The 44,382-nt window shown below is 57.5% G+C and carries 43 protein-coding genes (1 of these 43 cut by a window edge); 12 read left to right on the plus strand and 31 right to left on the minus strand.

The genetic code is table 11. The features are described from left to right. The 3 genes from aceE to ampD form a co-directional block, all read right to left on the minus strand. Positions 1 to 1,821, minus strand: partial view of a pyruvate dehydrogenase (acetyl-transferring), homodimeric type gene (gene aceE, locus AACR93_RS18175; protein ID WP_043851592.1) — the 5' portion only. Its footprint begins 840 nt before the window's first position; the window shows 1,821 of its 2,661 coding nt (coding positions 1-1,821); its start codon is at positions 1,819 to 1,821; its stop codon lies beyond the left edge, outside the window. Positions 1,822 to 1,900: 79 nt separating this feature from the next. Then, positions 1,901 to 2,665, minus strand: a complete 765-nt coding sequence (gene pdhR / locus AACR93_RS18180) for a pyruvate dehydrogenase complex transcriptional repressor PdhR (protein ID WP_043851593.1) — start codon at positions 2,663 to 2,665, stop codon at positions 1,901 to 1,903. A 278-nt stretch (positions 2,666 to 2,943) separates the two neighbouring features. Beyond that, positions 2,944 to 3,513: a 1,6-anhydro-N-acetylmuramyl-L-alanine amidase AmpD gene (gene ampD, locus AACR93_RS18185; RefSeq protein WP_043851594.1), complete on the minus strand. Its 570-nt coding sequence runs from the start codon at positions 3,511 to 3,513 to the stop codon at positions 2,944 to 2,946. Between the two features lie 123 nt (positions 3,514 to 3,636). Between ampD and AACR93_RS18190 the strand changes: the two genes are divergently transcribed. From AACR93_RS18190 to yacG, 9 genes are all read left to right on the plus strand, one after another. Then, complete coding sequence (locus AACR93_RS18190; RefSeq protein ID WP_041210672.1) at positions 3,637 to 4,107, plus strand: retropepsin-like aspartic protease family protein; 471 nt, start codon at positions 3,637 to 3,639, stop codon at positions 4,105 to 4,107. A gap of 3 nt (positions 4,108 to 4,110) precedes the next feature. Further along, positions 4,111 to 4,968 (plus strand): carboxylating nicotinate-nucleotide diphosphorylase, encoded by an 858-nt coding sequence (gene nadC / locus AACR93_RS18195; protein WP_043851595.1) that lies wholly within the window; start codon positions 4,111 to 4,113, stop codon positions 4,966 to 4,968. Positions 4,969 to 5,290: 322 nt separating this feature from the next. Continuing rightward, on the plus strand, positions 5,291 to 5,728 hold the full coding sequence (locus AACR93_RS18200) for a pilin (protein WP_043851596.1): 438 nt from the start codon (positions 5,291 to 5,293) through the stop codon (positions 5,726 to 5,728). Next, a complete protein-coding gene (gene tapB, locus AACR93_RS18205; RefSeq protein ID WP_043851597.1) occupies positions 5,728 to 7,434 on the plus strand; it encodes a PilB family type IVa pilus assembly ATPase TapB in 1,707 nt (568 codons plus the stop codon). The genes AACR93_RS18200 and tapB overlap by 1 nt, the downstream gene beginning before the upstream one ends. 144 nt (positions 7,435 to 7,578) lie before the next feature. Then, on the plus strand, positions 7,579 to 8,820 hold the full coding sequence (locus tag AACR93_RS18210) for a type II secretion system F family protein (protein WP_043851598.1): 1,242 nt from the start codon (positions 7,579 to 7,581) through the stop codon (positions 8,818 to 8,820). A 61-nt stretch (positions 8,821 to 8,881) separates the two neighbouring features. Further along, the gene (locus AACR93_RS18215) at positions 8,882 to 9,754 is read left to right on the plus strand and encodes a prepilin peptidase (protein ID WP_043851599.1); all 873 of its coding nucleotides are present in this window, start codon (positions 8,882 to 8,884) and stop codon (positions 9,752 to 9,754) included. Positions 9,755 to 9,771: 17 nt separating this feature from the next. Continuing rightward, entirely contained in the window at positions 9,772 to 10,380 is a 609-nt protein-coding gene (gene coaE, locus AACR93_RS18220; protein WP_043851600.1) for a dephospho-CoA kinase, read from the plus strand. 44 nt (positions 10,381 to 10,424) lie between these two features. Beyond that, complete coding sequence (zapD, locus tag AACR93_RS18225; RefSeq protein WP_041210678.1) at positions 10,425 to 11,147, plus strand: cell division protein ZapD; 723 nt, start codon at positions 10,425 to 10,427, stop codon at positions 11,145 to 11,147. Positions 11,148 to 11,156: 9 nt separating this feature from the next. After that, on the plus strand, positions 11,157 to 11,351 hold the full coding sequence (yacG, locus tag AACR93_RS18230; protein WP_005336142.1) for a DNA gyrase inhibitor YacG: 195 nt from the start codon (positions 11,157 to 11,159) through the stop codon (positions 11,349 to 11,351). A 72-nt stretch (positions 11,352 to 11,423) separates the two neighbouring features. Here the strand turns inward: yacG and mutT are convergent, their stop codons facing one another. The 18 genes from mutT to mraZ form a co-directional block, all read right to left on the minus strand. After that, a complete protein-coding gene (gene mutT, locus AACR93_RS18235) occupies positions 11,424 to 11,828 on the minus strand; it encodes an 8-oxo-dGTP diphosphatase MutT (protein WP_041210679.1) in 405 nt (134 codons plus the stop codon). A 74-nt stretch (positions 11,829 to 11,902) separates the two neighbouring features. Next, positions 11,903 to 14,623 carry a preprotein translocase subunit SecA gene (gene secA / locus AACR93_RS18240; protein ID WP_043851601.1) on the minus strand — a complete coding sequence of 907 codons (2,721 nt, stop codon included), beginning with the start codon at positions 14,621 to 14,623 and terminating at the stop codon, positions 11,903 to 11,905. 60 nt (positions 14,624 to 14,683) lie between these two features. After that, on the minus strand, positions 14,684 to 15,589 hold the full coding sequence (locus tag AACR93_RS18245) for a M23 family metallopeptidase (protein ID WP_043851602.1): 906 nt from the start codon (positions 15,587 to 15,589) through the stop codon (positions 14,684 to 14,686). Positions 15,590 to 15,729: 140 nt separating this feature from the next. Further along, positions 15,730 to 16,653, minus strand: coding sequence for a UDP-3-O-acyl-N-acetylglucosamine deacetylase (gene lpxC / locus AACR93_RS18250; protein WP_005336146.1), 924 nt, complete (start codon positions 16,651 to 16,653; stop codon positions 15,730 to 15,732). Between the two features lie 99 nt (positions 16,654 to 16,752). Further along, a complete protein-coding gene (ftsZ, locus tag AACR93_RS18255) occupies positions 16,753 to 17,904 on the minus strand; it encodes a cell division protein FtsZ (RefSeq protein WP_005336147.1) in 1,152 nt (383 codons plus the stop codon). A 39-nt stretch (positions 17,905 to 17,943) separates the two neighbouring features. After that, a complete protein-coding gene (gene ftsA, locus AACR93_RS18260; protein ID WP_005336148.1) occupies positions 17,944 to 19,203 on the minus strand; it encodes a cell division protein FtsA in 1,260 nt (419 codons plus the stop codon). After that, positions 19,184 to 19,936, minus strand: a complete 753-nt coding sequence (locus tag AACR93_RS18265) for a cell division protein FtsQ/DivIB (protein WP_043851603.1) — start codon at positions 19,934 to 19,936, stop codon at positions 19,184 to 19,186. The genes ftsA and AACR93_RS18265 overlap by 20 nt, the downstream gene beginning before the upstream one ends. Positions 19,937 to 20,034: 98 nt before the next feature. Next, positions 20,035 to 21,489 (minus strand): UDP-N-acetylmuramate--L-alanine ligase, encoded by a 1,455-nt coding sequence (gene murC / locus AACR93_RS18270; protein ID WP_043851604.1) that lies wholly within the window; start codon positions 21,487 to 21,489, stop codon positions 20,035 to 20,037. A 109-nt stretch (positions 21,490 to 21,598) separates the two neighbouring features. Further along, entirely contained in the window at positions 21,599 to 22,681 is a 1,083-nt protein-coding gene (gene murG / locus AACR93_RS18275; RefSeq protein WP_043851605.1) for an undecaprenyldiphospho-muramoylpentapeptide beta-N-acetylglucosaminyltransferase, read from the minus strand. Next, a complete protein-coding gene (gene ftsW, locus AACR93_RS18280; protein ID WP_041210684.1) occupies positions 22,681 to 23,862 on the minus strand; it encodes a cell division protein FtsW in 1,182 nt (393 codons plus the stop codon). The genes murG and ftsW overlap by 1 nt, the downstream gene beginning before the upstream one ends. Further along, positions 23,859 to 25,142 carry a UDP-N-acetylmuramoyl-L-alanine--D-glutamate ligase gene (murD, locus tag AACR93_RS18285; RefSeq protein WP_043851606.1) on the minus strand — a complete coding sequence of 428 codons (1,284 nt, stop codon included), beginning with the start codon at positions 25,140 to 25,142 and terminating at the stop codon, positions 23,859 to 23,861. Before murD ends, ftsW begins: the two co-directional genes overlap by 4 nt. Before the next feature lie 4 nt (positions 25,143 to 25,146). Beyond that, a complete protein-coding gene (mraY, locus tag AACR93_RS18290; RefSeq protein WP_005341701.1) occupies positions 25,147 to 26,229 on the minus strand; it encodes a phospho-N-acetylmuramoyl-pentapeptide-transferase in 1,083 nt (360 codons plus the stop codon). Then, positions 26,223 to 27,578 carry a UDP-N-acetylmuramoyl-tripeptide--D-alanyl-D-alanine ligase gene (locus AACR93_RS18295; RefSeq protein ID WP_043851607.1) on the minus strand — a complete coding sequence of 452 codons (1,356 nt, stop codon included), beginning with the start codon at positions 27,576 to 27,578 and terminating at the stop codon, positions 26,223 to 26,225. Before AACR93_RS18295 ends, mraY begins: the two co-directional genes overlap by 7 nt. Then, entirely contained in the window at positions 27,575 to 29,059 is a 1,485-nt protein-coding gene (murE, locus tag AACR93_RS18300) for a UDP-N-acetylmuramoyl-L-alanyl-D-glutamate--2,6-diaminopimelate ligase (RefSeq protein ID WP_043851617.1), read from the minus strand. Before murE ends, AACR93_RS18295 begins: the two co-directional genes overlap by 4 nt. Continuing rightward, complete coding sequence (locus tag AACR93_RS18305) at positions 29,040 to 30,794, minus strand: penicillin-binding transpeptidase domain-containing protein (RefSeq protein ID WP_033115391.1); 1,755 nt, start codon at positions 30,792 to 30,794, stop codon at positions 29,040 to 29,042. The genes murE and AACR93_RS18305 overlap by 20 nt, the downstream gene beginning before the upstream one ends. Continuing rightward, a complete protein-coding gene (gene ftsL, locus AACR93_RS18310) occupies positions 30,791 to 31,105 on the minus strand; it encodes a cell division protein FtsL (protein ID WP_005341708.1) in 315 nt (104 codons plus the stop codon). The genes AACR93_RS18305 and ftsL overlap by 4 nt, the downstream gene beginning before the upstream one ends. A gap of 3 nt (positions 31,106 to 31,108) precedes the next feature. After that, entirely contained in the window at positions 31,109 to 32,047 is a 939-nt protein-coding gene (gene rsmH / locus AACR93_RS18315) for a 16S rRNA (cytosine(1402)-N(4))-methyltransferase RsmH (protein WP_033115393.1), read from the minus strand. Then, positions 32,048 to 32,506: a division/cell wall cluster transcriptional repressor MraZ gene (mraZ, locus tag AACR93_RS18320; protein ID WP_033115394.1), complete on the minus strand. Its 459-nt coding sequence runs from the start codon at positions 32,504 to 32,506 to the stop codon at positions 32,048 to 32,050. A 168-nt stretch (positions 32,507 to 32,674) separates the two neighbouring features. Between mraZ and AACR93_RS18325 the strand changes: the two genes are divergently transcribed. Further along, positions 32,675 to 32,986, plus strand: coding sequence for a hypothetical protein (locus AACR93_RS18325; protein ID WP_156153007.1), 312 nt, complete (start codon positions 32,675 to 32,677; stop codon positions 32,984 to 32,986). A 164-nt stretch (positions 32,987 to 33,150) separates the two neighbouring features. Beyond that, a complete protein-coding gene (locus AACR93_RS18330) occupies positions 33,151 to 34,161 on the plus strand; it encodes a lytic transglycosylase domain-containing protein (protein WP_231556975.1) in 1,011 nt (336 codons plus the stop codon). Positions 34,162 to 34,541: 380 nt separating this feature from the next. Here the strand turns inward: AACR93_RS18330 and lafU are convergent, their stop codons facing one another. The 10 genes from lafU to lafA (AACR93_RS18380) form a co-directional block, all read right to left on the minus strand. Next, complete coding sequence (lafU, locus tag AACR93_RS18335; RefSeq protein ID WP_041210689.1) at positions 34,542 to 35,489, minus strand: lateral flagellar motor protein LafU; 948 nt, start codon at positions 35,487 to 35,489, stop codon at positions 34,542 to 34,544. Then, positions 35,489 to 36,346 (minus strand): lateral flagellar motor stator protein LafT, encoded by an 858-nt coding sequence (gene lafT / locus AACR93_RS18340; protein ID WP_033115397.1) that lies wholly within the window; start codon positions 36,344 to 36,346, stop codon positions 35,489 to 35,491. Before lafT ends, lafU begins: the two co-directional genes overlap by 1 nt. 47 nt (positions 36,347 to 36,393) lie before the next feature. Continuing rightward, a complete protein-coding gene (lafS, locus tag AACR93_RS18345) occupies positions 36,394 to 37,104 on the minus strand; it encodes a lateral flagellar system RNA polymerase sigma factor LafS (protein ID WP_043851609.1) in 711 nt (236 codons plus the stop codon). Positions 37,105 to 37,111: 7 nt separating this feature from the next. Continuing rightward, positions 37,112 to 37,570 (minus strand): lateral flagellar basal body-associated protein LafF, encoded by a 459-nt coding sequence (gene lafF / locus AACR93_RS18350; protein ID WP_043851619.1) that lies wholly within the window; start codon positions 37,568 to 37,570, stop codon positions 37,112 to 37,114. Positions 37,571 to 37,605: 35 nt separating this feature from the next. Then, the gene (locus tag AACR93_RS18355; protein WP_269429856.1) at positions 37,606 to 38,697 is read right to left on the minus strand and encodes a flagellar hook-length control protein FliK; all 1,092 of its coding nucleotides are present in this window, start codon (positions 38,695 to 38,697) and stop codon (positions 37,606 to 37,608) included. Then, positions 38,694 to 39,032 (minus strand): hypothetical protein, encoded by a 339-nt coding sequence (locus tag AACR93_RS18360; protein ID WP_033115400.1) that lies wholly within the window; start codon positions 39,030 to 39,032, stop codon positions 38,694 to 38,696. The genes AACR93_RS18355 and AACR93_RS18360 overlap by 4 nt, the downstream gene beginning before the upstream one ends. Before the next feature lie 121 nt (positions 39,033 to 39,153). After that, entirely contained in the window at positions 39,154 to 39,546 is a 393-nt protein-coding gene (gene lafC / locus AACR93_RS18365) for a lateral flagellar export chaperone LafC (RefSeq protein ID WP_043851611.1), read from the minus strand. A 46-nt stretch (positions 39,547 to 39,592) separates the two neighbouring features. Beyond that, positions 39,593 to 40,876, minus strand: a complete 1,284-nt coding sequence (gene lafB, locus AACR93_RS18370; protein WP_043851612.1) for a lateral flagellar capping protein LafB — start codon at positions 40,874 to 40,876, stop codon at positions 39,593 to 39,595. 112 nt (positions 40,877 to 40,988) lie between these two features. Then, positions 40,989 to 41,852, minus strand: a complete 864-nt coding sequence (gene lafA, locus AACR93_RS18375; RefSeq protein ID WP_043851613.1) for a lateral flagellin LafA — start codon at positions 41,850 to 41,852, stop codon at positions 40,989 to 40,991. Positions 41,853 to 42,046: 194 nt separating this feature from the next. Further along, positions 42,047 to 42,910, minus strand: a complete 864-nt coding sequence (gene lafA / locus AACR93_RS18380) for a lateral flagellin LafA (RefSeq protein ID WP_043851614.1) — start codon at positions 42,908 to 42,910, stop codon at positions 42,047 to 42,049. A gap of 184 nt (positions 42,911 to 43,094) precedes the next feature. Between lafA (AACR93_RS18380) and AACR93_RS18385 the strand changes: the two genes are divergently transcribed. After that, a protein-coding gene (locus AACR93_RS18385; RefSeq protein ID WP_102948393.1) for an IS3 family transposase occupies positions 43,095 to 44,299 on the plus strand; the annotation gives its coding sequence in 2 pieces (ribosomal slippage) (positions 43,095 to 43,413 and positions 43,413 to 44,299; 1,206 coding nt in all). Positions 44,300 to 44,382: the final 83 nt, after the last annotated feature.

Consider the following 44,382-nt stretch of genomic DNA (forward strand, 5'->3'; position numbering starts at 1 on the left):
GATCCGCTGGAAGCCGAACATGGAGTAGTAGATGTAGAACGGGATCATCGGGCAGTCGTTGGTGCTGTAAGAGGTCGCAGCAGCCAGCCAGGAGGACATAGCGCCCAGCTCGTTGATACCGTCTTGCAGAACCTGACCCTGCTTGTCTTCCTTGTAGTAGGAGACGATGTCGCGGTCTTGCGGGGTGTACTGCTGACCGTGCGGGCTGTAGATACCGATCTGGCGGAACAGACCTTCCATACCGAAGGTACGGGCTTCGTCAGCCAGGATCGGAACAATGCGCTTGCCGATGGACTTGTCTTTCAGCATCACGTTCAGGGAACGCACGAACGCCATGGTGGTGGAGATTTCGCGCGCCTGTTCACCCAGCAGCGGAGCGAAGGCATCCAGCGCCGGGATTTCCAGCTTGTCGGTGCTCTCGCGCAGACGGGTCGGCAGGTAGCCTTTCAGGGCCGCACGACGAGCATGCAGGTATTTGTGCTCTTCGCTACCCGCTTCGATCTTCAGGTAAGGCAGGTCGGCCAGCTGCTCGTCGGCCACCGGCAGGTTGAAGCGGTCACGCAGGTGACGCACGGAGTCCAGCTCCATCTTCTTGACCTGGTGAGCGATGTTCTTGCCTTCGGCCGCTTCGCCCATGCCGTAACCCTTGATGGTCTTGGCCAGGATAACAGTCGGCTTGCCCTTGGTCTGGGTCGCTTTGTTGAATGCAGCGAACAGTTTGCGAGGATCGTGACCACCGCGGTTCAGGGCGAAGATCTCCTCGTCGGTCATGTCTTTGACCAGCGCGGCAGTTTCCGGGTAACGGTTGAAGAAGTTCTCGCGGATGTAGGCACCGTCGCGGGACTTCATGGTCTGGTAGTCACCGTCCACTGTCTCGTTCATCAGCTGGATCAGCTTGCCAGAGGTATCCTTGCGCAGCAGCTCATCCCACTTGCGACCCCAGATAACCTTGGTCACGTCCCAGCCGGCGCCGGCGAACAGGCCTTCCAGCTCGTTGATAACCTTGCCGTTACCAACAACCGGGCCATCCAGGCGCTGCAGGTTGCAGTTGACCACGAACACCAGGTTGTCGAGCTTTTCACGCACGGCAACAGTCAGGGCACCCTTGGCTTCCGGCTCGTCCATCTCGCCGTCACCCAGGAAGGCGTAAACGGTCTGCTCGGAGCAATCCTTGATGCCACGGTCGGTCAGGTACTTCAGGAAGCGAGCCTGATAGATGGCGGCGATGGGGCCCAGACCCATGGATACGGTCGGGAACTGCCAGAAGTCCGGCATCAGTTTCGGGTGCGGGTAGGAAGGGATACCCTTGCCATCCACTTCCTGACGGAAGTTGTCCAGCTGCTCTTCGGTCAGACGACCTTCGGCGAAGGCACGGGCATAGATACCCGGGGAGATGTGACCCTGGAAGTAAACCAGGTCACCACCATCCTTCTCGTTGCGAGCTCGGAAGAAGTGGTTGAAGCAGACATCATAGATGGTCGCAGAAGAAGCGAAGGAAGACATGTGACCGCCCAGGTCCAGGTCTTTCTTGGAGGCGCGCAGCACGATCATCATGGCGTTCCAGCGGATGATGGCGCGAATGCGGCGCTCCATCTCCAGGTCGCCCGGGTAGTCCGGCTCTTCGCTGGACGGGATGGTGTTGATGTAATCGCGGTTTGCCTTGGCAGCCACGTCCACACCGCTTGCGCGGGCTTTCTCGGCCAACTGTTCAAGGATGAACTGAGCGCGTTGGGGACCCTCTTCACGCAGCAGGGATTCCAGAGAGGCAAGCCACTCCAGCGTTTCTATCGGGTCCACATCGTTCTTCAGGATATCAGACATGGCTGGTTCCTATTTTGTTGTGATTGCACGGCATTGCACGGCGAAGGGCGCAAGCATTCGACAATAAAGCCTTGTGGGATTAGTTTTCCTGCTGACGGATCCGACGCATGGATCGCTGGATCCGGCTGTCTTCCCTCTGCATATCCAACAAGGTGTCCTCGATAAAGGCCAGATGCTCATGACAAGCTGTTCTGGCCCGCTCCGGAGCCCCCGACAGGATGGCTTCGATCAGATTCGCACGATGGCGTCGGATCTTGGCTACCACTCCCGGGCGGCGATTCAAAATCTCGTTATTTCTCAGAATGTTCTGTTCAAGCATCGGGCTCATGGCCCGCAGCAGATGCAGCAGCACCACGTTGTGGGACGCCTCGGCCACCGCCAGATAGAACTGGGTAACGGCTGCCGATTCGGCCACCAGCGAACCTAACTGGCCCGCCTCTTCGATGGTGGTCTGCACCTGACGAATGCGTTCGAAATCCGCACTGGTACCCCGCAACGCAGCATAGTAGGCGCAGATGCCTTCCAGTGCGTGACGAAACTCCAGCAGGTCATACTGGGCTTCCGGGTGAGTGCTGAGCAGTTCGAACAGGGGATCGGCGATCCCCTTGCTCAGGGCATTCTGCACATAAGTGCCACCGCCCTGACGGCGATAGAGCAACCCGCGAGCTTCAAGTCGCTGGATGGCTTCGCGCAGGGATGGGCGCGATACCTGAAACTGGATGGCGAGTTCGCGTTCGGGAGGCAATTTCTGCCCCGGCTGCAAACTTCCTTCCAGAATCATCTGTTCCAGCTCGGCGACAATGGAGTCGGCCAACTTGGGTTGCGTAATCTTGCGATAGGGCATGAGGCTACTTTGTTAAATTGGTATTACCAATTTCATGAATGGGGCGAAAATTAGCAGAGGCCTTGTCAAAAGTCCACTCAAAAGATGATCTGAATCAAGAATCACCACCACCCAATAAGAGGTAAAGCGGGGTAAACATGATTTGGCTCATAGAAATTGGTCTTACCAATATTCTTGAACAAGCTCACAAATAACATTTGCGCAACCACAAACAAAAATGGCCTGCCATAGAGGCAAGCCATTGATTTTAAAACCCAAACTAAATTTGAATATTTACTTTAACTATTGAGCATCTCGCGGAAGCGTGACCACTGAAAACTCTCCCCCGGATCCGTTTTACGCCCAGGTGCGATATCGCAATGGCCGACAATTTTTTCGATGGTGACCGCCGGGTAACGGGCGGAGATGGCTCGGGTGAGCCCCGTCAGTACGAAATATTGCGCATCTGTATAGGGAATTTCGTCCGTCCCCTCCAGCTCGATGCCGATGGAGAAGTCATTGCAGGCCTCCCTCCCCTGCCAGCTCGATACTCCGGCGTGCCAGGCGCGCGCGCCAAACGGCACATACTGCACCAGCTCGCCATCGCGGCGGATCAGGCAGTGGGCCGAAACCCGCAGCTGATGGATAGCGGCAAAATAGGGGTGAGCCTCGGGGTCGAGCCGTCCCATAAAGAGGTCGTCGATAAAGGGGCCGCCAAACTCCCCCGGCGGCAGGCTGATGCCATGCACCACCAGCAGGGAGATATCGTCTGGCGCTACCCGCTCATTGTGGTGGGGAGAAGGAACACGGCGAGCCTGCTGGCACCAGCCGGCATCATCGATGGAAAAAATGGGGTCAGAATGGGTCATCGGCTACTCGATACGAGTTGAACAGAAAAGCGCGATCAGGGCAGACATCTTGTCACCAAGCCGCTGAATCAGTGGAAAATTGTGTGTTAGGCTGAGTCATCTTCCGCTCGCAATGGATGAGATATGCAGCACACTGCACGCTGGATGTGGTTACTGGCCTGGCTCTCTCTGATGGGTCTGCTGACCCTCTATTTTCACTCCCGCAGCCAACCCAGCGTCACCGCCAGCGGCGAACTGCTGCTGCAAGCCGACCAGAGCGGCCACTACCGTCTGGAGGGTGCCATCAACGGCCACCCGGTGCAACTGCTGCTCGATACCGGCGCCACCCGTGTCACCATTCCGCAGCAGGTTGCCGAGCGGCTGGGTCTGACAGCCCGTGGCAGCAGCCAGGTCAATACCGCTGCGGGTCAGATCCGGGTCGGCAACGGTACCATTGAAACGCTGGCGATGGGGCCATTGACCTTGTACGATTTGGCCATCTTTATCAATCCGGCGGCTGAGGGCGACGAGGTGCTGGTTGGCATGAACGCCCTAGGCCGGCTGGAGCTGGTTCAAAAAGAGCGGCAACTGCTGCTCAGACCCTTGCAGGAATAAGGCATGTTTCAACAGGATGTCAGCCGCGCCGTACGCGCCGCACTACTCGAAGATCTGGGCGATGCCCTCACCGCGCTGGACCAACCGGACGCCAGTGCCGATATCACGGCCCAGCTGATCCCGGCCGACCGGATGGCCAGCGCTCGGGTAATCACCCGTGAAGCCGGTGTGTTCTGCGGTCAGCCATGGGTCGACGAGGTGTTCGTACAACTCGGCGGCGAGGTGAAGGTGGAGTGGAAGGTGCAGGATGGCGAGGTAATATCCCCCAATCAGGAGCTGTTCCGCCTCCATGGCCCAGCCCGCTTGCTGCTGACCGGCGAGCGCAATGCGCTGAACTTCGTCCAGACCCTCTCCGGCGTTGCCACCCTCACCGCTCGCTATGTGGCTGAACTGGAGGAGACCGATTGCCGGCTACTCGACACCCGCAAGACTATCCCGGGCCTGCGCACGGCCCAGAAGTACGCCGTCACCTGTGGCGGCGGCAAGAATCACCGCATCGGTCTCTACGACGCCTATCTCATCAAAGAGAACCATATCCTTGCCTGCGGCGGCATTGCCGAAGCGATTAATGAGGCTCGTCATCTCAATCCGGGCAAACCGGTAGAGGTAGAGGTCGAATCGCTGGCCGAGCTGGAGCAGGCGCTGGCGGCCAACGCCGATATCGTGATGCTGGACAACTTCGATGTTGCCATGATGCGTGAGGCAGTCGCCATCAATCAGGGACGGGCCAAGCTGGAAGTATCCGGTAATGTCACCCTCGATACCCTGGCCGAATTTGCCGCCACCGGCGTCGATTTTATCTCGGTCGGGGCGCTGACCAAGCATGTGCGGGCGCTCGACCTCTCGATGCGTTTTATCTGACAGGAAGATGCGCGCCATCCCGTCGTAAACGGGAAGATAGATAACAGATCATGGACTTGCAAAAGGCGCCTCCGGCGCCTTTTCTTTATGGCAGGAACCCTCTGCATAAGGAGTGTGATAGCGGGCCCTTTACAACCGGTAAAAAGAGTCGATAGAAACTGCTTGCTATATGATTTTCATCATGTTTTTAGCAAATGACAGAAAAGTGGTTAACAAAGGCAGCGATCTCTGTTGCCACCCTTGATAGCTCGGATAAGATACTGACGTGTGGATGATTTTCCATCGGCACTTCCCAGGAACCAAGGACAAAAGGATATTTGAAATGAAGAAACAATCAGGTTTTACCCTTATTGAATTAATGATCGTTGTGGCGATCGTCGCGATTCTGGCCGCGGTAGCCTTGCCGGCTTATCAGAACTACACCAAAAAAGCCAAGATGACCGAAGTTGCTTCTGCTACAGGAAAGTACAAAACCTCAATCGAGGTCTGTGTACAAACAAAAGGCACTGCGTGTGTACTTGCCGATATCCAAAGTGGGGCAGTTGCACAAGGTAATGTCACTACAACAGTTACTGGTGGAGGCACCTCTGCATGGGTGGTAACTTCCGCACCTACCGCTAGTGCCGCAGCTGGAACCTTGGCCCCGCTTGTTGTTGGAGACACGGCGATATTGACAAGCTCGACTCCTTCTAACACCGATCCACTGACATGGACTCTGACATGTGCGACCGGTGCTGCAGATTACTGCCCTGCTAAGTAATGACTTCATCACCCAATAGCGGCCTGGCGTTAAGCTTGGCCGCCTCTTCACTGATAAGTGAGGAGGACTCCCAGCGCTATCTGAGCCAAGCCAAGGCTCAGCGTAAACCCTTTGTAACCTTCCTGATCGAGAACGAAATCCTTGAGAGCAAGGCGCTCGCCGATTTTTGCGAGCTGGAGTATGGGGTACCTCTGCTGGATCTTGCCGCCTTCGATTTGGCCGAGATCCCGCAGAAGTACCTCAATCAGAAGCTGATTGATAAGCATCATGTGCTGCCTATCTACACGCAAGGGCACACCCTCTATATCGCCATGTCCGACCCGACCAATGTGTCGGCACTGGAAGATTTCGGCTTCAGCTTTGGGCTGCATACCGAGGCGCTGCTGGTCGAAGAGAACAAACTCACAGCGGCAATAGGAAAATTGCTGGAGAGTGAGAACGATGCCCTCGGGATGGAGGATATCGATGAATCAGAAATCTCCGACCTCGAAGTGTCCGATGAGAGCAGTCGACTGGATGAAAGCGTCAACACCGCTGATGATGATGCACCCATCGTCAAATACATCAACAAAATCATGATGGATGCCATCAAGCGCGGTGCCTCCGACCTGCACTTTGAACCCTACGAGCAGAAATACCGCATTCGCTTTCGCATCGACGGCATCCTGCATGAAGTAGCAACTCCGCCAGTCAATCTAGCCAACCGTTTTTCTGCCCGTCTCAAGGTCATGGCACGGCTCGATATCGCCGAGCGGCGGCTGCCACAGGATGGCCGTATCAAGCTGAAGCTGTCGCGCAACAAGTCGATGGATATGCGGGTCAACACCCTGCCCACCATGTGGGGTGAGAAAATTGTTATTCGTCTGCTCGACTCTTCGGCAGCCCGCCTCAACATTGAACAACTCGGTTTTGATGATCGGCAAAAGGCGCAATATCTGCGTGCGCTCTCGAAACCTCAAGGCATGATCCTAGTGACCGGCCCGACCGGTTCGGGCAAAACAGTGTCGCTCTACACCGGCCTCAATATTCTCAACACCACTGAGGTCAATATTTCTACCGCGGAAGATCCGGTGGAGATCAACTTGCCCGGAGTCAACCAGGTACAAGTAAACCCCAAAGCTGGTCTCACCTTTGCCAGCGCCCTGCGCTCCTTTCTGCGGCAAGACCCGGATGTGGTGATGGTGGGGGAGATCCGCGATCTGGAAACCGCCGAAATCGCCATCAAGGCAGCGCAGACCGGCCACCTGGTGCTCTCTACCTTGCACACCAACTCTGCCGCCGAAACCCTCACCCGGATGATGAACATGGGGGTACCAGCCTTTAATATCGCCTCCTCGGTAACCCTGATCATGGCCCAGCGGCTGGCACGCAAACTGTGTGACCACTGCAAGGCTCCTGAAGTGGTGCCGGAAGCCGAATTACTGGAGCTGGGCTTTACTCAGCAGCAACTGGCAGCGGGGCTGCGACTGTTCAAACCGGTCGGCTGCAAGGAGTGCTCTGGTGGATACAAGGGGCGGGTCGGTATCTACGAGATCATGCTGATGTCGGAAAACATCGCAAAACTGATCATGCAAGGGGCCAACTCGCTACAAATAGCGGCTATTGCCCAGAAAGAGGGGATGCGTACCTTGCGCATGTCAGGATTGGAAAAGGCTCGCCTTGGCGTCACCAGTCTGGCAGAGGTCAACCGGGTGACGACAAATTGATTGCTCATCCCGATAGCAGGCATCAGAGTGCATAAACACGGGTAAAGATATTGACCGGATAGCAGTCGGCCGCAGAGGCAAGACATCAAATCCGACGGTTCAGGGGTTATCCTCTTCCCTCCAGTCCATTTGCAGGATGCATCGATGGCAACGCTGACCAAGAAAACCAATGCTCCGAAAAAAGTCTTCGCCTTTCGCTGGCAAGGGGTAAACCGCAAAGGACAAAAAGTCTCTGGCGAGCTTCAAGCAGAGAACATAGCCACAGTGAAGGCAGAGCTGCGCAAGCAGGGCGTCAATGTCACCAAGGTTGCCAAGAAGAGTCAGGGGCTCTTCTCCAAGGGCGGTGCCAAGATCAAACCGATGGATATTGCCATCGTATCGCGCCAGATCACTACCATGCTCTCCGCCGGCGTTCCTCTGGTACAAAGCCTGCAAATCATCGCCCGCAGTCACGAAAAGGCATCCATGCGCGAACTGATGGGGCAGATTGCCGCTGATGTGGAAACCGGCACCCCCATGTCGGAAGCGCTGCGCCGTCATCCTCTCTACTTTGACGATCTTTATTGCGATCTGGTGGAAGCGGGCGAACAGTCCGGCGCGCTGGAAACCATCTATGACCGCATCGCCACCTATCGGGAAAAATCGGAAGCGCTCAAGTCGAAGATAAAAAAGGCGATGTTCTACCCAACCATGGTTATCCTGGTTGCGATTGTCGTTACCTCCATCCTGTTGCTCTTCGTCATCCCGCAATTCGAAGATATCTTCAAAAGCTTCGGTGCCGAGCTGCCTGCATTTACGCAGTTTGTTATCGGCATCTCCCGCTTTATGCAGAACTGGTGGTACGTTTTCTTCGGTGGAATCGCGCTGGCCATCTTTCTCTATGTCCGTGCCTGGCGAGCCTCCCAGAAGGTAAAAGATAATACCGACAAGTTTGTGCTCACTATTCCGGTAGTCGGGATGATCCTGCACAAAGCCGCCATGGCCCGCTTTGCTCGCACCCTTTCCACCACCTTCTCGGCCGGTATCCCGCTGGTAGATGCGCTTATTTCAGCTGCTGGAGCCTCAGGTAACTATGTCTATCGCACCGCAGTGATGGCAATTCGCAACGAGGTGGTAGCCGGCATGCAGATCAACGTTGCTATGCGTACCGTGGATCTTTTCCCCGACATGGTGATCCAGATGGTGATGATCGGCGAGGAGTCCGGCGCCATCGATGATATGCTCTCCAAGGTCGCCACCATCTTCGAACAGGAGGTGGATGATCTGGTCGATGGCCTCACCAGCCTGCTGGAACCCCTCATCATGGTGGTGCTCGGGGTGCTGGTCGGCGGTATGGTTATCGCTATGTACCTGCCCATCTTCAAGCTTGGCGACGTGGTAGGCTGATTTATCAGGGCATGGCACTACAACCATGCCCTCCCCCTCATTTGATGACTGACGGTTGGTTATGACACTTCTTCTCGAGCTGGCTCACGGATTGCCCTGGCTCTACTTCTCGCTGGTTTTTATCTTCTCCCTGATGATCGGCAGCTTTCTCAACGTGGTGATCCATCGGTTGCCCATTATGTTGGAACGAGAATGGCAGGCTGAATATCGAGGCTACTTCACCCCCGATGAAGAGCAATCAACCGAACCGCGCTACAACCTGATGGTGCCGCGCTCGGCATGCCCCCATTGCGGCCATGCCATCACAGCACTGGAAAATATCCCGCTGTTGAGCTGGCTCTGGCTCAAGGGGCGCTGTGGTGAGTGCCAAGCCCCTATTTCGGCCCGCTATCCGCTGGTTGAACTATTTACAGCCCTCCTCTCGGTGGCCGTAGCCATGGTGATTTCACCGGGTTGGGGTACCCTTGCCGCCCTGCTACTGACCTGGGTATTGGTGGCCCTCACCTTTATCGATCTCGACAAGATGTTGCTGCCAGATCAGCTGACCCTGCCGCTGCTATGGGGCGGTTTGCTGTTCAACCTGAGCGGTGGTTTTGCACCGCTTGCTGATGCTGTGATCGGTGCCATGGCTGGATATCTGGTGCTCTGGAGCCTCTACTGGGCTTTCAAACTGCTGACCGGCAAGGAAGGGATGGGCTATGGCGACTTCAAGTTGCTGGCGGCACTGGGGGCCTGGCTCGGCTGGCAGGCACTGCCGATCATACTGCTGCTCTCATCTTTGGTTGGTGCCATCATCGGCATCTCGCTCATTGCCCTGCGCAAACACCATCAGGGTAACCCCATCCCCTTTGGTCCCTACCTCGCCATCGCGGGCTGGATTGCGCTGCTATGGGGCGATACCATCACCCGCTGGTATCTCACCACCATCCTCTGAAACAGGCGCTCTGACTCATGTATGTAGTTGCAATAACCGGCGGCATCGGCAGCGGCAAGACGACAATTGCCAACCAATTTGCCGAGCTGGGTATCGACGTCGTGGATGCCGATGTGATTGCCCGCGAGGTCGTTGAGCCCGGCAGCCCGGCTCTCGCAGCCATCGCCGACCACTTTGGCCCTGATGTCATAACCCCCGACGGTCAACTGGATCGCCGCCGCCTGCGCGAACGGGTTTTCAGTGACCCATCGACCAAAGCATGGCTAAATGCCCTGCTCCACCCGCTCATTCGCAGCGAGATGCAGCGCCAGTGTGCCGCAGCCCGCTCCCCCTACTGTCTGCTGGTCGTGCCGCTACTGGTGGAAAACAAGCTCACCGGCCTGGCCAATAGGGTACTGGTAGTCGATGTGGACGAGGCGACCCAAATCGAGCGCACCTGCCGCCGGGATGGTGTTACCGCCGAGCAGGCCAAGGCCATCATCGCCGCACAGGCGAGCCGGTCGGAGCGCCTGGCAGCGGCGGATGATGTCATCGAGAACCTCAATGGCAGCGAAATGGCGATAAAAGCTCGGATTTTAACGCTGCACGAAACATATCTGGCATTTGCCTCTCAACAAGCCGGTTAACAGTGAGTACACTAGGCCGGATTTATGGCTGGCCAGGATTAGGCATGATTTACGATTTCCCCCTCAATGAAAAAAGCCGGACCTATCTTCGTCTGGAATCCCTGTTTTCCCAGATCCGCGACAATCTGGAGAACGACCAGCCCTGGGCTCATATCGCCTTCTTCAAAGGGTTGTTCGATCTGCAGGAGCTGCTGGAGCGTGGTGACCTGCGTGCCGACCTGATCAAGGATCTCGAGCGTCTCGGCCAGCGCCTGAGCCACTGGGCCAGCCTGCCCGACGTCGATCTGGAGCAGATCAAGCAGATGCAGCACGAGAGCAGCCAGCTCTCCCGCAGCCTGCTCAACTCCCCACGCCCCGGCGCGCGCCTGAAAGAGGATCGCCTGCTCGGCTCCATCCGTCAGCGCTTCTCCATCCCGGGTGGCCTGTGTGCCTTCGACGTACCGCAGTTGCACCACTGGCTCGGTACGCCTGCCATTACCCGCCATCAGCAGATGCAGCTGTGGCTGAGCGACATCACCCTGCTGATGAATGCCATCACCCTGTTGCTGCGCCTGTGGCGCGAATCAGGCAGTTTCAGCGAGCAGGTAGCGACCAATGGTTTCTTCCAGGATACCGCCGAGAGCGCCGAGCTTATCCGCATCAAGCTGCCGGGCAACCTCTGCTGCTACCCCACCCTGAGCGGCCACAAGAACCGCTTTGCGCTGCGCTTCCTGCCAACCGGCGAACAGCCGATTGGCGATGTGCCATTCCAGCTCGCCTGCTGCTAGGGAGTGCTTATGGTCACCAAGGTAAAGTGCCCGACCTGCCAGAGCGAAGTGGAATGGGGCCCGCAGAGCCCGTTTCGCCCCTTCTGCAGCAAGCGCTGCCAGCTGATCGATCTCGGCGAGTGGGCCGATGAGGAGAAGCGGATCCCCGGGGAGATCAACCCTGACCTGCTGCCAGAGCCGGAAGAGGGTGATCAGTGGCTATAAGCCAGAGGTCGCTCGATTCTGCAAAGTAAAAAGGGCCATACGGCCCTTTTTACATAGCTAGATAACGGCAGGTTACGCTTGAGCCGCCTGCAGACGCGCCACAATCGGGCCGTTGGCATCAGGGAAGTGGTAGTTGTGCAGTTCGGCGACCGGCACCCATAAACACTCCTGACCCTCTTTGCCAAAGGGTTCACCGCTGAAACGGGTCACTTTCCAGATATCGAGCAGTACCTGCTTCTCCGGGTAGTCGTGATGCAGTTCCATGAAGGGGGCACAATCCTGCACCCGGATCCCGATCTCCTCCCACAGCTCCCGATCCAGCGCTGTCAGCAGATCCTCACCGGACTCCACCTTGCCGCCGGGAAACTCCCAGCGATCGCCCTGATGGCGGTCGGAAGAGCGCTTGGCAATGAAGATATCGCCTTGCTCGTTCTCGATGACGCCAACGGCCACCCAGATCCGTTTTTTCTGTTCCATCAATAACCTCTGTTCGCTTGTTGCCACCAATAACAAGGCGGGCACTGGGCCCGCCTTTTATGGCATCGGGTCGATCAGGTCAACTGACCGTGGCAATGCTTGTACTTCTTGCCGGAGCCGCACGGGCAGGGATCGTTACGGCCGATCTTCTGCTCGTCGCGCACGAAGGTGGTGTGACTCTCGGCAGCACTTTCCTCTTCGTCCGCCAGCTGGTTCTCGGCAGCAGCGTGGGTGTAGGTACGGGGGGCAGACTCGGCCTGCTGGCGCTGCTGCTCTTCCATCGCCTCTACATCGCGCTCCTGCACCTGAACCCGGCTCAGGATGCTGACCACGTCGCGCTTGAGAGTTTCCAGCATCTGGGTAAACAGATCGAAGGATTCGCGCTTGTACTCCTGCTTGGGGTTCTTCTGGGCGTAGCCGCGCAGATGGATGCCCTGACGCAGGTGATCCATGGCCGCCAGATGCTCTTTCCAGAGGCCATCCAGAGTCTGCAGCATCACCGCTTTCTCGAAGTTGCGCAGCACCTCTTTGCCAACCAGCTCCTCCTTGTGTGCATAGAGCTTGGTGGCTTCGTCCAGAATGCGCTCGCGCAGCTTCTCTTCGTACAGCTTGTCATCTTCCGCCAGCCACTGCTGCAGCGGCAGGTCGAGGGCGAAGTCGGACTTAAGGCGAGCTTCCAGACCCGGTACATCCCACATCTCCTCCAGAGACTGGGGCGGAATGTACTCATCGATGATGGCGCCATAAACGTCATCGCGGATAACGTGAATGGTCTCGGAGATGTCGTTGGTATCCAGCAACTCGTTGCGCTGCTCGTAAACCACCTTGCGCTGGTCGTTAGCAACGTCATCAAACTCCAGCAGGCTCTTGCGGATGTCGAAGTTGCGACCTTCCACCTTGCGCTGGGCGTTTTCAATCGCCTTGGTGACCCACGGGTGCTCGATGGCCTCGCCCTCTTCCATACCCAGCTTCTTCATCATGCCGGTCACGCGATCGGAGGCGAAGATCCGCATCAGGGTATCTTCCATGGAGAGATAGAAACGGGAGGAGCCCGGGTCACCCTGACGACCGGAACGGCCGCGCAGCTGGTTGTCGATACGACGGGACTCGTGACGCTCGGTACCGATGATATGCAGGCCGCCGGCAGCCAGCACCGCATCGTGACGCACCTGCCATGCCGATTTGAGCTCGGCAACCTGTGCCTCGGTCGGATTCTCCAGCTTGGCGATCTCCGCCTGCCAGTTACCGCCCAGCACTATGTCGGTACCACGACCCGCCATGTTGGTGGCGATGGTGACCGCGCCAGTCTGGCCAGCCTGGGCGACGATCTCCGCTTCCATGGCGTGGAACTTGGCGTTCAGCACCTGGTGCGGGATCTTCTCCTTGTTGAGAATGCCGGAGAGCAGTTCGGAGTTCTCGATGGAAACGGTACCTACCAGTACTGGCTGGCCACGCTCCACGCACTCGCGGATGTCCTTGACGATGGCGGCATACTTCTCGTTGGCGGTCAGGTAGACCAGATCGCCCATGTCTTTGCGCACCATCGGCTTGTTGGTCGGGATAACCACGGTATCCAGGCCATAAATCTGCTGGAATTCAAAAGCTTCGGTATCAGCAGTACCGGTCATGCCCGCCAGCTTGTTGTAGAGACGGAAGTAGTTCTGGAAGGTGATGGAAGCCAGAGTCTGGTTCTCGTTCTGGATCTTGACCCCTTCCTTCGCCTCGACCGCCTGATGCAGACCATCAGACCAGCGACGGCCCGGCATGGTACGGCCGGTATGCTCGTCGACGATGACGATCTCGTCCTTCTGCACGATGTAGTCGACGTTGCGCTCAAACAGGGTATGGGCGCGCAGACCGGCGTTGACGTGGTGCAGCAGGCTGATGTTGGTGGCGGAGAACAGAGAGTCGTTCTCATCGAGCAGCCCCTCTTTCTTGAGAAGCTCTTCCACGAAGATCTGGCCGTTTTCGGTCAGCAGCGCCTGACGGTTCTTCTCGTCTACCGTGTAGTGACCGTCGCCGGTGTACTCCTCGGTATCTTCCTTGTCCTGCTTGACCAGCAGCGGGATCAGCTTGTTGACACGAATATAGAGCTCGGAGCTGTCTTCCGCCGGGCCGGAGATGATGAGCGGGGTACGGGCTTCGTCGATGAGCACCGAGTCCACCTCATCCACCAGCGCGTAGTTGAGCGGACGCTGGACGCGCTGCTCGGGCGAGAACGCCATGTTGTCGCGCAGGTAGTCGAAACCGAATTCGTTGTTGGTACCGTAGGTGATATCGGCCGCATAGGCGTCACGCTTCTGGGATGCATCCATGCCCGGCACGTTGCACGCCACGGTCATGCCGAGGAAGGAGAACAGCGGGCGGTTTGCCTCGGCGTCACGCTTGGCCAGATAGTCGTTCACGGTCACGACGTGGACGCCGCGGCCGCTCAGGGCATTCAGGTAAGCCGGCAGGGTCGCGGTCAGGGTCTTACCCTCACCGGTCTTCATTTCCGCGATGCGGTTGGAGTTCAGCACCATGCCGCCGATCAGCTGCACGTCGAAGTGACGCATGCCAAATACCCGCTTGGAGGCTTCGCGCACAGTGGCGAAGGCTTCCGGCAGCAGCTGCTCCAGGGTCTCGCCCTGCTCCAGACGCTGACGGTACTCGGCCGTCTTGGCCTGCAGCTCGGCATCCGAGAGAGCCTCGAACTGCGGCTCCATGGCATTGATCTGTTTTACAATTTTGCGCAAAGCCTTGAGCGTTCTGTCGTTCCGGCTGCCGATAATCTTGGTAAGCAGTGTGCTAATCATGGGTACCAACTATTTCTGGTTATATAAAGCGTTCCGTCACTGGAACCTGAAGAAAAAAACCTAACCCCGGCTGGCACTGAGAAAGCGTGCGGGGTTTACCTGACGACCATCTTTCAACACTTCGTAATGCAAATGGACCCCGGTCGCGCGACCGGTGCGTCCCATCAAGGCAATCTTCTGCCCCTGATCAACCAGGGTGCCCACCTCGACCAGCAACTTGGAGTTGTGGGCATAGCGGGTGACCAGACCATTGCCGTGATTAATCTCCACCATGTTGCCAAATTCCGGATGACGGCCGGCCCAGCTGACAATGCCAGGCCCTGTGGCCAGAATGGGGGTCCCGGGTTTGCCACGGTAATCCACCCCTTTGTGCATCTTGGCACGCCCGTTGAACGGATCGACCCGTCCGCCAAAGCCGGACGAGACCCAGACTCGCTCCTGCTTGACCGGCGTGCCGGAAATAAAACCGGCATCGGTGATATGGTGATTCATGATGAAAGATTCAAGTACCGACAGCTGCTCTTCACGACTGCTGAGCTGTTGGCTGAGATGTTTCATGGAGGCTTGCAGCTCGTTGAGGCTCACTTCCAGATCTTCATCGTAAGAGGGGCCGCCCATCGGGGGCAGCTCTTTGAAATTGAACTCTTCGGGATCGAGATCGGCCTGCTCGGTCAGCCGTTCGCCAAGGGCATTCAGGCGGCCAAGCTGGCCCTGCATGGTGCCCACCTGGGCTGCCAGCATCGCCAGCTGCTCGCGGGCTTCATCGCCGCTCTGGTCTACGGAACGCTGTTCTGCCATGGCCAGCGCCACTTCAAGCGCATCCATCTTCTTCTGCCAGCTCTGCCAGAGCCAGCCGCCCCCAAGGGCCAACAGGGAGAAAACAATACCGCCGACCCATGCCAGACGTTGTTTTGGTAAGTGCAACCTGCGTCGCTGCTTGCCGTGGAGGATCAGGGTAATGCTCATAGAAATCAGTCTGCTCGGTCAGGTGCGGCCATGGGCCTGCACGGGAAATAAAACCGGGAGATAGTCGGTATTAAAGGATGGAGTAAACAAATGACGGAACGTCGGTGCGGAGAGGGGACCGACGTTCCGTTGCACAGCTATCAGGCCAGAACCAGACCGTTATCGTAGTAAGCGATAGGCGCTTTGTCGCCCTCACCCTCGAAGGTCACCAGTTCCCATGCCTCCTGCTCGGCCAGCAGGGCACGCAGCAGTTTGTTGTTCAGGGCATGCCCTGTCTTGTAAGCGCGGAACTCACCGATAATGCTGCGGTTGCACATATAGAGGTCACCGATTGCGTCCAGCATCTTGTGCTTGACGAACTCGTCCTCGTAACGCAGACCATCTTCGTTCAGTACCCGGTAGTCATCCAGTACCACGGCGTTTTCCAGGCTTCCGCCCAGCGCCAGATTCTGGGAACGCAGGTACTCGATATCACGCATGAACCCGAAAGTACGGGCACGGCTGATCTCTTTCACGAAGGAGGCACCAGAGAAATCCAGTACACAACGCTGGTTGCGCCCTTCAAAAACCGGATGCTGGAAATCGATCTCGAGATCCATCTTGAAGCCGTTGCGATAAGGGTGGAATTCCGCCCACTTGTCGCCATCTTCAACACGGATGCTCTTCTTGATCCGCACAAACTGCTTGGCAGCATTTTGCTCACGGATCCCGACTTCCTGCAGCAGGTAGATAAAGGGATGCGCACTGCCGTCCATCACCGGGATCTCGGGCGCGTCAACCTCGACGTAGAGGTTGTCGATCCCCATCCCGGCCAACGCGGCGGAGAGGTGCTCAATGGTAGAGACACGCACGCCGGCTTCGTTGACCAGAGCGGTACAGAGCACGGTATCACGCACCTGATCGGCATTGGCTGGCAGCTCCACCACAGGATTCAGGTCGGTACGCAAGTAAACGATCCCTGTATTCACAGGAGCCGGACGGAATGTCATGGTGACTTTCCGGCCCGAATGCAGGCCGACGCCAGTCGCCTGAACACTCGTTTTCAAGGTTCTTTGTCTAATCATGGGTGTACCCTAAACAGCTTAAAATCCGGACCAGATGATCGTTGGCAGGCCATCTTAGCACATTCCTTAAGCAACAGACAAACACGCCTCATAAGAGACTTAGTCTGCCTGCTTGCGCAGGAACGCCGGAATATCCAGATAATCCGGTTCACGACGGGCTTGCGGCTCGGCGTTAACCACCTTGGCCGGAGCTTCGTCCATCACGCGGCCCTGCATCATGTCGCTAACCAGCGGCTGACGTACCGGGCGCTCTTGCACCTGGCTGCTCTTGACCAGAGTGATGTCCGGCTTGCGCTCGGCACCGATACCGGTGGCAACCACTGTCACGCGCAGTTCGTCGTGCATTTCCGGATCGATTACGGTACCCACTACTACAGTGGCGTTCTCGGAAGCGAAAGCCTTGACCGCGTTACCGACGGTTTCGAACTCTTCGATGGTCATGTCCATACCGGCAGTGATGTTGACCAGGATGCCGCGGGCACCGGCCAGATCCACGTCTTCCAGCAGCGGGCTGGAGATGGCCTTCTCGGCCGCTTCTTCGGCACGGTCATCACCGGAAGCGGAACCGGTACCCATCATGGCGGTACCCATTTCGCGCATAACGGTACGCACGTCAGCGAAGTCGACGTTGATCAGGCCCGGACGGGTGATCAGCTCGGCAATGCCCTGTACCGCGCCAAGCAGCACATCGTTGGCAGCCTTGAAGGCGTCCAGCAGGGAGATGCCACGACCCAGCACCTTCAGCAACTTGTCGTTGGGGATGGTGATCAGGGAGTCGACGTTCTTGGAAAGCTCTTCGATACCGTGCGCAGCAAAGCCCATCCGCTTCTTCCCTTCGAAGGAGAACGGCTTGGTGACCACAGCAACGGTCAGGATGCCCATTTCGCGAGCCACTTCGGCCACGATCGGCGCAGCACCGGTACCGGTACCACCGCCCATACCGGCAGCAATGAACACCATGTCGGAGCCGGTCAGCAGCTCACGCAGCGCTTCGCGATCTTCCATGGCCGCATCACGACCCACTTCCGGGTTGGCGCCAGCACCCAGACCTTTGGTGATGCCACCGCCGATCTGCAGAGTGGTGTTGGCACTGGAGTTACGCAGTGCCTGGGCGTCGGTGTTGACGGTGATGAACTCGACACCTTCGATGTTTTGACGAACCATGTGTTCGACAGCGTTGCCGCCGCCGCCACCTACACCGATCACTTTAATGACGGCTTCGTCAGTGTGGCTATCCATAAATTCAAACATGTTGTCTCTCCGCTTTATTTGCCTGACTCAGCAAAATTCTTAAAACTCGCCACGCAGCCAGTTGCTGACCCGTTTGACCAGACCACCGACGCTTGCCTTGGCGGCATATTCTTTGTTGCTACCTGTTGCCTGATGTGTACGGCCGTACTGCAGCAACCCGACCGCAGTCGAGTACACCGGCGCCTGCACATAATCACTCAAGCCACGAATATTCATGGGCTCCCCTACCCGAACCTGGCTCTGGAAGATCTGCTCTGCACACTCCACAATGCCTTCGATCTGGGCAGCGCCGCCGGTCAAGACCACACCGGCAGCCAGCTGATGCTTGACCCCCTGCGCTTTCAATTCGCTTTGTACCCGCACCAGCTCATCATTCACCATGGAGAGCAACTCGGTGTAGCGGGGCTCGATTACTTCTGCCAGTGTCTGCCGTTGCAGGCTGCGCGCCGGACGACCGCCGACACTCGGCACTTCAATATTGTCTTCCTTGCTGACCAGACGACCGAGGGCACAGCCGTAGCGTACCTTGATCGCTTCTGCATCGAGCGGCGGCGTGCCGAAGGCGTAGGCGATGTCGCTGGTCACAGTGCTGCCAGCGTACGGGATCACCTTGGTGTGGCGCAGGGCACCGCCGGTAAACAGCGACATGTCCATGGTGCCACCTCCGATGTCCACCACGCAGACACCCAGCTCTTTCTCATCTTCAGTCAGCACCGCGTAGCTGGATGCCAGCGCGGAGAAGATCAGCTGATCGACTCGCAGACCCACTTTTTCGACACACTTCTCGATGTTGCGAGCCATGTCGTTATGGCAGGTGATGAGATGCACCTTGGCCGCCATCCGTACACCGGAGAGACCAACCGGATTCTTGATCCCTTCCTGATAGTCGATGGCAAACTCCTGAGGCAGCACGTGCAGCACCCGCAGTTCATCCGAAAGGCGAACCGACTTGGCGGTGTGGATAACGTTGTCCACGTCTTCCTGAGTCACCTCTTCATCGGAGATGGGCACCATGCCGGTCTCGTTGCGGCAGTCGATATGCTTGCCGGACAAGCCGAGGTAAACCGAGCTGATCTGGCAATCCGCCATCATCTCGGCCTCTTCCACCGCACGGCGCAGTGACTTGACCACGGAGTCGAGGTCGTTGACACCGCCCTTCTCCATCCCGCGGGAAGCGTGACTGCCCATACCGATGACGTTCAGTTCACCGTCCGGCAATACTTCACCGACCAGAACCGCCACTTTGGTTGTGCCGATATCCAGTCCGACAATCAAATTCCTATCTGCGGTGTTGGTCATGCACTTTCTCTTCGCTCTTCTTCCAGCCAACTGCCACTCCGGTATCGTATCGAAGATCCACGTACGCAACCTGCGCTCGAGGTTCGATAGCCGGGAAGGCATCGATAAACCGCTGCAACCGGAGCGCTATGTCGTTGCGCCCCAGAAACAGCTTGATATTGCCATCTAGGGTCAGTTCCCAGGCATGGCGGGGGGTCAGATTCACCCCCAGCAACTTGTATCCTTTGGCAGCCAGTTGCGCTTCATACTGCCGACTCTCTTTCAACACCATGGCGGCCTGGTCATCCGGTCCCGACAGCTGCAACAGCGGTATCTTGACCCGATCCGGTGCACTGAACACCTTGCCTTTGGTGTTGACGAAGCGGTTGCCGTTCCAGCGCGCCGCCACGTCCTGTTCTGTCAGGTAGACCTTGATCTTGTTCGGCCACTTCTTGCGTACCGATACCGAGGCTACCCATGGCAAGGCATTAAGCCGTGCCTGCAATTCGTTAACATCCAACTCGAAGAAGTTGCGTGACTCGGCGCCATCCAGCACGGCCAGTCGCAGCTCTTCGGTTTCCAGATACTGGTGTTGCCCCTGCAGCAACAGCTCGCTCATGGGCAACCGGTTGGCATCCGTCAGCCAACCTTTAACATCCAGCGCAGTCCGGTAGCAGCCCCATATAACCAGCAGGAAAAACATCACGCCTGCGATGAAGCCGCCCTTGGTGCGCCCCTGTGCCCTTGCCTCCACCCGCTCGATCCCCGTGTAACGCGCTAAACCGGCCTTTTGACAGACCGGTTCGCCATTATATAGGCCCCGGCTTGGCGGTCAAAATACTCATTGGGCCCTCAGGCACCAGATTTCATGCTATCTATGCTCAATTTCATCTCGCCGAGACGACGGGCCAGCGCTCCGACGTTCCCCGCCCCCTGAGTCAGCACCAGATCCCCTTCGCCAACCAGGTCGGCCAGCACGGCCGGCACGTCATCTGGCGTGGCCACAAAGATGGGTTCCAGATTGCCGCGCGAACGGATGGAGCGGCACAGCGCACGACCGTCTGCCCCCGGGATCGGATCCTCGCCGGCAGCATAAACCTCCAGCATTACCAGTACGTCCACCTTGGAGAGCACGTCCGCAAAGTCTTCGTAGAGGTCGCGAGTACGGGTGTAGCGATGCGGCTGGAACACCATGACCAGACGCTTCTCCGGCCAGCCGGCCCGAGCGGCATTGATGGTCACCTTCACTTCGCTCGGATGGTGGCCATAATCGTCCACCAGCATCGCCTTGCCGCGACCGGTTTCGAACTCACCATACTGCTGGAAGCGACGGCCAACCCCTTCAAACTTGGCCAGCGCACGGATAATGGCATCGTCGCTGACTCCGTCTTCCGTCGCGACAGCAATCGCCGCGGCAGCGTTCAAGGCGTTGTGGATCCCCGGCAAGTTGAGGGTTACCTGCAGCTCACCCGCATCTTTGCGGCGCACCCGGAAGCAGCTGTGGTTGGTGGTCTGGACAAATTCCAGCACCTGCACATCCGCATCGTCAGAGAGACCGTAAGTCAGGGTCGGGCGGGCAATCTCGGGCAACATGCCACGAATCACCGGATCATCGATGCAGACTACCGCCAGACCGTAGAAAGGCAGGTTGTGCAGAAACTCGATAAAGGTGGCCTTCAGCTTGGAGAAATCACCGCCGTAGGTGTCCATGTGATCTGCTTCGATGTTGGTCACGATAGAGACCATCGGCTGCAGATGCAGGAAGGAGGCGTCGCTCTCATCCGCCTCGGCGATCAGATAACGGCTGCTGCCCAGACGGGCATTGGTGCCAGCGCTGTTGAGCAGACCACCGATAACGAAAGTCGGATCGCGGTCGGCTTCGGCATAGATGCTCGCCACCAGACTGGTAGTGGTTGTCTTGCCGTGAGTACCGGCGATGGCGATACCGTGCCGGAAACGCATCAGCTCGGCCAGCATCTCGGCACGGCGTACTACCGGGATCCGCAGTTCGCGGGCAGCCAGCAGCTCCGGGTTGTCCTGCTTGATGGCAGTGGAGACCACGACCACGCTGGCGCCGTTGACGTGCTCGGCGCTGTGGCCGGTAAAGATATGGGCGCCCAGAGCTTCAAGCCGCTCGGTCACCGCATTGCGAGCCAGATCAGAACCCGTTACCTGATACCCTTCGTTGGCAAGCACTTCGGCGATCCCGCCCATACCGGCACCACCGATGCCGATAAAATGGATGCGACGCACGCGGCGCATTTCGGGGATCACAGTACGCAGTTTTGCCAGTTCAACCTTGGTCATAATCGTCTCTTTAGTCTGCCGCAAGCCGTTTGCTCTCAAACGGCCTCATCTCACAGCATCAATCTACAAAGGGGTGAGGCTGCACGGCGTGGCCAGTGCAATCTCATCCTTACTCTTTATTTGTCTGCCCTGCGGCGAGTCGTTTGCACTCGTCAGCAACCCGCTCTGCCGCATCGGTAATAGCGACGCGACGGGCGGCCTTGGCCATGTTAAACAGCGTCTCCCTGCGCCCGGCGAGCCAGGAGAGACGCGCAGCCAGCGAGGCTGTGGTCAACTCGGACTGGGGCAGGAACTCGGCCGCACCGCCATCGACCAGCGTCAGGGCGTTGCGGGTCTGGTGATCATCCACTGCATGGGGCAGCGGCACGAAGATGGCGGCCACACCGGCAGCAGCCACTTCGGAGACGGTCAGGGCTCCCGCCCGGCAGACCACCAGGTCGGCCCAGGCATAGGCTCCCGCCATATCCTTGATAAATTCGCTGACCTCGGCATTGATACCGTGCTGGGCATAGGCCGCGCTGACAGTGTCGCCATTGCCCTTGCCACACTGGTGACGCACCTCGATAGGCACACCAGCCGCAGCGACCGCTGCGGGCACCTGCTCGTTGAGCACGCGAGCCCCCAGACTTCCGCCCACGATCAGCAGATGCAACGGCTCGCTGCTGCTACGCAGTTGCGGATCCGGCAGTGCGACCACTTCGGGGCGAACCGGATTACCCACCACGGCAGTGCGGCGGCTCGGCGCAAACGCCCCCGGGAATGCCATCAACACCCGCTTGGCGATACGCGCCAGCAGCTTGTTGGTCATACCGGCTGCAGCATTCTGCTCGTGCAGCAGCAACGGGATGCCGGAGAACCAAGCCGCGACGCCACCCGGGCCGGAGGCAAAGCCGCCCATGCCGAGCACCACATCCGGGCGAATGGTTTTGAGCACCTGACGCGCCTGCAGCACGGATTTCACGATGCGATAGGGCGCCGCCAGCAGCCGCTTGATGCCGTTGCCACGCACCCCCTGAATATCGATAAAGGAGATGGGATAGCCATGGGCAGGCACAAGCTCGGCTTCCATCCGGTCGGCGGTGCCCAGCCAGTGGACAGTCCAGCCCTGCTCCTTCAATCGATCGGCTACGGCCAGACCCGGGAATACATGTCCCCCGGTACCACCTGCCATCACCAACAGCGTCTTGCTCACTAAACCTCCCGCACCCGCGCCTGGGCTGTCGCCTGACGCAACTCAAAATCGATTCGAATCAACATGCTCACTGCCACCGTCATGATGATGAGACTGGAGCCACCGTAACTCACGAGCGGCAAGGTCAACCCTTTGGTCGGCATCATGCCGCTGGCCGCGCCAACGTTAACGAAGGTCTGGAAACTGAACCAGATCCCGATACCGATGGCCAGATAACCGTCATAGAGGCGATCGGCAGCAAGAGCCTTGTGGCCCAGCTTCAACGCCTTGACCGCCAGTGCGAAGATCAGGAACAGGGCACCCAGCACACCGGCATAGCCGAGCTCTTCACCGAGGATCGCAAAGACGAAGTCGGTATGCGCTTCCGGCAGGTACTCCATCTTCTGGATCGAGTTGCCCAGCCCTTCGCCGAACCAGCTGCCGCGGCCAAACGCCATCAGCGACTGGGTCAACTGATAGCCACTGCCAAACGGATCGGCCCAGGGATCCATAAAGGAGGTAACCCGCCGCATCCGGTAAGGCTCGACGATGATCAGCATCACCACGGCACCTACGCCAGCACCGATCAGGGTCAGGAACTGGCCGAGTCGGGCCCCCGCCAGAAAAAGCATGCCGAACGAGGTCACGAACATCACCACGGTGGAACCCAGGTCAGGCTGCAGCAGCAACAGGACGGCCAGCACCCCGAATACCGCTAGCGGCTTGAGGAAGCCAATCCAGGCTTCACGCACCTCGTTCTGGCGCCGCACCAGATAACCGGCCAGATAGACAAAGAGCGCCAGCTTGCCGAATTCGGCAGGCTGCAGGTTGAACGGGCCGAGCGGTAACCAGCGCACCGCACCGTTGACGTTGCGTCCCACCAGCAGCACCAGCACCAGCATCAAGATAGCCAGCAGCAGCATGGGGCCATTGTGTTCCTGCCAGCGTGCCATCGGCACCTGCAGTACGAACCAGGAGATGCCGAGCGCCATCACCAGAAACATGGCGTGACGTTTCACGAACATGAAGGGATCGTCACCCAGAGAGATCCCCTCGGGGATCGAGGCGGATGCCACGATCACTACCCCGAGCGCCATCAACGCAAGCGCCAGCACGACCAGCTGCCGATCATAGAGACCGGCGGGACGCGCCGGTAACAACCAGCGCTGGAAAAGACCTGCAGCTGCGCGAAGGGCGTTCATAGCGCCATCACCATCTCGGTGAAGCGATCGCCGCGCACCTCGAACGACTTGAACTGATCCAGGCTGGCACAGGCGGGCGCCAGCAGCACCCAGTCACCGGGCCTGGCATCGGCAGCCGCCTTGGCAACGGCGGCAGCAAGGTCGGCAACCCGTTCAGTCTGCTCACCCAGTGCCAGCAGCACCTCGGCATCCTGGCCGAAGCAGTACATGTGATCGATCTGGTTGCCCAGCAGCGCCTGAATGGGACCAAAATCCTGCCCCTTGCCCTGACCACCGGCCAGCAGCAACAGACGCCCCCTGACCGACTCGCGCACACCGGCCACGGCAGCCAGTGTGGCGCCTACGTTGGTCGCCTTGGAGTCGTTGATCCAGCGCACTCCGTTAACCTCTCGCACGAAGCGGGCACGGTGCGGCAGACCTTCAAAACGGCGCAGCACGGTGAGTTGTGCCGCGCGGGGAATGCCAACCGCATCGCACAGCGCCATGGCGGCAAGGGCGTTGGCCTGATTGTGGGCGCCGACGATCTTCATCTCGTCCACCGCGATCAGGGGCTCGCCGTGCAGGGTCAGCCAGTAACGACCATCCAGCAGGCAGCGGCCGTAACCATTGCAGTCGAGACCAAAGCTCTGCCACACCTGACCCACATCGGGCAGGGTCTGGGCATCGTCACGGTTGACCAGAATATGTTTGGAGTTCTGATGGATCTCCATCTTGGCGGCGCGATAGTCGGCCATGCCCTGATAGCGATCCATATGATCTTCGGAGAGGTTGAGCACCACGGAGGCGGCAGCGCGCAGGCTATAGGTGGTCTCCAGCTGGAAGCTGGAGAGCTCCAGCACGCAGAGATCCATCGGCTGCTTGAGCAGATCGAGCGCCGGCGTCCCTATGTTGCCACCCACACCGACATTGAGTCCGGCTTCGGCAATCATCTCGCCCACCAGGGTGGTCACTGTGCTCTTGCCGTTGGAGCCGGTGATGGCGATGACCGGCGTCTGGGTCTCGCGCACAAACAGCTCGATATCCCCGATTATCTGCACACCACGCCCGGCAGCCGCTTTCAATTCGGGGGTCGCCAAGGCAATGCCCGGGCTCGCTACGATCATGTGTGCCTGCTTGAGCAGCTCTTCATCCAGCCCGTGGATAAGCTCCACTTCTGGCGGCAGCTGATCCTTGCCGGGCGGGTTGGCACGGGTATCCATCACCAGCGGCGTGACGCCACGGCCGAGGAAGTAGTCGACGCAGGAGAGTCCGGTTTTACCCAATCCGATGATGATGACCATGGCCTTACCTCACCTTCAGGGTGGCAAGACCCAGCAGCACCAGCACGAGGGTGATGATCCAGAAGCGCACGATAACGCGCGGCTCCGGCCAGCCCTTCTTCTCGTAGTGGTGATGGATCGGCGCCATACGGAAAATCCGCACGCCGCGCAGCTTGTATGACCCCACCTGCAGGATCACCGAGACTGTCTCCATCACGAAGACTCCGCCCATGATCACCAGCAGAAACTCCTGACGAACCAGCACGGCGATGGTACCGAGCGCGCCGCCCAGCGCCAGCGAGCCGACGTCGCCCATGAAGACCTGCGCCGGATAGGTGTTGAACCAGAGGAAGCCCAGACCCGCACCGACGATGGCGGTACAGACGATCACCAGCTCGGAGGTATAGGGAACATAGGGAATATGCAGGTAACTGGCGAAGTTGACGTTGCCGGTTGCCCAGGCAATAAACGCAAAGCCGCCCGCCACCATCACGGTCGGCATGATGGCCAAGCCATCCAGACCATCGGTCAGGTTGACCGCGTTGGAGGTACCGACGATGACAAAGTAGGTCAGCAGGATAAACATCAAGCCAAGCTGCGGCATCACATCTTTGAGGAAGGGCACCACCAGCTGGGTCTGACCGTCGTGGGTGGCAGTAGCATAGAGGAATACAGCCACTCCCAGCGCAACGGCGGATTGCCAGAAGTACTTCCAGCGGGCGATCAGACCGTCAGTGTTTTTGCGCACCACCTTGAGGTAGTCGTCGGCAAAGCCGATGGCACCGTAGGCCCCCAGCACAAACAGCACTAACCAGACATAGGGGTTGTCGAGGCGGCACCAGAGCAACACGGAAGTGAAGATGGCGGCAATGATCATCAGCCCCCCCATGGTCGGGGTACCCCGCTTGCTGAGGTGAGACTCGGGACCATCGTTGCGGATCACCTGACCGAACTTCAGGATCTGCAGGCGACGAATGAGGCGAGGCCCCATCCAGAGCGCAACACCCAGACCGGTAATAATCGACAGGATGGCGCGAAACGTCAGGTAGGAGAAGACGTTGAAGAAGGTGAAGTGCGGGGTGAGCAGTTCAGCCAGCCAGACTAACATGCAGCTGACTCCTGATGGTCGACGACCATCTTGACGATATCTTCCATGCGGGAGCCACGGGCACCTTTGACCAGAATCGAAATTTCCTGATGTGTATTAATCATTTGCGCAAGCACTTCAAACAACGACGCCTTGTTATCGAAATGTCGGCCAGCCGCGGCATCTGCGGTATGGCGACTCTCTTCCCCCACTGTCAGCACGGCATCCAGACCGCACTCGCGGGCATGATGGCCAACCCGGGCATGTTGCTCGGCAGACTCTTCACCCAGTTCCCGCATGTCACCGAACACCAGCACCTTGAAGCCGCTCATGGCGGTCAGGGCATCGATGCCTGCCAGCACGGACTCCACGCTGGCATTGTAGGTATCGTCCACTAGGGTCAGACCGCCCCAGCGCTGAACGCAGAAGCGGCCCTTGACCGGAGCCATCTGCTCCAGACCGGCTTTGACCGAGGCCAGAGAAGCACCTAGCGCCAGGGTACCGGCAGCAGCAGCCAGCGCATTGGCCACGTTATGACGGCCGGGGATCGCCAGAGTCAGGCTCACCTCACCCTGCGGGGTCACCATGACGAACTCGGCACAACCCTGAGCGTTGAGAACCACATCGCGAGAATGGAACGGCTGGCTCTGATCTTCGATGGAGAAGGCGCAGCGAATGCCATGCTCGCGCCACTTAGGCCAGAATTCGTTGTCGGCGTTGACGATTGCGGTGCCGCCGGCGCTCAAGCCCTCAAAAATCTCGCTCTTGGCGTGGAAGACCCCTTCCAGCGAGCCGAAACCCTCCAGATGAGCGGCAGCCACGTTGTTGATGATGGCGGCATCCGGTTTGGCCAGCGAGGTGGTCCAGGCGATCTCGCCCGGGTGGTTGGCACCCAGCTCCATCACCGCAAACTTGTGTTGCGGTTCGAGGCGCAGCAGGGTGAGCGGCACCCCCACCTCATTGTTGAAGTTGCCGGCGGTGGCCAGCACCTCTCCTTCATGACGCAGGATGGCGGTCGCCATCTCCTTCACCGTGGTCTTACCGCAGCTGCCGGTGATAGCCAGCACTTTCGGGTTGATGCGCTCACGCATCAGTTTGCCGAGACGGCCCAGCCCCTTGAGGGTATCGGCTACCACCAGTTGGGGAATGGCCAGCGGCAGTTCGCGCTCGACCAGCAGGGCAGAGGCCCCTGCCGCCAGCGCCTGCTCGCAAAAGTCGTGGGCATCGAAGCGCTCGCCGCGCAGTGCAACGAACAGAGCGCCAGCACCCAGAGTACGGGTATCGGTGCTGACCGCAGTAATCTCGCCATCTTCACCAATCAGACGGGCATCGAGCACCTGCGCCAGGTCGGCAAGCCTGAGGGTCATCATTTGAATGACTCCATTAATGTGTGCAAAGCGGCGGCGACGGTTTCCCGGTCGCTATAGTGCCGCTTGTCGGTTCCAATGATTTGATAATCCTCGTGGCCTTTGCCGGCCACCAGAATGATGTCCTGGTTGCTCGCCTGACGGATAGCCAGGTTGATCGCCTTGACCCGATCGTGCTCGACCTGCACCGCAGCAGGATCGCGAAGACCCGCCACCATGTCGGCCATGATCCGGGCCGGCTCCTCGGTACGGGGATTGTCGTCGGTCAGGATCACGCGATCCGCATACTGTTCAGCCATGGCTGCCATCATGGGGCGCTTGCCGCGATCCCGATCACCACCACAACCGACCAGACACCAGAGCTGGCCTTTGCAATGCACGCGCAGTGCCTGCAGCGCCTTGTCCAGCGCGTCCGGGGTGTGGGCATAATCGACCACAGCAAGGGGCGCATCACCGCCGCCAAAGCACTCCATGCGACCGGTCACCGGCTGCAATTTCGGGGCAGTTGCCAGCAGCTCGTCGAAGTCATAGCCGAGTACCAGCATGACACCCATCGCCGCCAGCACATTGCTGACGTTGAAGCGCCCGAGCAAGGGGGCGGATAATACACCATTCCCCCAGCTGGAGTTAATCTGCGCACGAAAACCTTGCTGGTGAAAATCGAGTTGCTGCGCCGTTAACTGACGGCCGGAATGGTTTTCAATCGGACCATTAACGCTGAACGCCACCGCTAAGGGATATTTTTCGAGCCACTTGGCACCCAACTCGTCATCTCGGTTGATCACCGCATTCGGCTCATCGACCAGCTGCAGCAGCTGCTCCTTGGCGGCACCATAGGCCTCCATGGTGCCGTGGTAGTCGAGGTGATCCCGACTCAGATTGGTGAAGACCGCGGCAGCAAACGGCAAGGCGGCAACCCGATGTTGCACCAGACCGTGGCTGGAGACCTCCATCGCCACCAGATCCGCCCCCTGCTCTTGCAGGGCGGCCAGATTGGCTTGCACCTGAACGGCGCTGCCAGTGGTGTTTTCCGCTTCGATCAGATTGCCAAACAGACCGTTGCCGATGGTACCCATCACGCCAGCCTTGCCACCCAGCAGGGTACGCCAGTTGGCGACCAGCAGCGCAGTGGTGCTCTTGCCGTTGGTCCCCGTGATCCCCACCAGTTCCAGTTTTTTGGCTGGCTGATCGTAGAAATAGCCTGCGAGGGCGGAGAGATGAGCAGGCAAATCGCGCATTCCGATGCAGGGAACGGAAAGCGCTGGCGCGATAAATTCACCGTCCTCCTCAAACACAACAGCGGTCGCCCCCTGAGCCACCGCCTGTTCGATAAACCGTCTGCCGTCCACCTGATGGCCGCGAATGGCCACGAAGAGAGAGCCGGGGCCGACCCGCCGACTATCCAGCTGGATATCGGTCAGGGCAAGCGCCGGCGCCGTAATGCCGAAGGGGCGCAGTAATGAATCAAGTGCGCGGTGCAACAGGAGCCTCCGTACTGGCGAGTTTGGTGGGTACCGAAGGGGGTACCGCATCCGGACGAATATTGAAGAGTTGCAGCACCCCGCCCATGGCCTCTGCAAACGGCGGGGTCGCCACGGCGCCACCATAGTAGGCGCTGCCTTTTGGCTCGTTGATTACCACCACCATGACGAAACGGGGATCACTGGCCGGGGCGAAGCCGGCAAACCAGGCCATGTAATCTTTGCCATAGCCACCTGCAACAGCGACCTTGGCGGTACCACTCTTGCCACCCACCCGATAACCCGGGATCTTGGCTTTCGGAATGGCGTTGTCGACCACGTATTCCAGCGCCTGCAGCATGGCGGAGGCGTTGTTGTGGTCGATCACCTGCTCACCCTTGGGCGGCGTGGTGACCTTGACGATGGAGATGGGCACTCGCTTGCCCTTGTTGGCCAGGGTGGCGTAGGCGGAAGCCAGTTGCAGCGGGGTAACCCGCAGACCATAACCAAACGAAAGGGTCGCACGCTCGATATCGGACCAGCGGCGACGCTGGGGCAGCATGCCGCTGCTCTCGCCCATCAGGCCGCTACCGGTATCCATGCCGAAGCCAAACATGCTGAGGGTGTTGATCATCTCCTGCGCCGGCATCCGCAGCGCGATGCGTGACATACCGATGTTGGAGGAGTAGCGCAGAATGTCGTAGAGGTTGGTCGCCCGGTGGATACTGACGTCCTTGATCTGCTTGGCGCCGATAAAGAGCGGCCCGCCCTGAATGAAATCTTTCCAGCTGGTGACACCGGCCTGCAAGGCACTGAGCAAAATCAATGGCTTGACGGTAGAGCCTGGCTCGTAGGTATCGGTGACCACCCGGTTGCGCACCCTAAAGCTCTGATACTGACCGCGGTTGTTCGGGTTGTAAGAGGGGGTGTTGACCATGGCGAGCACTTCGCCGGTCTTGATATCCAGCATCACCATGGAGCCGGATGTCGCCTTGTTCTCGTCGGTGGCCCGCTTGAGCGCACGATAAGCCAGCGCCTGTACCCGTTGATCGATACTGAGCTGCAAATCGTTGGCGTTCTTGCCCTCCTTGACGATGCCAAGACGTTCGATGACCCGCCCCTGACGATCCTTGCGCACCCGCATCTCGCCCGGAGTTGCGGTCAGCCACTCGTCATAGCTGCGCTCGATACCTTCGATACCGTGGCCATCGATGTTGGTCACCCCAACCAGATGGGCACTGATCTCGCCAGTCGGATAGAAACGGCGAGACTCGGGACGCAGATAGACACCGCCCAGCTTGAGCCCCTTGATATATTCCGAAACGGCAGGGGTTACCTGACGCTGCAGATAGACAAAACGCTTGCTGGGATTGGCGATCCGTTGTTTGAGGGTATTTATGTCGATCTTGAGCACGGCAGAGAGAGCCATCCAGGCTCGCTCGTTGTGAATTGCGCCAGACTCGTGCACCGTCTTGGGGTCTGCCCAGACCGCTTCGACCGGCACGGATACCGCCAGCTGTTCACCGTTGCGATCGGTGATCATACCGCGCACCGCCTGGGTGGAGGTGGTACGCAGGGAGCGCATGTCCCCCTCCTGGCGCAGGCGGTCAGGGTTGATCACCTGGATCCAGGCCAAGCGCAGGATCAGCCCAACAAATGCGATGCCGATGAATACGACCAGCGTGCGAAAGCGCCACGGATAGATCGAGGGCGCTTTGACGTTCGCTTTGGCAGCTTTGGCTGTAGCCTTGCGTTTCATGGCAGGGTAATTACCTTTTCGGTGGTCACCAGAGGGCGACCCATTTGTAACTTGTCCATCGCCAGAGTGGCCACCCGGGAGTGTTCCGCCAGGGTGCCCTGCTCCAGCAGGAGGTGACGCCATTCAATATTGAGGCGATCCTCTTCGGCCATCAGGTCGTTCTGTTTGGCTGTCAGGCCGCGCGTCATGTTGGTCACCAGGATCACGGCAAATGCAGTCACCAGCACGGCGACCGACAACAGGATCTGCAGCTTGTGCCGCCAGAGATCCGCAACGATCTCCTTGGCAAGGTGGACACGCACTTCGCTCATCGCTTACTCCGCCAGACGCTCGGCGACCCGCAGCACGGAGCTGCGCGACCGGGTGTTTTCCGACACTTCATGATCAGAAGGCTTGAGAGCCTTGCCGACCGACTTCAATTTGCGACCGCCAGCCAGCTGGGCCTCGGTCAACGGAATGCCGTAGGGTACTTCCGGCCCCTTCTCGTGCTTGCGAATAAAATGCTTCACCAAGCGGTCTTCCAGCGAATGGAAGCTGATCACCGACAGACGACCGTGAGGAGCCAGCACCTCCAGCGCACCGTTGAGCGCAGTTTCGATCTCGTCCAGTTCACTGTTGATGTAGATCCGGATAGCCTGGAAACTGCGGGTCGCCGCATGCTTGCCCTTCTCCTTGCTCGGATTGACCCGGGCAATCATCTCGGCCAGCTGGCGGGTACGCACGTAAGGCTCGGTAACCCGGTCGTGCACGATGGCGCGGGCAATCTTCTTGGCAAAACGCTCCTCACCGAAGGTCTTCAATACCCAGGCGATATCGTCCACATCGGCCTTGGCCAGCCACTCGGCGGCGCTCTGACCGGAAGTGGGGTCCATCCGCATATCAAGCGGACCGTCTTTCATAAAGCTGAAGCCACGCTCGGCGTCATCCAGCTGGGGAGATGAAACCCCCAGATCGAGCAGAAAACCATCCACCTTGCCCAGCAAACCGCGCTCGCTCAGATAGCTGGTGATACCGGAGAAGGGGCCATGCACAATCTCGAAACGCGGATCCTGGATCTTGGCGGCCTCGGCGATCGCCTGCGGATCGCGATCGATGGCGATCAAACGGCCGTTAGGGCCAAGGTGTTGCAGGATCAGACGAGAATGACCACCACGGCCAAAAGTGCCGTCGACATAGACACCGTCCGGCTTGATGGCCAGACCTTCGACGGCTTCGTGCAGCAGCACTGTGATGTGTTCAGCGGCTTGGGTCATTTATAAAGAGAAATCCTGTAGTCGTGGTGAGCTTGCCCAATCGTCCCCGGGCAGACCCAAGATGTCGTCATTGACCTGTTGCTGCCAGCGGGCTTCATCCCACAGCTCAAATTTGTTGAGCTGGCCCACCAGCATGATCTTCTTGTCCAGCCCCGCATGGTTGCGCAGTGGCTGGCTGAGCAGCAGACGGCCATTGCCATCCAGCTCGCATTCGGTCGCATGCCCGAGCAACAGCCGCTGCAAACGGCGTTCGGCGGGATTCATGCTGGAAAGGGTCTTGAGCTTGCGCTCAACCTCTTCCCACTCGTTCAGGGGGTAAAGCAGCAGACAGGGGTGAGCAATATCGATGGTGCAGACCAGCTGGCCGTCGCTTTCATCGCGCAGCCAGTCACGAAACTTGGTCGGAATCGCCAGTCGCCCTTTGCTGTCCAGGCTGATGGCATGAGCGCCACGCAACAAATTTCTGTCCCTGAAGGTGAGTAAACGGGCGAATCGCCCCTTTTAAAACCACTTTGATCCACTTTTCCCCACCTTGAAGTTTAAGGACGTGGAAGGGGCTTTTCAAGCAAGGAGATCGGCCAGAGGGAACATATTGACGCAGCATTTGCGGGTTAAGGATTGAGTGGGTTGATTTTCAACGAGTTATTTGTGGCGACAGAAAATACGATTAATAAAAAAGCTGTGGGTGAGCAGTTACTATCTGGGAGAGATGATGAAACGGAACAGCACAACGGCGCAGAGCAAAATACTGACGCAGATCACCGGATAGATGATATAGCCATCTTTGGAACGGCGGGCACGCAAAGAGACCAGATGACAAAGCAGCAGGTTGTAAATTATCAGCAGCGTAGTCAGCAGGATATTGACGGCAAAGGTCAGCTCGTGGGCAAACGCGATGTAAAGCCCCATGAGAATAAAATTGGCGAGGATCAGATATAGCAAAAACTTCTGGATTGCTTTACCTGCATTTGGGCTCTTTTTTACTCGTGTTATCATGCTTGCCACGTCCTGGATTACACATGATCAGACGACCCTAAATTCAGAAAACTGTTGAGATACATGATGTTTTTATTATTGTGCGATCCTTGTTCAACAAATTCACAATGACCAGGTTCATTTTCTTTTTACTAAGCGCGATGTTAATAACATCCACATCTTGTCACGCTTATAACAATTATCAATGGCAAACCGGCTTCCCTCCCCCGATACGTGGAGAGGGAGTCGAGCTGGTTAGTCAACAGCAAGCCTTTCTGCTTGCTCAGCGCCCCTATCTGCAACAACGTCTTGCCGAAACCCAACCCATCATCCGCTGGATCTCGGAACAGGTGCAGGAACGCAAACTTCCGCCCCTGCTGGCTTTTGTCCCTTTGCTGGAAAGCAGCTACCGCCTTGATGTTGTCTCTGCCGCTGGCGCAGCAGGCCCCTGGCAACTCATGCCCGATACGGCCAGGCGCTTTGCCGTGCCGATCAATAGTTCATTCGATGGCCGTTATTCACTGCCATTGGCAACCGACGCAGCTCTGACTTACCTTGGCTGGCTCTCTCGTTTCTTTGGCGGGGACTGGCTGCTGGCCCTGGCCGCTTACAATGCAGGAGAGGGACGAGTGCTGAATGCGGTATTGAAAGCTGGCACCCGCAATATTTGGGCTCTGGATCTGCCGGAGGAAACACGAGTTTACGTTGCCCGCTTTATTGCCCTTGCCAGGGTACTCGACATGGCAAGTACCCACCATTTCCAGTTGCCGCCATGGCAGAGCGGCAACGACCTGAAGGTTTTTCGCAATCCGGAAGGCTGTTCGCTACCTGCCTGGGCTCAGGCCAAAGGTGTATCCATGAATGACGCCAGCCGCTGGAATCCGGCATGGCAGCTCCCGGTACCGGCAGGAATAACCAATTGCCCAATTGTTTACAGCAAAGCAAAAGCCCCGGTCACGACACCACAGCGGGGCAGCGGCAAGCTCATCTTCAAAGCCGTTTCACTGGAGAGCCTGCATGACCCGCTGCTGCTGAAGACAGCCAGAGGTCTTGATATGAGCCGTGGTGAGCTCAGGCTGGAACGTCAGCCAGATCCTCTTGGGATGACTCTGAAGCGGCCGTTGATTGCGGTACCCTGAAGCTGTGCCGCCAATGGCTCAATACCGGCGCAAGGTCAATTTGCTCCGGATGTGACCAGCGCGCCCCATAAAAACAGAGGTGCTGGCCAATGGGACGGCGATGGGTGATGCGGCATGTCAGTGTAATGCGTGGCAACAGAGAAAGGGTTACTGTCTCGGGCAAAATGAATCGGGCAGGAGCAAGAAAGCCCACCCCACCCGGCCCGATATCCTTGATGACGGCCCGGCCAATGCTCTTGTCAAACAGCAAACCGGATATCAGCAGGCGAGCTGCAATGCCACAACTCTGCGATTCGAAGGGTGTAGCACCATCATGGAGATACCAGCGAGGCACCTTTCTTCTCGGATCATTGTGTGCGGTATGGAACAGAAACTCTATTTCAGGGGCGTCCATTAACTGTCTTTTCCTTGGCTTGAGTGGCTGCTGCTTTGGTCTCGGCACTGAACAGCTGCTCCAGATTCTGTTCCGCTCTGGTCGTCATAATCAGCAACTCGATACGACGGTTCCGACTACCCTGCGGATTTTCGCTATCTTCCAGCATGGTGTCAGACATAGCCACTACCTGGGCAATACGCTCTGGCGGCATTCCCCCAGCCAGCAGCACCCGTCTCGCCATCATGGCACGATCCGATGAAAGCTCCCAGTTGCTGTAATTTTCACCCGCGAAAGGGGTGCTGTCGGTATGACCCGATATCATGACCCGGTTTTCCACCCGCTGAAAAATCGGGGCAAGCGCCATCAGCATATGACGAAAGAAGGGGCTAATACGGGCACTACCGCGGCTATACATTTCGCGATCGGCATCATCACGGATCAGGATGCGCAAACCTTGCGGCACAATCTGAATCTCCAGATTGTTCTTCGCCTGCATTTGCTCCGCAAGATTACCGATAAATCCGGCAAGCTGCTTCATCTGATGCTCACCTTCCAGCTTGCCGACCAGTAGCTGCTCGTATCCACCACCGGGCCCCTCAGAAAAGATGCTCTGATTGCGATCCATATGTCTGGGGGTCAGCTGCCCCTTCTGATCAAACTTGGGATTGAGCTCATCGATGACCGAAGGATTGCCGCCCAGATCGACCGGATAGGGGCTATTGCGAATATCAAACGGGTTGGCCTCGTTATCCATGATGCTGTAATCGCGCAAGCGGCTGGCTACCATCTCCCGCTCCTCCTGGTTGGAGACAGCTAGGATCCAGAGCACCATGAAAAACGCCATCATGGCCAGAGTAAAGTCGGCAAATGCCACTTTCCACGCCCCTCCGCTTTTGGGGGAGCTGTTACGCCTCTGCTGGCGCTTGACGATGATCTGTTCGTGGTTGCGCATTACATCGCCCTGTTGGTCACCCAGTCTTCCAGTTCCAGGAAGCTGGGTTTGACATCAGGTTCGAGAATTTTCCGGCCGGAATCGACCGCCAGCAGAGGCGTCTTGCCACGTAGCTGGGCAATCAGAATGGATTTGATGCACATCAGCAGACCGACACGGCGTTTGACCATCTCTTCCATGGCGTTGCTGATGGGTTCGAGCAGACAGTAGCAGAGGAAAATACCGATAAAGGTACCCACCAGCGCCGCCGCTACATGCACGCCGATATTGCTCAGAGGACCATCGAGTTGCTGCATGGTGATAATGATCCCCATAACAGCCGCCAAAATACCGAAGCCGGGGCAGGCCTCGCCGGTTTTGTGAAGTGCATGGGCAGGCTTGAGCATATCCTCCTCAATCGCCATGATCTCCTGCTCCAGGATGGTATCGAGCTCATGAGGAGTGATCTTGCCCATCCCCAGCAGACGAAGGTTGTCGATGATAAAACCGAGCAACTGGGGATCTTCCGAAATTTGCGGATACATCAAGAACACCGAGCTTTGCTGGGGGTTTTCAATGTGCTCGTCCAGCGCTTTCATCCCCTTGTTGCGCGTCTCCTCCAGCAGTTGGTGCATCAGCGTCAGCAACTCGCGATAGACCTCGCGCTCTTCCTTGTTGGGCTTGAAGCACATCTTCAATTGCGCCCACATCTCGTGCATCACCTCTTTCGAGTTGCCAAGAAACATGGAGCCAGCAGCAGCACCCACAATAATGATCAGCTCGGCTGGCTGCCATAAAGCCGCAAGGTTGCCACCTGCCATCATGAAGCCACCCAGCACGCATATTAATATGACGCCGATGCCAATCTGTTTTTGCATGAATGCTCCCGAATTCTACAACCACCCCCACGAATCATGGGGCACTACTATATGGAGTCGACCAATCGCTGCTTGAGCTGAAGTACACATTGCTTGTGCAATTGGCAAACCCGCGACTCGGTCAGCCCCAGCACCAGCGCAATCTCTTTCATATTCAGCTCCTGCTGATAGTAGAGAGAGAGCAGCAGCTGTTCCCGCTTGTCGAGGAGAGTCAGCGCCTTGCTGATGGTCATGGCCATATCGACATCATCTGATTCGGTTGCTGGCGCCCTTCCACCATTTTCCAGCCACTCTTCAAGGCTCTGCAAAGCCTCAGCCTGACTGGCATATGCCAGCTGGCGTACCTCTTCGATGGTGCAGTTCAACGCAGCGGCAAGCTCTTGCTCGGTTGGCGCCCGGCCCAACCGGTTATGCAGATCTCGCTGGACTTGATTGTGGCTATGTACCTGCTGGCGCAGTTGACGAGGCCGCCAGTCGAGCCGACGCAATTCATCGAGCATGGCGCCCCGGATCCGCTTGAAGGCATAGCTCTCAAACTGGACATCCGGTTCGCTACCGTAACGACGCCAGGCCTCCAGCAACCCCATCATGCCGACCTGCTCCATATCCTCCTGATCAAAACAGGCGGAAACCTGGCTGCGCAGGTGGCTGGCGGCTCGCTTAACCAGCGGCAGATAGTGGGTCAGAATGGCCTGCTCGCCGGTACGGGGCGGAGAGGAGGCGAACTCATGAGGGGCATCCCAGTCGACATCGATCATATCTGTCTTATTGCACCAGAACCTTGGTGATCAACACTTCGTCGAGGTAGGTCTTGTAACCGTAACTTTGCAAGGTGGTGACCAGTTTGGCGAGCAGGGAACCCTGCAAAGAGGTGATATTCTGCAGCTCTTTTTTCACGTCATCGTGGGTACGGTGACTGAAATACTGCACCATGGCGTTCCGAATGAGTGGTGTCAGCTCGTTCAGCGTGTTCAGATGCGCCTTGTTGTGAGTCACCAGAGCCAGCTCAAGTACCAGATAGTGAGACTCAACCCCACCATCGAGACTGATGACGAAGCGCTCCATCGGCTTGAACAACGGGGTGGCACTCAACTCTGGCTTGGGCTCTTCAAGGCCCAGCCAGACAGCAATGGTATCGCGCTTGAGATAGGCGCCATAGGCAAGCACAAGCAACAGGCAAAGAGCCATGACAACCAACATCAACCACTTCATGATACGGCGCATCATTTTGATTTCACTCTCGATTTAGCCGGTTTCGGTCACACCAGGGTGTTGAGCCATGCACGCTCATCCTGCCCGGCAGTTTCAAATTCATCTTGCCATTGACGATGGCCCGCCAGGATTTTCTCCTGTTGCCACTTTCCTTGCGCATCGCCTTGTCCACCGCCCTGCCCGACGTTGACTTCAACTCCACCGGCATGGTGAGGAGCCAAACTCATGCGCAACCGCTCCATCGACTGGATCAGCGCGTCCCGAACGGCCGGGTTGGTCACATTGAGTTGAACATTGAGCCGGTCCCCCTCGACCCGAACAGTCAGTTCGAGTCGACCCAGCTCGGGAGGGTCCAGGCGAATATGAGCCTGCTTGATCTGCTGGTTCACCTGCAGCTCGACCTTGTCCTTGAGCACATCGACCAGCTGCTGCCCCCACTGCACCTGGGGCTCGGCCAGTTTGACCGGAGCCCACTGATACTCGGCAACTTTCGGTGCGGGCGCTGATATCTGATTGCTCACAATACCTTTGAGGTCAGGAACACCGGACTCCCGTTCCCCTGCGCGCTCAACACCCAGCAGGCTCTGCAAGCTGGCTATCGTCTTCTCGCGTATGGCTGCGTCATCACTGCGCGTCGAGGGACGAACCAGCATAAAACTGGAAAAATCAGTAGCTGCGCGATCGACTCGCTCCTTATTATTGCCAGAGACAGGTGTCTCCATGACAGGCTGACTCTTGTCCGTTTCCGGCTGCTTGTACGCAGATAGAGCCCGCAGGGCGGCAGAGACAGAGGGTGTGTCACCCTGCACATCCTCGCCAGCCTCTACATTGCCAGCAGTGGCAGCAGCCACGTTGGAAGAGACGATTGCAGCTCTCGTGCCGACTTCATGCAAAAGGAATGGGGGAGGCATATTACTGAATGCGTCCAGCCGAGCCGCAGCATTATCAGCGACCTCATCCGGTTCATCCTGTTCTACTTCTTCCTTTACTTCTTCGGTCGCAGGAGCAAGAGCGCCCTCTTCCATCAATAGGTCAAGGGGCGGAAATAATCCCCCCTGCTCCTCCGGCTGACGAGCAAGACGGGTAAAACCGCTCTGTTCTGGCATCGCCAATGCCTCGGGACCGGAAAACTGAATCATGCCCACTCCTGCACCTCTCCGTATGCTTGCAAACCTTCTCTCTTCCGTGACAGCTCATGCCATTCGCGCTCACGCAAGGTCACCTCTTGCCGGCACAACTGTTGTGCCTCCTGATGCCAGCTGCGAACCTGCGCTCGCGCAGCAGACAATGAGGCCCACAGCTCAGGCTCTTTGGCCATGAGCTCGGCAAATCTGGCCAGCTTGCTATCGGATAAACGAACGGCATCCCACTGACCGGCATGAGCCTGCTGCAAAATCAGGCGGCCCAGGCCAAGCAGTTGACGCTGGCGTTTATCCAGCTCGGCTGGAAGGTGGGTGGACCCAATCAGTGGCATGCTATTGCTCCCAAAGAAAACAGCTCAGCCAACTAGCAAGGAGCAGGCCATATATGGAACTCGGGTATTTCGGAGCGCACAGGCGGTTTTCGCCTGCATGAGAGGAAGAGGGACTTCCGCCTTAGCGCGGATGACGCGCCATCGCTTCCCAGCCCTCTTTCAGCTCCAGCAGGATGCGGCGCACTTCGGTAAAACCGGCAATATCGTTGGAGACGCTGATCTCGAACAGACGCTGACCACAGTAGTCATAGAGACGATGCAGATTGCTGGCGAGTTCACCTCCCTTCTCCATGTCGAGTGCGCTGTCCAGCCCCCCCAGTATCTGCAGACACTTGCTGATTGCCTGTCCTTTGCGTTCAAACTGGCGGGCTTGAATATGCCCCTCTGCTCTGGCCATTTCGTCGAGCAGGCCATCCATCAGCATCAACACCAGCTGATGTGGATCCGCACTCGCAGCCTTGGCCTGAGTTGCCGCAAACTGGTAGGCATCATAGCCATCTTGATGTTCAAACATGTAAAACTCGCTTGCTCTGGATGAGGCAGCCAAATAGCAAGACCCCTTACAGGTTGCCCATGGTCTGCATCATCTGATTCATGGTGGTAAATTGGTTGAGGTAGCGCTTATACGCGGAATTCATACGGCGATCCAGCGCTTCCATTCGCTCATTCACCCGCTTTTCACTGGCTTCCAAGCCACTCTTGCGACCTTTGAGTGCGCCATCACGTTTGGTATAGGGATCCAGAGAATCGCTCATTCGCTTGAGCAGACCGTCATCCCCCATCAATGCCTTGCCCAGCAGCTCGGGATCCTTCTCCAGCGCCTTGTTGAAGTCAGTCTCGTTGAAGGAGAGCTTGCCAGTTTTGTCAGTCTTTATGCCAAGACTGCTCAGACTAAGACCGTTGGGCAGATCGCGCACACTGTTGGCAAGCGCGCTCTTGAGGCTGCGGACACCGCTATCGGAAGAGAGTGCCCCAGGAGCCTTGGGGTCACTTGACGTCATCTTGGCAAGCTCATCGACCAGCTCGTTATAGCTGTCTACAAACTTCTTGAGAGAACCTGTAACTGCCTCTTTATCCTGTTCGACAGTCACCTGCAGAGGCGCATCACCACTTTTCTGGGCTTTGGTGAGCTGAAGGGTCAGACCATCGACCACATTTTCAATCTTGTTGCTGGCAGAGGTGATGGTTAACGGGTTATTTCCGCCCATCTGCAACTCGGCATCCTGAGCTTTGGTGATCTCGCTCTGCTTGGCAACCGCAGTTCCCAAGGAAGAGCTCGCATCACCGCTGTACTTCACAGTGATGGCATTCTCTTTACCACTATCCTTGCTGGTCAACACCATATTGACCTTGCCGTCGGTCCGAACCAGTGTGGCTTTAACACCGGGATTGTCCTTGGCGTTGTTGATATGGGAAACCAGATCTTTCATGGTTGCACCCGCAGGCAAACTGGCCAGATCGATATCTACACTCTTGTCTTTGACCGTCAGAGAGAAGACGCCATCTGCAGGCAGAGGAGTGGTTTCGCTATCTAGGCTCAGGCCAACCTGATGAGATTGAGCGAGTTGCTTAACGAAGAAGTTGTATTGACCGGAGCTGGCTTTGCCATTGCTCGTCACCGTCATGATCCCTTCCTGAGACATGACCGCCTTTTGGGCTTGCAGGTTGGATGCCTTGTTCAGATCCTTGAGCATGGTCTGAAAACTCGACAGCTTGGTCGTGAGCGTGCTGATTGCACTCTGTTGCCCCTTGATGCTGTCCATCTGCTTTTTCAGCAACTTGTCCATATTCTGGCGCTCGATAGCTACCAGTTGCATTGCCATGCTGGCCGGATCTATTTGCATCATTACACCCTTATTCTGTGGCATGCCCGTTGGAAAATACCCACTCAGTGCTTTCCAACCGACACGTTATGGCAAGAGGAAGGCCGCTCTCTCGAGAGCGGCCCGCATTCAGTTAACGCAGCAGGGAAGTGACCATGCCGGTCATCTGGTTGGAGTTGGACAGCACGGACATGCCAGCCTGCATCAGCATCTGGTTCTTGGTCATGTTGGTGCTCTCCTGGGCAAAGTCGGCATCCATGATGCGACCGTTCGCCATGTCGGTGTTCTCTTTCATGTTGGAGAGGTTGTTGACGGTGTGTTCCAGACGGTTGATGTTGGCACCGAAAGCAGAGCGAGCTTCGCCGATCCCCTTGGAGAAGGTATCCAGCTCGGTCATGGCTGCTGTGGCCTTGCCCTGGTCACCGATACCCGCGGCAACGGCAGTACCTTTGGTACCTTTGTCATCTGCTATAACGCCTTGCAACGCAGTGGCCAGTACGCCATCGTCCTTGAGCTCCAGCTTTTCGCCAGATGTACCACCAATCTGGAATGTTACCGCCTTCTGGAAACCGGAGTCCTTGGCCAGCAGCTTCTGACCACCAAAAGTGGTGTTGTTGGTGATGTTGTCCAGCTCGGAACGCAACTCAGTAAATTCAGCATCCATCGCCTTGCGATCTTCAGCGGTGCTGGTTCCGTTCGCAGACTGAGTAGCCAGATCCTTCATGCGCTGAACGATGTTGCTCATCTCGTCCATGGCACCTTCAGCAGTCTGCATCATGGAGATAGCATCCTGAGAGTTGCGCATACCAACTTTCTGACCGCTGGCTTGGGACTGCAGGCGGGTAGCCATTTGCAGGCCGGCTGCATCATCGGCAGCGGAGTTGATTCGCAGACCGGTGCCCAGACGCTGCATGGCGGTACCCAACATCTTGTTGGTCGAGTTCAGCTGATTCTGAGTAGTCAGAGAAGCGAAATTGGTGTGAATAGACAAACCCATAACATGATCCTCATTTAAAGCTGCGCTCGCAGCAAATAACCGTACATAAGTAAGAAGCGACAACAGTGAGCTGAGACTTGAATGAGGAAATGGAAATTAGAGTGAGAGAGGCAAAACTGAGGAAAATAAGGGCTGGAAGAAGAGGAGAAATAAAAGGCACTCACCCTAAAAAGCAGGATGAGTGCCACACAGAATTAACGCAGCAGAGACGTTACCATGCCGGTCATCTGGTTGGAGTTGGACAACACGGACATGCCAGCCTGCATCAGCATCTGGTTCTTGGTCATGTTGGTGCTCTCCTGGGCAAAGTCGGCATCCATGATGCGACCATTCGCCATATCGGTGTTCTCTTTCATGTTGGAGAGGTTGTTGACGGTATGCTCCAGACGGTTGATGTTGGCACCGAAGGCAGAACGAGATTCACCGATCTTCTGGGAGAAGGTATCAAGCTCTGCCATAGAGGCAGTGGCCTTGCCCTGGTCACCGATACCTACTTTCACTGCTGCACCATCGGTGCCTTTGCCTGTTCCAACAACTTCTTTCAGTGCAGTAGCCAGTGTACCGGTGCTCTTCAGCTCCAGTTTCTCGGCAGAAGTACCACCAATCTGGAAAGTCACATCCCCTTGGAAACCGGTGCCAGACTTGAGCAGGCTCTGACCACCAAAAGTGGTGTTGTTGGTGATGTTGTCCAGCTCGGAACGCAGCTCGGTAAACTCGGCATCCATCGCCTTGCGATCTTCAGCGGTGCTGGTACCGTTCGCAGACTGGGTAGCCAGATCCTTCATGCGCTGAACGATGTTGCTCATCTCGTCCATAGCGCCTTCAGCAGTCTGCATCATGGATATGGCATCCTGAGAGTTGCGCATACCAACTTTCTGACCGCTGGATTGGGACTGCAGGCGGGTAGCCATTTGCAGACCAGCAGCATCGTCGGCGGCGGAGTTGATACGCAGGCCGGTGCCCAGACGCTGCATGGCGGTACCCAGCATCTTGTTGGTGGTATTGAGCTGACTTTGAGTAGTCAGGGAAGCAAAGTTGGTATGAATAGACAAGCCCATGATGTAATCCTCGATATGACGCTGCGGCGCAGCATGGTTAGGTTGACATCAGATATAGACGACAACTTTTTGCCGGAAATTTAGGGCTCTGTTTAGATTGGCCCCTTGAAGATCCAGACACTTCGCCCCTCTTAACTTAAGAGGTAGTCTTGGAGCTATGTTCAGTACTAGTCACAACGAGAAGATGGTCGAAGTGTTAACAGGGGCCGAGCGCCGTCGACGCCGGACTCCACAAGAAAAGATCGCCATCGTGCAGCAGACCTTTGAGCCCGGGATGACCGTCTCTCATGTTGCTCGCTTGCACGACGTCAACGCAAACCAGCTTTTCAAATGGCGTAAGCAATTCCAAGAAGGGTCTCTCACGGCGATCACCGCCGGTGAGGATGTTGTTCCTGCTTCCGAGTTGGCTGCTGCCATCAAGCAGATCCGAGAGCTTCAGCGTCTGCTCGGGAAGAAGACCATGGAGAACGAGATCCTCAAAGAAGCCGTGGAGTATGGTCGAGCAAAAAAATGGATTGCGCATGCGCCCTTGTTGCCGGGGGACGACGATTAAGTGCTGTGAGCCAGGCTCTTAATGTATCGCGTGCGCAGCTATCCGTTCGTGTTCATCGAAAACCGGGTTGGCAAGATGGTCGTCATCATCGCCAGCGTGATGATGCAGCCTTACTTGGCCGTATCATGGAGGCGATGGCAGAGCTTCCCTCCTATGGCTATCGCCGGGTCTGGGCGCTGTTACGGCGTCAGTCTGAGGCAACAGAACAACCTGTGGTAAACGCTAAGCGGGTATATCGCGTCATGCGCGAACATGGCTTGCTGCTGGAAAGAAAACCAGCTGCACCATTGGCCCAGCAGGCACATAAGGGGCGTGTTGCCGTCAAGGAGAGCAATCGACGGTGGTGCTCAGATGGCTTCGAGTTTCGCTGCGATAACGGTGAAAAACTACGTGTCACGTTCGCCATGGATTGCTGCGATAGGGAAGCGTTGGACTGGGCGGCCAGTACTGGGGGTTACGATAGTGACACTGTGCAAGATGTCATGCTGAGGTCTGTCGAACATCGCTTTGGGGATTCGTTGCCGGCATCACCGGTGGAGTGGCTGACTGATAATGGCTCGGCGTATCGAGCCCATGAGACCCGCGCGTTTGCACGAGAAATCGGGTTGGAGCCCAGAACGACAGCAGTGAGAAGCCCACAGAGTAACGGTATAGCGGAGAGCTTCGTGAAGACGATGAAGCGAGACTATATCGAGATGATGCCAAAACCGGATAGCCGAACAGCGGTAGGCAATTTGGCTATCGCGTTTGAGCATTATAACGAGCACCACCCGCACAGCGCCTTGGGATACCGTTCACCACGGGAATTTCTGCGCAGTCGGGTATCACAACCCTAAGCGGGAAAAAGTGTCTGGACCTATGGGGTCAAATCCACTGTTCTTATATTTTTTTCAGGTTGCTCGCGAATTCAACTTCGAAG

Source organism: Aeromonas sp. L_1B5_3 (genome assembly GCF_963866575.1).
GTDB lineage: Bacteria > Pseudomonadota > Gammaproteobacteria > Enterobacterales > Aeromonadaceae > Aeromonas > Aeromonas jandaei.

Excerpts from the sequence above, each read along its gene's own strand:
- lafT (WP_033115397.1), bottom strand. The coding sequence starts at position 36,346 with ATGCAAAAACAGATTGGCATCGGCGTCATATTAATATGCGTGCTGGGT.
- tapB (WP_043851597.1), top strand. The coding sequence starts at position 5,728 with ATGACTTCATCACCCAATAGCGGCCTGGCGTTAAGCTTGGCCGCCTCT.
- lafC (WP_043851611.1), bottom strand. The coding sequence starts at position 39,546 with ATGTTTGAACATCAAGATGGCTATGATGCCTACCAGTTTGCGGCAACT.
- mraY (WP_005341701.1), bottom strand. The coding sequence starts at position 26,229 with ATGTTAGTCTGGCTGGCTGAACTGCTCACCCCGCACTTCACCTTCTTC.
- rsmH (WP_033115393.1), bottom strand. The coding sequence starts at position 32,047 with ATGACCCAAGCCGCTGAACACATCACAGTGCTGCTGCACGAAGCCGTC.
- lafS (WP_043851609.1), bottom strand. The coding sequence starts at position 37,104 with ATGATCGATGTCGACTGGGATGCCCCTCATGAGTTCGCCTCCTCTCCG.
- yacG (WP_005336142.1), top strand. The coding sequence starts at position 11,157 with ATGGTCACCAAGGTAAAGTGCCCGACCTGCCAGAGCGAAGTGGAATGG.
- AACR93_RS18330 (WP_231556975.1), top strand. The coding sequence starts at position 33,151 with ATGACCAGGTTCATTTTCTTTTTACTAAGCGCGATGTTAATAACATCC.
- zapD (WP_041210678.1), top strand. The coding sequence starts at position 10,425 with ATGATTTACGATTTCCCCCTCAATGAAAAAAGCCGGACCTATCTTCGT.
- AACR93_RS18295 (WP_043851607.1), bottom strand. The coding sequence starts at position 27,578 with ATGATGACCCTCAGGCTTGCCGACCTGGCGCAGGTGCTCGATGCCCGT.
- pdhR (WP_043851593.1), bottom strand. The coding sequence starts at position 2,665 with ATGCCCTATCGCAAGATTACGCAACCCAAGTTGGCCGACTCCATTGTC.
- mutT (WP_041210679.1), bottom strand. The coding sequence starts at position 11,828 with ATGGAACAGAAAAAACGGATCTGGGTGGCCGTTGGCGTCATCGAGAAC.
- lafF (WP_043851619.1), bottom strand. The coding sequence starts at position 37,570 with ATGCGCCGTATCATGAAGTGGTTGATGTTGGTTGTCATGGCTCTTTGC.
- AACR93_RS18210 (WP_043851598.1), top strand. The coding sequence starts at position 7,579 with ATGGCAACGCTGACCAAGAAAACCAATGCTCCGAAAAAAGTCTTCGCC.
- lpxC (WP_005336146.1), bottom strand. The coding sequence starts at position 16,653 with ATGATTAGACAAAGAACCTTGAAAACGAGTGTTCAGGCGACTGGCGTC.
- lafB (WP_043851612.1), bottom strand. The coding sequence starts at position 40,876 with ATGCAAATAGATCCGGCCAGCATGGCAATGCAACTGGTAGCTATCGAG.
- lafA (WP_043851614.1), bottom strand. The coding sequence starts at position 42,910 with ATGGGCTTGTCTATTCATACCAACTTTGCTTCCCTGACTACTCAAAGT.
- nadC (WP_043851595.1), top strand. The coding sequence starts at position 4,111 with ATGTTTCAACAGGATGTCAGCCGCGCCGTACGCGCCGCACTACTCGAA.
- AACR93_RS18245 (WP_043851602.1), bottom strand. The coding sequence starts at position 15,589 with ATGAGCATTACCCTGATCCTCCACGGCAAGCAGCGACGCAGGTTGCAC.
- ftsA (WP_005336148.1), bottom strand. The coding sequence starts at position 19,203 with ATGACCAACACCGCAGATAGGAATTTGATTGTCGGACTGGATATCGGC.
- ftsL (WP_005341708.1), bottom strand. The coding sequence starts at position 31,105 with ATGAGCGAAGTGCGTGTCCACCTTGCCAAGGAGATCGTTGCGGATCTC.
- lafU (WP_041210689.1), bottom strand. The coding sequence starts at position 35,489 with ATGCGCAACCACGAACAGATCATCGTCAAGCGCCAGCAGAGGCGTAAC.
- AACR93_RS18355 (WP_269429856.1), bottom strand. The coding sequence starts at position 38,697 with ATGATTCAGTTTTCCGGTCCCGAGGCATTGGCGATGCCAGAACAGAGC.
- AACR93_RS18360 (WP_033115400.1), bottom strand. The coding sequence starts at position 39,032 with ATGCCACTGATTGGGTCCACCCACCTTCCAGCCGAGCTGGATAAACGC.
- AACR93_RS18200 (WP_043851596.1), top strand. The coding sequence starts at position 5,291 with ATGAAGAAACAATCAGGTTTTACCCTTATTGAATTAATGATCGTTGTG.
- AACR93_RS18190 (WP_041210672.1), top strand. The coding sequence starts at position 3,637 with ATGCAGCACACTGCACGCTGGATGTGGTTACTGGCCTGGCTCTCTCTG.
- AACR93_RS18215 (WP_043851599.1), top strand. The coding sequence starts at position 8,882 with ATGACACTTCTTCTCGAGCTGGCTCACGGATTGCCCTGGCTCTACTTC.
- murC (WP_043851604.1), bottom strand. The coding sequence starts at position 21,489 with ATGACCAAGGTTGAACTGGCAAAACTGCGTACTGTGATCCCCGAAATG.
- ampD (WP_043851594.1), bottom strand. The coding sequence starts at position 3,513 with ATGACCCATTCTGACCCCATTTTTTCCATCGATGATGCCGGCTGGTGC.
- lafA (WP_043851613.1), bottom strand. The coding sequence starts at position 41,852 with ATGGGTTTGTCTATTCACACCAATTTCGCTTCTCTGACTACTCAGAAT.
- secA (WP_043851601.1), bottom strand. The coding sequence starts at position 14,623 with ATGATTAGCACACTGCTTACCAAGATTATCGGCAGCCGGAACGACAGA.
- ftsZ (WP_005336147.1), bottom strand. The coding sequence starts at position 17,904 with ATGTTTGAATTTATGGATAGCCACACTGACGAAGCCGTCATTAAAGTG.
- coaE (WP_043851600.1), top strand. The coding sequence starts at position 9,772 with ATGTATGTAGTTGCAATAACCGGCGGCATCGGCAGCGGCAAGACGACA.
- murD (WP_043851606.1), bottom strand. The coding sequence starts at position 25,142 with ATGGTCATCATCATCGGATTGGGTAAAACCGGACTCTCCTGCGTCGAC.
- AACR93_RS18305 (WP_033115391.1), bottom strand. The coding sequence starts at position 30,794 with ATGAAACGCAAGGCTACAGCCAAAGCTGCCAAAGCGAACGTCAAAGCG.
- ftsW (WP_041210684.1), bottom strand. The coding sequence starts at position 23,862 with ATGAACGCCCTTCGCGCAGCTGCAGGTCTTTTCCAGCGCTGGTTGTTA.